This is a genomic window from Arthrobacter sp. TMN-49 (assembly GCF_054511095.1).
On record NZ_JBTNDH010000012.1, the window covers coordinates 56,043 to 102,877 of the forward strand.

General features: G+C 61.8%; 42 protein-coding genes, 3 tRNA genes and 1 riboswitch. Of the genes, 17 read left to right on the forward strand and 28 right to left on the reverse strand.

Annotated elements, in window-relative coordinates; all coding sequences use genetic code 11:
* Positions 1-28 precede the first annotated feature (28 nt).
* Entirely contained in the window at positions 29-433 is a 405-nt protein-coding gene (locus ACX80E_RS07385; protein ID WP_459301274.1) for a DUF4383 domain-containing protein, read from the forward strand.
* On the forward strand, positions 430-1,176 hold the full coding sequence (locus tag ACX80E_RS07390; protein ID WP_459301275.1) for a hypothetical protein: 747 nt from the start codon (positions 430-432) through the stop codon (positions 1,174-1,176). The genes ACX80E_RS07385 and ACX80E_RS07390 overlap by 4 nt, the downstream gene beginning before the upstream one ends.
* Before the next feature lie 157 nt (positions 1,177-1,333).
* On the opposite strand, the gene ACX80E_RS07395 is transcribed toward ACX80E_RS07390, so the two are convergent.
* Together ACX80E_RS07395 and ACX80E_RS07400 are read right to left on the reverse strand one after the other, a co-directional pair.
* Positions 1,334-2,950 carry a solute symporter family protein gene (locus tag ACX80E_RS07395; RefSeq protein WP_459301315.1) on the reverse strand — a complete coding sequence of 539 codons (1,617 nt, stop codon included), beginning with the start codon at positions 2,948-2,950 and terminating at the stop codon, positions 1,334-1,336.
* Positions 2,951-2,989: 39 nt separating this feature from the next.
* Positions 2,990-3,358, reverse strand: a complete 369-nt coding sequence (locus tag ACX80E_RS07400; RefSeq protein WP_459301316.1) for a DUF485 domain-containing protein — start codon at positions 3,356-3,358, stop codon at positions 2,990-2,992.
* A gap of 190 nt (positions 3,359-3,548) precedes the next feature.
* Here ACX80E_RS07400 and ACX80E_RS07405 point away from each other — a divergent pair, with 190 nt between their 5' ends.
* The 4 genes from ACX80E_RS07405 to ACX80E_RS07420 all read left to right on the forward strand — a co-directional run bounded on the left by ACX80E_RS07405 (position 3,549) and on the right by ACX80E_RS07420 (position 7,510).
* Positions 3,549-4,769, forward strand: coding sequence for a GAF domain-containing sensor histidine kinase (locus tag ACX80E_RS07405; protein ID WP_459301317.1), 1,221 nt, complete (start codon positions 3,549-3,551; stop codon positions 4,767-4,769).
* A gap of 121 nt (positions 4,770-4,890) precedes the next feature.
* Positions 4,891-5,616 carry a LytR/AlgR family response regulator transcription factor gene (locus tag ACX80E_RS07410; RefSeq protein WP_459301276.1) on the forward strand — a complete coding sequence of 242 codons (726 nt, stop codon included), beginning with the start codon at positions 4,891-4,893 and terminating at the stop codon, positions 5,614-5,616.
* Positions 5,613-6,005: a hypothetical protein gene (locus tag ACX80E_RS07415; protein ID WP_459301277.1), complete on the forward strand. Its 393-nt coding sequence runs from the start codon at positions 5,613-5,615 to the stop codon at positions 6,003-6,005. The genes ACX80E_RS07410 and ACX80E_RS07415 overlap by 4 nt, the downstream gene beginning before the upstream one ends.
* Entirely contained in the window at positions 6,002-7,510 is a 1,509-nt protein-coding gene (locus tag ACX80E_RS07420) for a sodium/solute symporter (protein WP_459301278.1), read from the forward strand. Before ACX80E_RS07415 ends, ACX80E_RS07420 begins: the two co-directional genes overlap by 4 nt.
* A gap of 94 nt (positions 7,511-7,604) precedes the next feature.
* Here ACX80E_RS07420 and ACX80E_RS07425 read toward each other — a convergent pair whose 3' ends face one another.
* The 6 genes from ACX80E_RS07425 to rpsB all read right to left on the reverse strand — a co-directional run bounded on the left by ACX80E_RS07425 (position 7,605) and on the right by rpsB (position 13,193).
* Entirely contained in the window at positions 7,605-8,210 is a 606-nt protein-coding gene (locus ACX80E_RS07425; RefSeq protein WP_459301279.1) for a DivIVA domain-containing protein, read from the reverse strand.
* A 59-nt stretch (positions 8,211-8,269) separates the two neighbouring features.
* Complete coding sequence (locus tag ACX80E_RS07430) at positions 8,270-9,628, reverse strand: phosphatidate cytidylyltransferase (protein WP_459301280.1); 1,359 nt, start codon at positions 9,626-9,628, stop codon at positions 8,270-8,272.
* The gene (frr, locus tag ACX80E_RS07435; RefSeq protein ID WP_459301281.1) at positions 9,628-10,185 is read right to left on the reverse strand and encodes a ribosome recycling factor; all 558 of its coding nucleotides are present in this window, start codon (positions 10,183-10,185) and stop codon (positions 9,628-9,630) included. The genes ACX80E_RS07430 and frr overlap by 1 nt, the downstream gene beginning before the upstream one ends.
* A 123-nt stretch (positions 10,186-10,308) precedes the next feature.
* Positions 10,309-11,070, reverse strand: coding sequence for a UMP kinase (pyrH, locus tag ACX80E_RS07440; protein WP_459301282.1), 762 nt, complete (start codon positions 11,068-11,070; stop codon positions 10,309-10,311).
* Between the two features lie 242 nt (positions 11,071-11,312).
* Positions 11,313-12,140 carry a translation elongation factor Ts gene (tsf, locus tag ACX80E_RS07445; RefSeq protein ID WP_459301283.1) on the reverse strand — a complete coding sequence of 276 codons (828 nt, stop codon included), beginning with the start codon at positions 12,138-12,140 and terminating at the stop codon, positions 11,313-11,315.
* Positions 12,141-12,302: 162 nt separating this feature from the next.
* A complete protein-coding gene (gene rpsB, locus ACX80E_RS07450; RefSeq protein ID WP_459301284.1) occupies positions 12,303-13,193 on the reverse strand; it encodes a 30S ribosomal protein S2 in 891 nt (296 codons plus the stop codon).
* Between the two features lie 348 nt (positions 13,194-13,541).
* Here rpsB and ACX80E_RS07455 point away from each other — a divergent pair, with 348 nt between their 5' ends.
* Positions 13,542-14,126 (forward strand): M23 family metallopeptidase, encoded by a 585-nt coding sequence (locus ACX80E_RS07455; RefSeq protein WP_459301285.1) that lies wholly within the window; start codon positions 13,542-13,544, stop codon positions 14,124-14,126.
* Positions 14,127-14,222: 96 nt separating this feature from the next.
* Here ACX80E_RS07455 and ACX80E_RS07460 read toward each other — a convergent pair whose 3' ends face one another.
* From ACX80E_RS07460 to ACX80E_RS07485, 6 genes are all read right to left on the reverse strand, one after another.
* The gene (locus ACX80E_RS07460) at positions 14,223-15,413 is read right to left on the reverse strand and encodes an acyl-CoA dehydrogenase family protein (RefSeq protein WP_459301286.1); all 1,191 of its coding nucleotides are present in this window, start codon (positions 15,411-15,413) and stop codon (positions 14,223-14,225) included.
* A 312-nt stretch (positions 15,414-15,725) separates the two neighbouring features.
* Positions 15,726-15,799: transfer RNA gene (locus tag ACX80E_RS07465), tRNA-Ile, on the reverse strand.
* A gap of 73 nt (positions 15,800-15,872) precedes the next feature.
* Complete coding sequence (locus ACX80E_RS07470) at positions 15,873-17,078, reverse strand: glycosyltransferase (RefSeq protein WP_459301287.1); 1,206 nt, start codon at positions 17,076-17,078, stop codon at positions 15,873-15,875.
* Between the two features lie 46 nt (positions 17,079-17,124).
* Positions 17,125-18,024: a DMT family transporter gene (locus ACX80E_RS07475; protein WP_459301288.1), complete on the reverse strand. Its 900-nt coding sequence runs from the start codon at positions 18,022-18,024 to the stop codon at positions 17,125-17,127.
* Positions 18,021-18,632 carry a CDP-alcohol phosphatidyltransferase family protein gene (locus ACX80E_RS07480; RefSeq protein ID WP_459301289.1) on the reverse strand — a complete coding sequence of 204 codons (612 nt, stop codon included), beginning with the start codon at positions 18,630-18,632 and terminating at the stop codon, positions 18,021-18,023. The genes ACX80E_RS07475 and ACX80E_RS07480 overlap by 4 nt, the downstream gene beginning before the upstream one ends.
* Before the next feature lie 82 nt (positions 18,633-18,714).
* Positions 18,715-19,554, reverse strand: coding sequence for a phage holin family protein (locus ACX80E_RS07485; RefSeq protein ID WP_459301290.1), 840 nt, complete (start codon positions 19,552-19,554; stop codon positions 18,715-18,717).
* A gap of 319 nt (positions 19,555-19,873) precedes the next feature.
* On the opposite strand from ACX80E_RS07485, the gene ACX80E_RS07490 reads away from it, so the two are divergent.
* Positions 19,874-21,091: a multidrug effflux MFS transporter gene (locus ACX80E_RS07490; RefSeq protein ID WP_459301291.1), complete on the forward strand. Its 1,218-nt coding sequence runs from the start codon at positions 19,874-19,876 to the stop codon at positions 21,089-21,091.
* On the opposite strand, the gene ACX80E_RS07495 is transcribed toward ACX80E_RS07490, so the two are convergent.
* From ACX80E_RS07495 to dusB, 6 genes are all read right to left on the reverse strand, one after another.
* Positions 21,088-21,606, reverse strand: a complete 519-nt coding sequence (locus tag ACX80E_RS07495) for a hypothetical protein (RefSeq protein ID WP_459301292.1) — start codon at positions 21,604-21,606, stop codon at positions 21,088-21,090. The genes ACX80E_RS07490 and ACX80E_RS07495 overlap by 4 nt on opposite strands.
* A gap of 447 nt (positions 21,607-22,053) precedes the next feature.
* Positions 22,054-22,126 (reverse strand) — tRNA-Asn (locus tag ACX80E_RS07500).
* Positions 22,127-22,244: 118 nt separating this feature from the next.
* A tRNA-Asn gene (locus ACX80E_RS07505) sits at positions 22,245-22,320 on the reverse strand.
* A gap of 62 nt (positions 22,321-22,382) precedes the next feature.
* Positions 22,383-24,359, reverse strand: a complete 1,977-nt coding sequence (dnaG, locus tag ACX80E_RS07510) for a DNA primase (protein ID WP_459301293.1) — start codon at positions 24,357-24,359, stop codon at positions 22,383-22,385.
* Between the two features lie 36 nt (positions 24,360-24,395).
* Positions 24,396-25,670, reverse strand: a complete 1,275-nt coding sequence (locus ACX80E_RS07515; RefSeq protein ID WP_459301294.1) for a deoxyguanosinetriphosphate triphosphohydrolase — start codon at positions 25,668-25,670, stop codon at positions 24,396-24,398.
* Between the two features lie 164 nt (positions 25,671-25,834).
* Positions 25,835-27,016, reverse strand: a complete 1,182-nt coding sequence (gene dusB, locus ACX80E_RS07520) for a tRNA dihydrouridine synthase DusB (RefSeq protein WP_459301295.1) — start codon at positions 27,014-27,016, stop codon at positions 25,835-25,837.
* A gap of 336 nt (positions 27,017-27,352) precedes the next feature.
* Between dusB and ACX80E_RS07525 the strand changes: the two genes are divergently transcribed.
* From ACX80E_RS07525 to ACX80E_RS07535, 3 genes are read left to right on the forward strand one after another with little or no spacing between them, the layout of a single operon-like run.
* Positions 27,353-28,093: an ATP-binding cassette domain-containing protein gene (locus ACX80E_RS07525; RefSeq protein ID WP_459301296.1), complete on the forward strand. Its 741-nt coding sequence runs from the start codon at positions 27,353-27,355 to the stop codon at positions 28,091-28,093.
* On the forward strand, positions 28,094-30,442 hold the full coding sequence (locus ACX80E_RS07530; protein WP_459301297.1) for a YhgE/Pip family protein: 2,349 nt from the start codon (positions 28,094-28,096) through the stop codon (positions 30,440-30,442).
* Positions 30,443-30,501: 59 nt separating this feature from the next.
* Entirely contained in the window at positions 30,502-31,080 is a 579-nt protein-coding gene (locus ACX80E_RS07535) for a TetR/AcrR family transcriptional regulator (protein ID WP_459301298.1), read from the forward strand.
* Between the two features lie 144 nt (positions 31,081-31,224).
* Here ACX80E_RS07535 and mgtE read toward each other — a convergent pair whose 3' ends face one another.
* Positions 31,225-32,583: a magnesium transporter gene (gene mgtE, locus ACX80E_RS07540; protein WP_459301299.1), complete on the reverse strand. Its 1,359-nt coding sequence runs from the start codon at positions 32,581-32,583 to the stop codon at positions 31,225-31,227.
* 484 nt (positions 32,584-33,067) lie between these two features.
* On the opposite strand from mgtE, the gene ACX80E_RS07545 reads away from it, so the two are divergent.
* Genes ACX80E_RS07545 through ACX80E_RS07555 form a run of 3 tightly spaced genes read left to right on the forward strand, consistent with a single transcriptional unit; the run spans position 33,068 to position 36,156 of the window.
* Entirely contained in the window at positions 33,068-34,255 is a 1,188-nt protein-coding gene (locus ACX80E_RS07545; RefSeq protein WP_459301300.1) for a type III polyketide synthase, read from the forward strand.
* A complete protein-coding gene (locus ACX80E_RS07550) occupies positions 34,233-34,973 on the forward strand; it encodes a class I SAM-dependent methyltransferase (RefSeq protein ID WP_459301301.1) in 741 nt (246 codons plus the stop codon). Before ACX80E_RS07545 ends, ACX80E_RS07550 begins: the two co-directional genes overlap by 23 nt.
* Positions 34,966-36,156: an FAD-dependent oxidoreductase gene (locus ACX80E_RS07555; RefSeq protein WP_459301318.1), complete on the forward strand. Its 1,191-nt coding sequence runs from the start codon at positions 34,966-34,968 to the stop codon at positions 36,154-36,156. The genes ACX80E_RS07550 and ACX80E_RS07555 overlap by 8 nt, the downstream gene beginning before the upstream one ends.
* Positions 36,157-36,182: 26 nt before the next feature.
* On the opposite strand, the gene ACX80E_RS07560 is transcribed toward ACX80E_RS07555, so the two are convergent.
* The 4 genes from ACX80E_RS07560 to ACX80E_RS07575 all read right to left on the reverse strand — a co-directional run bounded on the left by ACX80E_RS07560 (position 36,183) and on the right by ACX80E_RS07575 (position 41,304).
* Complete coding sequence (locus ACX80E_RS07560) at positions 36,183-37,490, reverse strand: YibE/F family protein (RefSeq protein WP_459301302.1); 1,308 nt, start codon at positions 37,488-37,490, stop codon at positions 36,183-36,185.
* Between the two features lie 163 nt (positions 37,491-37,653).
* A complete protein-coding gene (locus ACX80E_RS07565; RefSeq protein WP_459301303.1) occupies positions 37,654-38,643 on the reverse strand; it encodes a GNAT family N-acetyltransferase in 990 nt (329 codons plus the stop codon).
* A gap of 2 nt (positions 38,644-38,645) precedes the next feature.
* Positions 38,646-40,031 (reverse strand): glycine--tRNA ligase, encoded by a 1,386-nt coding sequence (locus ACX80E_RS07570; protein ID WP_459301304.1) that lies wholly within the window; start codon positions 40,029-40,031, stop codon positions 38,646-38,648.
* Positions 40,032-40,221: 190 nt separating this feature from the next.
* Positions 40,222-41,304 (reverse strand): lactonase family protein, encoded by a 1,083-nt coding sequence (locus ACX80E_RS07575; RefSeq protein WP_459301305.1) that lies wholly within the window; start codon positions 41,302-41,304, stop codon positions 40,222-40,224.
* 85 nt (positions 41,305-41,389) lie between these two features.
* Here ACX80E_RS07575 and ACX80E_RS07580 point away from each other — a divergent pair, with 85 nt between their 5' ends.
* Positions 41,390-41,620: an RNA-binding S4 domain-containing protein gene (locus ACX80E_RS07580; protein ID WP_459301306.1), complete on the forward strand. Its 231-nt coding sequence runs from the start codon at positions 41,390-41,392 to the stop codon at positions 41,618-41,620.
* Between the two features lie 104 nt (positions 41,621-41,724).
* On the opposite strand, the gene ACX80E_RS07585 is transcribed toward ACX80E_RS07580, so the two are convergent.
* On the reverse strand, positions 41,725-42,366 hold the full coding sequence (locus ACX80E_RS07585) for an alpha/beta hydrolase (protein WP_459301307.1): 642 nt from the start codon (positions 42,364-42,366) through the stop codon (positions 41,725-41,727).
* A gap of 77 nt (positions 42,367-42,443) precedes the next feature.
* Between ACX80E_RS07585 and ACX80E_RS07590 the strand changes: the two genes are divergently transcribed.
* Together ACX80E_RS07590 and ACX80E_RS07595 are read left to right on the forward strand one after the other, a co-directional pair.
* Complete coding sequence (locus ACX80E_RS07590; RefSeq protein WP_459301308.1) at positions 42,444-43,295, forward strand: SGNH/GDSL hydrolase family protein; 852 nt, start codon at positions 42,444-42,446, stop codon at positions 43,293-43,295.
* 130 nt (positions 43,296-43,425) lie between these two features.
* A complete protein-coding gene (locus ACX80E_RS07595) occupies positions 43,426-43,848 on the forward strand; it encodes a hypothetical protein (protein WP_459301309.1) in 423 nt (140 codons plus the stop codon).
* A gap of 92 nt (positions 43,849-43,940) precedes the next feature.
* Here ACX80E_RS07595 and metX read toward each other — a convergent pair whose 3' ends face one another.
* A complete protein-coding gene (metX, locus tag ACX80E_RS07600) occupies positions 43,941-45,074 on the reverse strand; it encodes a homoserine O-acetyltransferase MetX (RefSeq protein ID WP_459301319.1) in 1,134 nt (377 codons plus the stop codon).
* A 68-nt stretch (positions 45,075-45,142) separates the two neighbouring features.
* The gene (locus tag ACX80E_RS07605) at positions 45,143-46,459 is read right to left on the reverse strand and encodes a bifunctional o-acetylhomoserine/o-acetylserine sulfhydrylase (RefSeq protein ID WP_459301310.1); all 1,317 of its coding nucleotides are present in this window, start codon (positions 46,457-46,459) and stop codon (positions 45,143-45,145) included.
* Positions 46,460-46,534: 75 nt separating this feature from the next.
* A riboswitch (SAM riboswitch) is annotated at positions 46,535-46,651 on the reverse strand.
* Between the last annotated feature and the right edge of the window lie 184 nt (positions 46,652-46,835).

The following is a 46,835-nucleotide window of genomic DNA, read 5'->3' on the forward strand; positions in this document are numbered from 1 at the left end:
TTCGTCGTCAGGAAAAGGACTAATCATCATGCGCACTTCACCGAACAGATTGCTCGCCACAGTTTTCGGCGCCGTCTACCTCGTGGTCGGCATCATGGGCTTCTTTGTTACCAGCGGGATCGGCTTTTTCGCCACAGAGGGAAGAAACGTGATCGTCTTTGAGGTCAATCCCCTGCACAACATCATCCACCTGGCCATTGGTGCGGCACTGTTGCTCGCCGGCCTGTCAAATGTAAAAGCTGCCAAGACCATGAATTCCACCGTGGGTGTCGTTTACCTGCTGGTGGGCATCGTGGGGTTGTTCCTGCCGGGAACGGCATTGAACATTATTGCCCTTAACGGTGCTGGCAACGTCCTGCACCTGGGCAGCGCCTTGGTTCTGCTGGCCGTTGGTCTCTCCCAGGACCGCACCGTCGCAGCACGAATCGCTTGAGCATGACAACCGCCCAGCAGCTGGGAGCCTCGACCGTTGCTGGGCGGGGCGCTGGCAGGATTTTGCTCAGCGGCCGACGACGGCTTGAGAGCAGCGCCCGGACGGAAACTGAACTGTCCTCGCTTTATGTAAGTTTGGCACTGCTGGGCATCGCCGCCCTGGCAAGCGCTGCAGCATCAAGCTTGCTCCCGGGGATCAGTGGGGAAACAGCTGGCACTGAGGCAGGAGGCGGATGGTTGACTTCTGCTCCGTGGCAATGGGTGGCAGGCATCGCCTCGGGTGGCTACGGCCTGGCGGCACTGGCATACGGCTTCATGTCTTTTCGCAACGGCACTATTGAGCGCGCAGCCACGCTCCGGCTGGTGCTGTCAATCACAGCCCTCTTCCACCTGGCGGGACTGCTGCTGGGGCTGCGGCGGATGCCCGAGGCAACCCCAACCTTTGACATGACCCTGGCGTCTCTGCTGGTCTTGGAGCTGTCGGTCATTGCGGTCCTGGGCTGGCGGCGCAACGCTGCCCTACGTCAGGAACCCGCCGAGAAATCCCGCAAGGAGCCATCAGCAGTTGCGGTAGTTGGCACACTTTTCGCAGCCTCGATTCTGGTTGCCGCCCTGACAACAGTGGGCATGGCGGCGTCCACGGCAGGCGAACTTGCCGTGCCCCACTCCGGACACGGCGACACTCACGACAGTCCCGGAAGTCCCGACAATACTCAGCTGCTGAAGGACCTCCACTCCCACTAGCAGCCACAACGCCCGTGTGGCTGCAAGCAAAAGGCCCCGTCCGACGTCGTTCCTGACGTAAGGCGGGGCCGTTTTGCTGGGTGGGGAGGAGCTGGGTGGGCCCACGCGCCCGAGGGACCCCAACACGAGCTTGCGAGTGTTGGGGAGGGTGCGGGGACTAGTGGTCCACGGCCTTCTCGGCACCCACCCCAGTCAGCGAACGAACTTCCATCTCCGCTTGAATGCGGGGATCCTCGGTGTTTTTATCCAGCACGGTACCCAACCAGCCCAGAAGGAACGCCAGCGGGATCGAGATGATGCCCGGGTTGGCCAGCGGGAACCAGGCGAAGTCGGCGCCGGGGATCATTGCCTTGGCGCTGCCGGAAACCACCGGCGAGAACGCAATCAAGATGATGGCCGAGGCGAGGCCACCGTACATGCTCCACAGTGCGCCCTGAGTGGTGAACTTCTTCCAGAACAGCGAGTAGACAATGGTGGGCAGGTTCGCGGAGGCTGCCACGGCGAATGCCAGCGCCACCAGGAAGGCGATGTTCTGGCCGTTGGCTAGGATGCCGCCACCAATGGCCACCAAGCCGATGACAACAACCGTGCGGCGGGCAACCTTGACTTCCATTTCCGGCTTGGGCTTGCCCTTGACGATGACATTGGAGTAGATGTCGTGGGCGAAGGAGGCGGCAGCGGTAATGGTCAGCCCGGCAACTACTGCCAGGATGGTGGCGAAGGCGACGGCGGAGATGAAGCCCAACAGAATGGGGCCACCAATGACGAAGGCCAGCAGCGGGGCGGCTGCGTTGACGCCACCTGGCGCCGCCAGAATGGCTTCCTTGCCGAGCAGTGCCCCGGCACCGTAACCAAGAACCAGTGTGAAGATGTAGAAACCGCCGATGAGCCAGATGGCCCAAACCACCGATTTGCGGGCTTCCTTGGCAGTGGGGACTGTGTAGAAGCGCATCAGCACGTGCGGCAAAGCAGCCGTTCCTAGCACCAGGGCCAAGGCCAGCGAGATGAAGTCCAGCGGAGCCTTGCCGTACTGGGCTCCCGGGTTCAGCAGCGCCTCGCCGGGGCCTCCTTCGGCGATGGATGTTTGAACCGCCGCTTCCAAGAGCGTTGAAAGGTTGAAGCCGTGCATGGCCAGGACGATGATTGTCATGATGCCAGCACCAATGATGAGCAGGAACGCCTTAATGATCTGCACCCAGGTGGTGCCCTTCATGCCACCAATCAGTACGTAAACGATCATCAGCAAGCCGACGACTGCAATGACAATGTTCTGCCCGGTCTTGTTGGTGTTGTCCAAGCCCAGGAGCAGTGAAACGAGTCCGCCGGCACCAGCCATCTGGGCCAGCAGGTAGAAGAAGCACACCACCAAGGTGGTGGTGGCGGCTGCAATGCGTACGGGGCGTTGCTTCAGGCGGAAAGAGAGAACGTCGGCCATGGTGAATTTTCCGGTGTTGCGCAACAGTTCAGCAACTAGGAGCAGTGCCACCAACCAGGCGACCAGGAAGCCGATCGAGTACAGGAATCCGTCGTAGCCGTTGACGGCGATGGCTCCGGTGATACCCAAAAAGGACGCTGCCGAAAGGTAGTCGCCGGCGATGGCTGTACCGTTTTGGCCGCCGGAGAAGGAACGGCCCGCGGCGTAGTAGTCGGCGGCCGTGTTGTTGTTACGGCTGGCACGGAACACCACAATCATGGTGACAGCCACGAATCCGACGAAGATCAATATATTGATCCACGAGTTTTCCTTCGTTTGCTCGCTAAGCGACTTTGCCAGCGGAGCAACAGTGTGAAGAGCAGAGGACAGACTCACGGCTTAAACCTCTTCCTTGGACTTGTTGGCGGATTCAATCTGCGTTTCCAGGCGGTGACGAATCCGTGCCGCCTGGGGATCGAGTTTGCGGTTGGCATAGGAGACGTACCAGGTGGTGATGCCAAAGGTGGTGATGAACTGCAGCAAGCCCAGGAGTAGGCCAAGGTTGATGTTGTCCCACACTTTGATGGACATGAAGTCAGGGGCGTAGGCGGCCAATAAGACATAGGCAAAATACCAAACCAAAAAGCCGATGGCGACGGGGAAAACAAAGCTCCTGTGTGACTTTTTGAGCGTCTTGAACTCCTCCGAGTTCTGTTCAGCGATAAAGTCCACGGGACCTTCTGTACTTGCTTGGGCAGAATTACCCATCATTCCTCCTTCAGTGATGTGATCCCTTTCACTATGAAGTGCCGCACATCACATGTGCGAGCACTTTGACGGCTGCCGCGGTGAACGGCATGACTGCTGCGCCCAACGACGCCGTCCAGCAGGTTTCCGCGCTCGTTAGAGGCCTCCACAATCTTTAGAAGCTAGTCTGTAGTCCATGTCATCTCCAGTGCTGAGCGAGTCAACGCTCTTGCTCATCACCGCAATTGCCGTGGTCATTGCCGCCATCGCCATCGTGGCCGCAGTAGGTTTTCGGCTCTCTCGTTCCTATCGCGAGCTGGGCACTGAGGCCGAGCACGCAACATTTGCTACCCTGCATTCGGCGGCCGCGGCGGGTGCCCAACTACGCAACGGTCTGGAACCTGCGGGGGCCTTGAAGGCCAGCCGGCAGCTGCGCGCCTTGCTCAATTGCGCCGCGTTCGCCATGACCGATGACTCCCGCCTGCTGGCCTGGGACGGTGCCGGCGCCGCGGCCAAGCAGCCCGACTCCGCCGTGGTCATGGAGTTGGTGGCGAAGGCCCTGAGCAACGGCCGCACCCAAGTGGCCAGGCTGGACCAGCCCCTGCGCGAATCACTGGGGTTGCCCCCTGAGGATGCGGATTTGAAGGCTGCCGTTATTTGCCCGTTGACTGTGGATTCGCGGGCCGTGGGCTGCGTCATTATCTTGTCCAAAACCCCCACCGCGGGTTTGGTACGGGCCACCAACGAGGTCGCCGCCTGGGTTTCAGCCCAGCTTGAACTGGCCGAGCTAAGCTCTTCACGGACACTGTTGGCCGAGGCCGAGGTGCGGGCGTTGCGGGCCCAGATCAGCCCGCACTTCATCTACAACTCACTGAACGCCATTGCCTCCTTCATCAACACTGACCCGCAACGTGCCCGTGATCTGGTCGTGGAATTCGCCGACTTCACCAGGTATTCGTTCCGCCGGCATGGGGATTTCACCACCCTCGCCGAGGAACTGCGCTGCATAGACAGGTACCTGCTGCTCGAGAATGCCCGTTTTGGTGACCGCCTTCAGGTGAGTTTGCGGATTGCTCCGGAGGTCCTGAGCACCGTCATCCCCTTCCTGAGCCTGCAGCCGCTGGTGGAGAATGCCGTGCGCCACGGTTTGGAGGCGAAGGTGGGCACCGGGCTGGTGCAGATATGCGCCCGGGACTTGGGCGCCTTTACCGAAGTGACCATTGAGGACGACGGCGTGGGGATGGACCCGGAGCAGCTGCGGCTGGTTCTGGCCGGGCAACACGATGGCACCCACGTGGGTTTGCGCAACGTTGATGCCCGGCTGCGGCAGGTCTACGGCGATGCGCACGGCCTCACCGTTGACACTGCTGTTGGGCACGGCATGCTGATCACCATGACGGTGCCAAAAAACCAGCCCGGTCACGATGCATGACGACTAACCGCCTCCCCAAACCTCGCTACGCTCGGCCGGGGCCCCCTGCTCGTTAGCGCCTAACCGCCTCCCCAATCCTCGCTACGCTCGGCCGGGGCCCCCTGCGGTTAGGCTGGGGCACATGATTAACGTTCTTGTCGTCGACGACGAGCAGCCAGCGGTGGATGAGTTGGCATTTCTTCTGCACCGCGACTCCCGCGTCGGCAACATCTACAAGGCCATGAATGGCGCGGCGGCACTGGAGCAGTTGGCGCAACATGACGTTGATGCAGTGTTCCTTGACATCCACATGCCCGGCCTGTCGGGCCTGGATTTGGCTGAGCTGATCAGTCGGCGCAGCAACCCGCCCGTAGTTGTTTTTGTGACGGCAGACGACGACAGGGCCCTGGAAGCATTTGAGCTGGCCGCCGTGGACTATCTCCTCAAGCCACTGCGCACGGAGCGTCTCACCCGCACGGTGGATCGGGTGGTGGATTTGGTAGCCCACCCCGCTGCCGTCGAAGCAGTGGAGATGATCACCGTCGACCAGGGCGGCATCAGCCGGCTTATCCGGCTGGACGAGGTCAGATTTGTGCAAGCCCAGGGTGACTATGCACGGTTGCACACGGCCGAGGCCAGTTACTTGATCCGCGTCCCGCTCGCCGATCTGGAACAACGGTGGGCAGATGCCGGCTTCATCCGCATCCACAGATCGTATCTGGTGTGCATGCATTTTGTGACGGGGTTGAAACTAGGGGCGGCCAAGCCCACCGTCTCCGTGGCCAATGACGTTTTGCCCGTCAGCCGACGCCACGTGCCCATACTGCGTGAACATCTGCAGGCCACCCGGGTACGGCCCAGCCCATGAGTGTGGAACCAAGCCGTCCGCCCGCTGACGGGCGGGTCAGGGTCACTGCGCCACGCACGCTGGCCCACCACGTTCCCACCGGCACCAGTGTCTCCCAGGAAGTGGCGGAACAAACGGCCGTGGGCGAGGTCATGGTGCGCTCCTTGATCCGCTCCCAGCTGCGCTTGGCGTTGGTGGTGACAGCAGGTTTCATGGCCGCTCTCTTGTTCTGTTGGGCTTTGGTGTTGTGGCTGCCCACGTTCACCGACTGGCGCATCCTGGGCATCCCCGCGCCGTGGCTCATCCTGGCCGTGGGTGTCTACCCGGTCATTGGCACCTGCGCGTGGCTCTACATTCGGGCTGCCACCAAAAACGAAAACCAGTACCGCGACCTGGTGGATGAGAAATGAACGCGGCCATTGGCTATTCAGCCCTCATTCTGGTCTCGGTGAGCACGGCCCTGATCGGGTTTTATGGCCTGCGCGTGTCCAGGACGACCAGTGACTTTTATGTGGCCTCACGCACGGTGCGCCCGTGGTGGAACGCCTCGGCCATTGGCGGGGAGTATCTGTCGGCGGCGAGTTTCCTAGGCATTGCCGGGCTCATAGTCATCTCCGGGCTGGACGCCCTCTGGTTCCCCATTGGCTACACAGCCGGGTACTTGATGCTGCTGTTCTTCGTGGCCGCTCCTCTGCGCCGCTCCGGCGCCTACACCATCCCGGACTTTGCCCAGGCGCGGCTGGAATCAACCCCCGCACGCTACGTCACCAGCTTGTTGGTGGTGGCCGTGGGCTGGTTTTACATTGTGCCGCAACTGCACGGCGCAGCCTTGACCATCCACACCACCACCGGCTTGCCGTCTTGGGTGGGCGCCGGTGCAGTGGTGGTAGTGGTGTGCCTGACAGTTGTCACCGGCGGCATGCGCTCCATGACCTTCGTCCAAGCATTCCAGTACTGGCTAAAACTCACAGCCCTCGCGGTACCGGCCATCTTCATTCTGCTGTTGCTCTCAGGGGCCACGGGCCAGAGCACCGGTATTAGTATCCCCGCCGGAACGGAGCTGTTTCCGCCTGCAAGTCCGCTGAGTGTTGACTCAGCGTACGGGACGTTTTCACTCATGATTGCGTTGCTTTTTGGCACCCTGGGCCTTCCCCATGTGTTGGTGCGTTTTTATACAAACCCCGACGGCGCAGCCGCCCGTCGCACCACACTGATCGTTTTGGGGTTGCTCTCCCTTTTCTACTTGTTCCCCACCATTTACGGGGTGCTGGGGCGGGTATTCTTGCCGGAGCTGGCAGCCACGGGCTCCCCCGACGCCACTGTGCTGCTCCTGCCCGGCACATTGATTGGTGGCCTGGGCGGCGATCTCCTCACGGCACTGGTGGTATCTGGCGCCTTTGCGGCATTCCTGTCCACAACGTCCGGGCTGGTCGTATCCTTGGCCGGGGTGATCAGCCAGGATTTCTTGGGGGCAAGCGTGAGGGGATTTCGTATTGCAGCCATTTTTGCCGCCGTCGTACCCTTTATTGTGGCCATGGTGACGGATTCTTTGGCGCTGGCCGGCAGTGTGGGTCTGGTCTTTGCCTTCACGGCATCCACCATTTGTCCGCTGCTGCTACTTGGCATTTGGTGGCGCGGACTGACGGATACCGGGGCCGTTGCCGGCATGCTGACCGGCGGTGTCCTGTGCGGTGCGGCCATCATTGTGGGTACTCAAATACCTGCCGATTCGGAGTGGCGCCAGGTGCTCACTCAACCGGCGGCGTGGAGCGTGCCGGCGGCCTTCTTGGTGATGATCATGGTTTCGCGGGCAACACGGCACCGGCGCAGCACCACAGTGTCGCGCTTCATGACTAAACTCCATGTGCCGGAACGGCCTCTGGAAGTGGATAACCCTCGCACCGGGGCACCCTGACTCCCGGGACAAACAACTAACCCGCAGAAAACGGCGGAAATCGCGCTAAAAGCGCGTATTTTCGCCGTTTTCTGCGGGTTAGTTGGCCGAGGAGTTACTTTGCGGGCAGCGGATCGATGGCCGCCATGAGCTCCACGACGCGGTCGAGGAAAGCATCAACCTGGCTTTCCTCGTAACCGTCACTGCCCTTCTCGAGGCCAAAGACTGCCCGACGCACCACGTCCACGCTGAGCTCACCATTGTCCTCAATGTAGACGAGCAGCTCACGGCAGAGCGTGTCCACGTCTTCCACATTGTAGCTTTGGGCGCTTTTCTTGGTCGGACGGCGGAACCTGTCCCCATCGGGGCGGTGCAGGCGGGCACGCAAGACTGACGCGGTTTTGCCAATCTTCATCATCCACGCTTTTTCGCCCTCGGCGGCAATCAGCAATTCCTTCTCGCGCAGCACAAACTCATCCTCGATCCTGTCCATGGCAGCATCCACGGCTTGGGCGCTGTAGCCGCCACGTGCCGGGTCAAAGCTTGCTGTGCGCACTTCCAAGCTGGTGATGGCTTTGTCCTGCGTATCAGTGTTGAGAAAATACGCCCGGGCGCGCTCCAAAAACACGTCTACTTGCTTGACGTTATAACCGATTTCCTTGGGACCAACCAATTTGAACTTGGAGTTGGTCCGGATCTTCTCTTCCACAGTCACAGTCATTCCTTGAACATTTCTCTACGGCCCACACCAAATGGTGCAACCCCCATGAATTCGGTTTTCTAGAACTGGCCTAAAACACTAAAAGTGGCGTAGGCAACAGGGGCCGCGAACAGGACTGAATCCAACCTGTCCATCACCCCGCCGTGGCCAGGCAACAAATTGCTCATATCCTTCACGCCCAATTCACGTTTCACCATGGATTCGGCAAAGTCCCCACCAGTACCTGCAAAGACCATGCCAATGGCGAGGGCCAAACCTACCCACCAGTGCTGATCAAGCAAGAATACTGTGGCCGGGATGGCCACCAAAGTTGCACCGCCCAGGGAACCGGCAAAACCCTCCCAGGACTTTTTCGGGCTGATCTTCGGCGCCATGGGGTGTTTGCCAAACAGCACTCCCACCAGGTACCCAAAGGTGTCGTTGGCAACCACCAGCAACAGCATGATGATCACCTGCATCACGCCAGGGTTAATGTCCGACAAATCGGTGGTCAGTCCCAGGACGGGACCACTTTCCCCGCGCACCATCAGGAACACAAAGCTGAGCAGGAACGGGATCCACATCAAGGCGAACACCCCGGCAAGAATGCTCTTCACAGCGCCCGGCTCGGGATCAAGTGAGCGCCACAGGACTGTGGCACCGGCGCTGGCTACGAGCGCGAAAAGCAAACCTTCGGCACCAGCAAAATAGGCTGAGGCCGGCATGGCCAAGGCGCCAATCATGATGGGCGTCAACGGCGCCTTGATCCCTTTGCCAGCAACAGCACGCACCACTTCCCAAACACCGGCACACGCAAACGCGGTGGCGACGACCACAAAGGCCAGCGGGTAGAACAGCAGTGAGCCAAGGACCACCAGCAGCAGTGTCACGCCGACAGTAATGGCGGCAGGCAGGTCCCTGCCCGCTTTGGGAGTTCTGGAGGCCTTGACCGCCGTTGCCACCTCAGGCATGGCGAGCAGTGGTGCGTGCGGGAGCGGAATAACGGGAATCCCCGTCACCTGCAAAGCAGAAACCGGGCGTGGCGCCAGCGCTGATTGTTCGGCGTCCTCAGCCTCATCGAAAGAGCCGTCATCAAGCTCGGACTCGAAACCTGGGTGAGGCCTGACTGCCGGATTGGGATCGGTCTTAGCTTCGGCGAGGCGAGCATCGGTGGGCTTTGCGCCCACCTCAGAACCGCCGTCGAACTTCTCCGACTCCCGCGCCACAGCGGTGGCAGGCACGGCGGTGGCAGGCACGGCGGTGGCAGGCACGGCGTTTTTGGGCACAATGATGGGAATCATGCCCGTCAGCTCAGCGTGACGGCGCGCCTTCCGCGTGGGAAATTGATACTCGTTCGGCTGGCCAGGGTTCTCGACCTCTGGATTTGACGCGGCCGGCTCCGCATCGGAACCGGCCTGCGCACGATTGGGGTCAGTCATTAGACCTCGAGAAGCTCGACTTCCTTGCGTTTGAGCAACTCGTCGATGTTCTCCGTGTGCGACTTGGTCATGGCGTCCAATTCCTTCTCGGCACGCGATCCCTCGTCCTCACCGGCGTCGCCGTCCTTGACCAGCTTGTCCAGCTGCTCCTTGGCCTTGCGGCGGATGTTGCGCACAGAAATCTTGGCGTCCTCGCCCTTGGTGCGGACAACCTTGACGTATTCCTTGCGGCGTTCCTGGGTCAGTTCCGGCATCATAATACGGATCACGTTGCCGTCGTTGGACGGGTTCGCGCCAACCTCGGAAGAGCTCAGTGCACGCTCAATGTCATGCATGGAGGTCTTGTCAAAAGGTGTGATGAGCAGCGTGCGGGCTTCCGGCACGGCAAAGGCTGCCAGCTGCTGCAACGGCGTCGGCGAGCCGTAGTAGTCCACCATGACCTTGTGGAACATGGCGGGGTTGGCACGGCCCGTGCGCACAGCGGAGAATTCCTCTTTGGCAACCTCTATGGCCTTGTCCATCTTTTCTTCGGCCTCGAGCAAAGTATCTTCGATCACGCGTCTCTCCCTCATTGAATAACTACACAACTCTTCCGTGGCAATTGCGCACGGCAATTCTGAGACCATCCTACCGTGAGGTAGCAGATTAGCTGCGCCCACCCACACGGCCTGTTTGCGTTATTACGGGGTGACCAGGGTACCTAGCTCTTCGCCAAGGATTGCGCGGGCCACATTGCCTTCGCCTTCCATGCCGAAGACCAGCATGGTCACATTGTTGTCCTTGCACAGGCTGAAGGCTGTTTGATCCATGACCCGAATGTCACGAGCCATGGCCTCGTCGTAGCTGAGGTGGTCCAACTTGACAGCTGCCGGGTCCTTTTTGGGGTCCGCTGTGTAGACGCCGTCAACGCCGTTCTTGGCCATCAGCACCACGTCGGCGTGAACTTCCAGCGCACGCTGGGCTGCCACCGTGTCGGTGGAGAAGTACGGCAGGCCTGCGCCGGCACCGAAAATGACGACACGGCTCTTCTCCAGGTGGCGGATGGCGCGCCGGGGAATGTAGGCTTCGGCCACCTGTCCCATGGTGATGGCGCTCTGCACACGGGTGTCAACGCCTGCTTGTTCCAGGAAATCCTGCAACGCCAAGCAGTTCATGACAGTTCCCAGCATGCCCATGTAGTCAGCGCGTGAGCGGTCCATGCCCGAGGCGGAGAGTTCGGCGCCGCGGAAGAAGTTGCCCCCGCCCACAACGATGGCGACCTCGACCGTGCCAACGGTGCTGGCGATCTGCTGGGCGATGCCGCGGATGGTGTCGGGATCTACACCAAGTTTTCCGGCGCCAAAGACTTCGCCGGAGAGCTTCAACAACACACGACGGCGTTTGCCAGCTACCGCCGTGGGTGCTGTGCTGCTTTGCGCAGTCTGGGAAATATTCGTGGTCATGGTGCCTTCCGTGGGTGCCGGTACGTAGCAACTGAAGCTGGGGAATCAAAAAGGAGTCGGCGAACTGCGTTCCGTGGTGCTTGCTGCCCTTTGGCCAGATCCTTTACGCGAACACTGGGTTGGGGCGCGGGCCTGACGATGAGGTGCGTCTAAATCTTATCTGACGTTACATGCAAAGAAGGGGCAACCGCAGATTGCGGTCACCCCTTCTTCGTCACATCCAGCTACACGACAAGTGTGCCTTATGCTCCGACGCGGAAGCGTGCGAAGGCAACAGGCTTGACGGCTGCTTCGCTCAGAACAACACCAACGCTCTTCTTGGCATCCTTGGCGAATGCCTGGTCAACCAAAACGATTTCCTTGAAGAAGCCGGTCAAACGGCCTTCAACGATCTTGCTCATGGCGGCTTCGGGCTTGCCCTCTGCCTGTGCAGTTTCTGCAGCGATGCGGCGCTCGTTCTCAACCGTCTCGGCCGAAACTTCGTCGCGGGAAACGAACGTCGGGGACATCGCAGCAATGTGCACAGCTACATCGTGTGCAACAGCCTGGTTGTCACCGTCGATAGCGAACAGCACACCAACCTGAGCCGGCAGGTCCTTGGAGGTCTTGTGCAGGTAAGCGTCAACAGTTGCACCCTCAACGCGTGCAATTCGACGGATGGCAACCTTTTCACCCAAGAGCGCACCGGCTTCGATGACTACCTCGGACAGGGGCTTGCCGTCAACGTCAACAGCCAGCAGGGTCTCGATGTCGGCTGCGCCGGAGGACAGCGCGGTTGCGAGAACCTTGTTAGAGAAATCGATGAAGGGAGCAGCCTTGGCCACGAAGTCAGTTTCACAGTTAACCTCAACCATGACACCAACGCCACCCTCAACAGCTGCGGCAACAAGGCCTTCAGCTGTGGAGCGGCCCTCGCGCTTGGTGGCGCCCTTGAGGCCCTTGATGCGGATGAGCTCCATGGCCTTCTCGGCGTCGCCGTTGGCCTCGTCGAGAGCCTTCTTGACGTCCATCATGCCAGCGCCAGTGCGCTCGCGCAGAGCCTTAATATCAGCGGCGGTGTAGTTCGCCATATGAACCCCTCAGTGTAGATGTTTAAGTAAATAAATCGGTACTAGGCCAATGCTGGCAGGACCGCTTTGCCTTGTGAGCGGTGCGATCCTGCCAGCATCGTATTCCTAGGTGGCAGGCTTGGCGGAGAATGCTCTCCAACTAAGCCCGCGAGGAAAAGTGTCTTACTTTTCGGTTGCAGCTTCAGCAGCAGCTTCGACCGGAGCCTCAACAGCAGCGTCAACCGGAGCCTCAACAACGGCTTCGGCCGGAGCTTCAACAGCGGCTTCGGCCGGGGCTTCAACAGCCTTGTCGCCTTCGAGGAGCTCGCGCTCCCACTCAGCCAACGGCTCGGCCGGTGCTTCTTCGTTGCCGGTTGCCTTGTTGTTGCGGGCGATCAAGCCTTCTGCAACAGCATCGGCGATGACGCGGGTCAACAGTGCAACGGAGCGGATGGCGTCGTCGTTGCCCGGGATCGGGAAATCAACTTCGTCAGGGTTGCAGTTGGAGTCCAAGATGGCCACAACGGGGATCTTGAGCTTGTGCGCCTCGTCGATGGCGAGGTGCTCCTTCGGGGTGTCAACAATCCAGAGCAAGGACGGAGCCTTGGTCAGGTTGCGGATACCACCGAGGTTGGTCTGCAGCTTGGTCAGTTCACGCTTGAGGAGCAGGAGCTCCTTCTTGGTGTGACCGGAGGATGCAACATCCTCGAAGTTGATCTCTTCGAGTTCCTTCATGCGCGAGATGCGCTTGGAAACCGTCTGGAAGTTGGTGAGCATACCGCCCAACCAACGCTGGTTCACGTAGGGCTGGCCAACGCGAGTAGCCTGCTCGGCAATTGCTTCCTGAGCCTGCTTCTTGGTACCAACGAACAGTACGGTGCCGCCGTGTGCAACGGTGGCCTTGACGAACTCGTAGGCACGGTCAATGAAAGACAGTGACTGCTGCAAGTCGATGATGTAGATGCCGTTGCGCTCCGTGAGGATGAATCGCTTCATCTTCGGGTTCCAACGACGGGTCTGGTGTCCAAAGTGGACGCCGCTGTCAAGCAGCTGGCGCATAGTTACGACGGGCATGCCGGCGCTCCTTCTTGTAATTTTACGGTTGTTTAGCTTGCTGGCCCGGACGAGGAAACCCGTCTGGGCGCTGCTCCTAGCACCCATCGTGCATTCCATAAACCGCCGTGAGGCGGACCGTATGGGCACAATCCGTTAGCAGGATCCAAGATCACTCTTGAGATACCTCGTCAGGGTGGGGTGCGCGTAGTCAGTGCACAAACAGCACACTGCTCCTTCAATGTTACTACAGTGCGGTCACTATCCCTGACCACATTTAGTCCTCAACAGCCCACCCGGAGCGGCGATTTATCCACACTGTGAGGTCAGGCGCCCTCGGCCACGTTTCCGGGGGTCCACGCTTGAGAGATGGGCAACATCGTTGAGGGTGTCAGGAAGCTGATTCTGGGCGTTTCGCTCCTTGCCCTGGCCGTGCTGGTGCCTGGTTCTGGCCCTGTGGACTCCTCCAGTTCGGCGTCCCAGACCACTTCGCGGTCGACGGCGGACACTCCCCTGCCTGCCTCGCTCGCCTGGGGTTGGCCGCTGGCAGGAACCCCGCAGCTGGCACATGCCTTTGATCCGCCTGCTCAACCGTGGCTCAGTGGCCATCGCGGCGTCGACCTGGTGGCGCCACAGGGCGCTGTTGTGTTGGCACCCACCGCCGGCGTGGTGATCTTCTCCGGCGTCGTGGTCAACAGGCCAGTGCTGACCATTGCCGTTGACAATGGTTTGCGGTTGAGTTTTGAACCCGTCGCCTCGCCGTTAAACGTTGGCGACTCCGTGTCCCGCGGCCAACAGGTGGGCGTCCTGAAGGGGCCAACCCATTGTGACGGGGCGCCTGCTCCTGCGAACAGTTGCCTGCACTGGGGCGTGCGGCGCGGGGAGGAATACCTCGATCCCCTGCAGTTCATTTTTGACTTGCGTCCCTCAGTGCTCCTCCCCCTCCTGAACTGACCCGCAGAAAACGCCGAAAATTCGCGGTTTTAGCGCGAATTTCGGCGTTTTCTGCGGGTCAGTTTCTAAGCGTCTTGACGAGGGAGGGCGTGGGGATCAGACGATCGCGGAGATGCCTGTGATGGCTCGCCCCGTCACCAAGGTGTTGATCTCGTAGGTGCCCTCATAGGAGTAGATAGCTTCGGCGTCGGCGAAGATCTTGGCCATCTCATAGTCGGTGACAATGCCGTTGCCGCCGAAGAGGCTCCGGCCCATGGCCACTGTTTCACGCATGCGTGCCGTGGTGAAAGCCTTGGCAAGCGCCGACTGCTCGTCCTTGGCCTGGCCCAGATCTTCCAGTTGCGACAAGCGGACCATCATCCCTGTGGAGGCAACGGTGTTGCCGAGCATCTTCACCAGCTGGTCTTGGACCATTTGGAAGGAGGCGATGGGGCGGCCAAACTGCTGGCGTTCAACGGCGTAGCGACGGGCCACATCAAAGGCAGCCATCTGCTGGCCCACAGCCTGCCACGCGACGGCAAGACGGGTGACCTTGAGGACCTTGTTGGTGTCGCGGAAGCTATTTCCCCCGGCCAGCTTGAACTCGTGCGGAACCACCACATTTTCCAAGGTGATGTCGGCGTTTTGCACCGTGCGCAGGGCCGTCTTGTTTTCAATCTTTGTGGCGCCGTAGCCGGGCAGGGTGGTGTCGATCATGAAGGCCTTGACCTGGTTGTCCGCAACGTCGCGGGCGTAAATGACCACCCAGTCCGAAAACGTTGCGTTGCCGATCCAACGCTTGGCACCGTTGAGGATCCAGTTGTCGCCGTCGCGCACCGCCGTGGTGCGAGTGCCGCCGGCAACATCCGAGCCACCCAGGGGTTCGGTCAGGCCAAAGGCGCCAATCTTCTTCATGGCATAAATATCCGGCAGCCAGGCAGCCTTTTGCTCCTCGGACGCCAGGGCCTCGATGGAGCCGGTGAACAGGCCGTCATGAACGCCCATGAACGTGGCGATCGAGGCATCAGCCCGGGTGAACTCGGCGTGGCTCAGCCCGGCAAAGAGGCTTGAATATCCTTGGCGGTGAACCGGGCTCATGATGTCCAGCTCCGCCAACTTGGGAATGATCTCCATGGGGAACTCACCACGGTTCCAGCAATCCGTGGCAATCGGCTTGATTTCTTTATCCAGGAAGTCGCGAAGCTCCTGCAGACGCTCGCGTTCCTTCGCGGAGAGCAGCTGCTCGAATCCGTAAAAGTCCCCATCGGCGTAGGGAAGGTTGTTTAGGTCAACAGCAGCCTTGGACACGGGTATTCCTTTACTTGTTCTGATCTGTGAATAGTCAACCGTTCGGCCCAGCACCAAACTTGTTACTCACCAGTAACATACCGCATTCACGTGACGCGGGCAACACTTGTCGAGGTAGCCGGTCCGCGCCCAGGTAGCCGGTTAGCGTCGAGGTTGCCGCTCCCCCACACACCGTTTCGCCGAGGTAGCCGCAGCTCCCACAGCGGGGGCTAGGTGGCTAGGGTTTGGGGGTTCGGGACTAATGGCCACCGGCGAGTCGGGCGTTAAAGCTAAATACCCCCGGAGTCACTGAGATTCCGGGGGTATTGCAGGTAGGGCCACTCGGACTTGAACCGAGGACCTTAGGATTATGAGTCCTGCGCTCTAACCAGCTGAGCTATGGCCCCATGCAAGGTGCCTCTCCTTCGAAAAATGAATTACGAAGGGAAAAGCACTCTCACAATACTAGTGGGTATTGAGCTAAATCGCGTGATCCTCGTAGCTTCCGCCGCGATATATGTCTTCAAAGGTGTCGAGAGTCTTCTTCAAACCGTGACGGGCCACCATGGCATGGCTGGCAGCACCCATTGCTGCCCTGTCCTCGGGAGCCAGACTCATGATGGTGGTGATCTTCTGGGCCAGGTCGTCACTGTCATTTGGCGTGAACAGGTAGCCGTTGACGCCGTCTTCCACTAGGTGCGGCAACGCCATGGCGTTTGCCAGCACCACAGGTGTTGAGGCGCTCATGGCCTCCAATGTCACCAACGACTGCAACTCGGCGGTGCCTGGCATGACGAACAGATCGGCCCTGAGGTAGACGTCGCGCAATTCCTCGTCGCTGATCAGTCCGGTAAACGTGACCCGCGTGGACAAACCCAACTTCTCGGCCTGCGCCCGCAACGCGCTCTTGACCTCACCGCCACCAACAACCACCAGGTGAAGATTCAGCTCAGCAGGTGACTTGGCTATCGCATCGATGAGGACGTCAATGTGCTTTTCCTCGGCAAGGCGCCCAACGAATGCCACTGTGGGGTAAGGGTTCCGAGGCATTGTTTCGCCTTCGGACAGTTCATAGTTTCCGGATTCGATGCCGTTGGAGAGCGGCAGAACTTTACGCAGGAACGCGTGCTCGTGCATGGCCTTGGCAGCCAACGGCGTAGGTGTGGTGACAACATCGGCACGGCTCATGACCTTACCCATGTCTCGCCAGGAGACACGGCCAACAATGTCCTTGAACCACTGCGGAAACGGCAGGAACGGGTTCAGATTCTCGGGCATGAAGTGGTTGGTCGCAACAATTCGGATGCCCCGACGCTTGGCCTCGTAGATCACGTGCTCGCCGACCATGTAGTGGCTTTGAACGTGCACCACATCAGGTTCTATAGCATCAAAGAGCGCAACAATGTCCTTCTTGATCTCCCACGGAAGGCAAACTCTGAAGTATTCGTGAGTGGGAACGGGCCGCGACCGCAGACGATGAACCGTAGCTTCCGGGCGTTGTTCGGTGAACATGGGGCCGCCGTCTGGGCGGCACGCCATCACGTGAACCTCATGGCCCCTGGCGCTCATGCCCGTGGCCAACCGGAATCCAAACTGCGCTGCGCCATTGATATGAGGCGGGTATGTGTCTGCAGCGATCAAAATGGTCAGCGGTTTTAGCGAGCTTTCACTCGGGGTGGATGTCACGGATATAACTCCTGATGGCTTCTTGGATAGCCCGAAGGCTGACACTTTACTTACGTTGTTCCTTTTTTGCAGCTGCACGCTGCTTCACCACGTCAGGGTGGTGCCGGGACAACGCGATCACCCCCACGATAGCAAGTATCGCCGCCCCGGCCATTGCAATTGCCACCACGGGGGGCACATCGTCACGAAGCTCACCTAAAATGGTGATGCCGATGGCAATACCCACAATGGGATCAATCACTGTCAGGCCGGCAATCACCAAATCCGGAGGTCCGCTCGCATAGGCGCTCTGGACAAACCAGCTGCCCAAGATGCCAGCGGCCGCAATGGCGATCACCGAATACCACTGCACATTCAGCAGAAACAACCCGTTGGGGTCAAAGATCTGCTTGGAAATAATTCGTGTCAGCACGGCGACAAAGCCGAACAACACCCCTGAGCCAAAGATATAGAAAAAGGCCTTCAAGCGGTGTTTGAACAGCACCAGGGCCCCGCCAAAAAGAATGATGACCACTGCCAGTAACAGCACCACCGTCAGTTCCTGGGTGACGTTAACGTGGGTGTTCTCGGCCACCACGCTGACGGCCATCAAGACGAATAAGGCGCTGCCGGCCACACAGCAGGTGATGGCCACAACGGTGGCTCGGTTGAGCCTGATGCCCTGATCCCGTGAATTCACGATGGTGGTGATCACCAGGGCAATGGCCCCAATGGGCTGGACCACGGTCAAGGTACCCAGCGTCAGGGCCACAACGTTCAAGGCCATACCAACACCGAGCAGCACCAGTCCGAGCACCCACCGCGGGTTTTTCAGAAGACGCAGGAAGCTGGCGCCGCCGAGGGCGAGCCCGCCGGTGTTGTTCTGCACGGCACTGCCTTGGCGTTGCGCGCCGAAGGCGAGGAAGAACGCACCGGCCACTGCGCAGATCACGGCAAGCCACATCATGGGCGGCCCTGGACGGGTTTGCCGGGCAGGTGGATTTCGCGGTGTTTGGCCAGAACCGCGATCAAGTACTGAGTGAAGGCGACCACGTGCATCACCATTCCTGCGCCAAGGAACACCCAAGCCAGAACGAAGGTGAAGTCTGAATCCAGCGCCTTGGCCAGCAACAGCATGGGTGTCCCGATCATCAGCGCAGCTGTGCGTGTCTTGCCCAGCATGGTGACCTTTAGATCAGCATCGCCCCGGAAGAAGTACAGCGTAACGCTCAGCAGTACGACGTCGGGAATCACCAACAGCAGTAACAGCCACAACGGCAGGATGCTGGCAAGAACCAAGGTGATGCTGACGGCTACCAGCGCCACCCTGTCAGCCAGGGGATCCATGACACGGCCAAGTTGTGAGGTCTGGTTCAGTTTCCGGGCCACAAACCCATCAATCCAGTCGGTGCAACCCATGAGGGCGAGAACGAAAACGCCCCAGCCATACTCCTGGCGGGCCAGGACCAGCCACACAAACAATGGCGTCCCCAAAAACCTGACGACCGTGATGATATTGGGAATGGTGACGATGGCATTCGAGTTCTCCGCCTTGGCACTGGAACTAGCGGACATCTTTAGTCACCTCCCCGGGTGATATGTGACTCGGGCCGTACAACCGGCGCCGGCAATGGAAGAGAACAATTGTGCGGCCAGGTTATTTCTTTATCAACTTTCGCAGCAACAGTACGCAGGCCCCGGTAGACACGGCGAGAACAACTAAGGGTTTCCAGCGTTCTTTTACCTTTTCCACTGCATGGCCGGCCGCACCGGCTGCTGCCTGATTCATGGCATCTTTGGCCTTGCCCTTGGCATTGTCCATCAAGTAGCTGGCCTGCTTCTTCACATCCGCCTGATCCACGAGTTCCTCGCGCAGGCTCAGCAAGTGGGCGCGTCGGGCCGAAGTGCGTTCCATGAGCTCAGTTTCGTTGGCCTTGGGGCCTTGCTCGGCCTCCTTGGCTGCTCGTTCCGCCCTGGCCTTCGCTGCGGCGGCGTCGGACTCTGCCTTGAGCGCCTTCTTTTCTTCCTTTGTCAGGGGCTCAGGATCAAGGGTTGCGGGGTCAAAGTCGCGCCCCTCCTTGGCAATCCCGAGGTCGTGGCGAATTCCACGCCATGCCTGCTCAGGCAACAACGGCAGCAAGGACTTGACCTTCAGGTAACCGATGAGTGAGCCGAGTCCGACTATGAGCAGGAAGGTGGCACTGACAAGCAACGCCGACAGCCACAACGGCATGATGGTGGCCAGGCCGGCGATGGCAGCCACCACCAGGGCAATACCCAAGAGGGTGGTGAAAACCAGTACAAGGCCGGCCGCAACAGCCACACCGCCGAGTCTGGCCTTCTTCTGTCCCAGTTCCAGCTTGGCCAACGCGATTTCATCGTTGATCTGACGCGGTACCAGCCTGGAGGTTGTTTTGAGCGCTTCGATCAGGGAAGATTCTTGCGCCTTAGGGCCTTCATCTACCGCGATATGCACGTCCTTTTGCACATCCGTCACTGAAACCGCCTCCGTTGTGTGAGTTTTTGCGGCCCATGGAAGGCCGACGCAAACCCGAAGTCTTTGTACCACCCCCAGAAGGAAACGGTACCGTAATGTCAAAATTACCACCCATCATGCGCCATCCGTTCCCCAAACTGCCCACGCACCCCGCGTCATGGCAAAGAACACTGTGAGGAGATTGGTTCCGAGGCTAACAAAGCACCCAGCAGCTTCGTGATTCCGCGCGGCCAAAAGCACTACCATAAGTCAGGAGGCTCTCCAGATCGGCAGCAGCCCCGTAGTCGCGCGCACATCACAGCAATAAAGGATTCCAGCCTTGACCATCACAGCTCATCCAGGCGATGCCCTGTCCCGCCGACAAAAACTCAGCTATGTTCTGGTTTTAGGTCTGCTGACGGCGCTGGGTCCGTTCACCATTGACCTGTACCTGCCGGCGTTCCCCATTATTGGGCACGAGCTGGGTGTCAGCGCCGCCGCCGTGCAGCTGACCTTGACGGCGACAACCATTGGGTTCGCCGCCGGACAGTTGGTGGTGGGGCCCTTCAGCGACAAGTTTGGCCGCAGGATGCCACTGATCTTGGCAACCGTGTTGCATGTGGGTGCGTCTGTGGGTGCCGCCATGTCCACCGACATCACCATACTGGGCGTGTTCCGGGTGCTTCAGGGTATTGGCGCGGCAGGCGGAGGTGTGGTGGCGATGGCCATGATCCGGGACCTCTTTGGCGGCTACCGTTTGGTCAGGATGCTCTCCTACATGTCATTGGTCAACGGCATGGCACCGATTTTGGCCCCCGTCATCGGTTCCCAGTTGTTAAGGGTCATGGATTGGCCGGGCATTTTCTGGTTCCTGGCCGGCTACGGCACCTTGGTGGTCATTGCCGCGTTCGTGTTCATCATTGAGACGTTGCCGCCTTCGAAGCGCCAGTCCGACGGCGTGAGCGTCGCCGACAGGTACAGGGCAGTGTTCAGCGACAGGATATTTGTTGGCACGCTCTTTGTGGGCGGGCTGAACTTTGCCGCGTTGTTCACCTATCTCTCGGCCTCCACCTTCTTATTCCAGAACACTTTCGGCTTCACCCCGCAACAATATGGGTACTTGTTTGCCGTGAATTCCCTGGGCGTGGTGGGCGGAGTGCAGATAGCTGCACGGATCATGCGCCACACAGGGCCGCAATGGGTCATCGCAGGGGCCACGGTGACTCAGGTTGCCGCTGCTGCCGCCATGGTGATCTGCGACCAGCTTGGCCTGGGATTGTGGGGCGTCATGATCCCGCTCTGGTTCTTTATCTGCGCCACCGGTTTCATGTTCCCCTCCGTCCAGGTCATGGGCCTGGCCCGTAACGGCAGGCAGGCCGGCACGGCAGCCTCCCTGCTGGGCGCGGCGACCTTTGGTTTCGCCGGACTGGTCACACCCCTGGTGGGCTTGGTGGGTGTGGCAGCAACCAGCATGGCCACCATCATGGGCGTCAGCAGTTTGCTGGCCATGGCTGCGCTGTGGTTCATTGTGCGGCCTCACACTGTGCCGAAAATTTAGCGACTGACCGGCAACGGTAAATCCTCCACGAGCTGCTTCACATCAGTCAACTCATCCCACCGCACCAAGCCGGTCACACTGCGCCCACGATCAAACGTCTCCAAACCCGGAGCCACACCAGCTTCAATCAAGTCAGCAAGCTCATGACCCTCACCCTGAATCGCCACCAACCCGTCCTCCCGATAGACAACGAGCCCAAACTCAAACCCCCGCCACCAGCCCGTCGTCAAAACACGCACGTACTGCTCAATTTCCTCGGCAGGAACCATCCGGCGAAATGTCGTCTTGCCGGAACGCTCGTTCCAAGAACCCTGATTGACCAACCAACCCGGAGGGACTGGACCGGAAGCACGGTATCGGACCCACACTTCATTGCCCTTCAAGTAGGTGTCGTAGAACTCGCCGTTCAACCTGACATAGCTCCCAGAGGACAGCATCCCGTTGGGGAGAACGTCGCACACTTCCAACACATCAGGGTCCGGTGCGCCCATCTGAGCCGGACTCAGCGGCGGCACTAGACGTAATTTAGCCAATCAAACTCAACACCCTTCTCCGCTCGCTGCACTTTGCGTGGTCGCCTCGGACGATGCCGTTCCAGCTGAAACCATCCGCCTTTAGGTAAGGACCATGCAGAGCTCGACGCCGGTTGTTCGGTTCGGCACTTAAGGCGTGGAGCTGCGCAGTTCCTCCGGCGACGGCGTCCTAGCAGTTGACTTCTACTCCGAGGTCACCAGTTCCTGAGCGAAACATTCCGGCAAATGCTCCGGATTGCGTGGGAAATGTACCGATCCACCGCATACTCACTCGGACCTGGCGCACCCATCTGCCAGACAGGTTCCTGATCGAAATTGTAAGTCGTCTCCCAACCATTACCCTCAGGAGTCGTGCATGAACCCGGCCGACGCCAAGAACAAAAAGGCCCCGGCACGTCAAGGACTTCCTTGATGTGACGGGGCTGAAAGCTCCTCTGACTGGACTTGAACCAGTAACCCTTCGATTAACAGTCGAATGCTCTGCCAATTGAGCTACAGAGGAATGAAGCAGATTAGATCCTAGCAGAAATACTCAGTTTAAATCAAAACCAACCATTTTTGCTTGCGCAACCAAATTCTTGTCTCCGGCCTCACAACAAGACCGGAGACAAAGAATGTCTTGGCTCCTCTGACTGGACTTGAACCAGTAACCCTTCGATTAACAGTCGAATGCTCTGCCAATTGAGCTACAGAGGATCGCGCAGGAACAACAATAACAAAGCCCGGGCAGGATGTGAAATCGAGCGTTTCTTCAGGCCCTAGCCGTCCCCGCGCAGCTGTCTGCGGGCAGTTTCCAGCTCCATCAGCTCGCGCTGCAGGAGCTGGTAGCTCTCGGGGTCAAGCGACGGATCCATGCGCTGCAAAGCACCCAACCGCTCCTCCTTGAGCCGGGTGATCTGCAGTTCAAAGAGTCTGCGCAAAATATCGCGGCAGTACCGCATCAGGGTGTCTTCTCGCGTTGCGGGCAAGGGGCTCAGCGCCAACTCGGCCACCAAGGATTCCAACTCCGGCGGAACATGTGAGCGCACGGCCGCCAACCACTGGGCTGACGCCACCTCGGACTCCCCCGCCGAGGCAATCCCGTGTTGCACAGCCTTGTACGCCGCAATCACGAACTCCGTGGCCGCAAAATGCTGCCAGTTCCCTGCCGTCAATAGCCCGGGATGCTGCAAGACCACCTCCAGCGCTTCCCGCTCCATGCGCCCCTGCGGGTCACGTGGATCTGGGCGCTCCACGGCAGGTTTGGCATCTGCAGTGTGCGACAACTCTGCCTGGCCGGGGGAAAACTGTGCCTCTCCCCCGCGGCCTGCCGATCCGCGCTGCTGCCCGACGTCGGAACGCCCCTGCTGCGCGTGGAGTTGCCCCTGTGTGTGGGCTGGCCCCTTGGCGTCCGGCTGGCTGTGGGCGCGACGCTCGGCACCCTTGACCGCCCGCAACACCTCATTGGGGTCGGCCATGCCCAGCCAGCCGGCCAGCTCCTGGCTGTACCCCATTCGGGTGGAGCCGTCACGGATGGCTGCCACGACGGGGGCCGATTCACGCAGGCCGCTCACCCGGCCCTCCACGGTGCTCAAATCAAACTTGGCCAGCGTGGTGCGGATGGCAAACTCAAACAAGGGCCTGCGTGAGCGGATCAAAGCATGAACGGCTTCGTCCCCCTTGCGCTGGCGAAGTTCGCAGGGGTCGGCTCCGCTTGGCTCCACCGCCACGAACGTCTGGGCCACAAAGCGTTGGTCCTCGTCAAAGGCCTTCAACGCCGCCTTCTGGCCGGCAGCGTCACCGTCGAAGGTAAACACCACCTCCCCGCCCGTGCCGTCGTCGGAGAGCAGGCGCCTGGCGACCTTGATATGGTCGGCACCAAACGCCGTTCCACAGGTGGCCACGGCCGTGTCCACGCCGGCCAGATGGCACGCCATCACGTCGGTGTAGCCCTCCACCACCACCAATTGGCGCTTGGTGGCGATGCTCTTCTTGGCAAGGTCAATCCCGTACAGCACCTGGGACTTCTTGTAGAGGCTGGTTTCCGGGGTGTTGAGATATTTAGGGCCCTGATCATCGTCAAAGAGCTTGCGGGCACCAAAACCCACCGTGTCACCGGCAATGTCGCGGATAGGCCAGATCAGCCTGCCGCGGAAACGGTCATAAATGCCGCGGTTTCCCTCGGAAAACATGCCTGTCAGCTTCAGTTCTTCCTGGGTGAAGCCCTTGGCTGAGAGGTGCTTGAGCAGGGCATCCCAGCCTTGTGGGGCAAAGCCAACGCCAAATCGTTGCGCGGCCTCGCGGTCAAAGCCGCGCTCGGACAAGAACTGGCGGCCCGCCGCGGCGGCCGGTGTGAGCAGCTGCTCCCGGAAGAATTCTCCGGCGATCTTGTGCGCGTCAAGGAGCCGCTGGCGCCTGCCCACATCCTCGCGGCGCGGCCCCGTGCCACCGTCCTCATAGCGCAGCTCGTAGCCGATGCGGCCAGCCAATTTCTCCACCGCTTCGGAAAAGGAAATGTGATCCATCTTTTGAATGAAGGAAATCACATCGCCGCTCTCCTGGCAGCCAAAACAATGGAAATATCCCATTTGCGGGCGCACATGAAATGACGGGCTGCGCTCATCGTGAAAGGGGCACAATCCCTTATATGAGCCAATTCCGGCGGATTTTAGTGTGACGTAGGCGTCAACAATTTCCTTGAGGTCGGTGCGTGTGCGCACCTCATCAATGTCTTCTCGTTTAATTAGCCCAGCCACACCGTCAGTTTACGTGAGCGGCGGCCAAGGCCATACCTACAACAGTGTGCGCTCGGTCCCTACTAGCCGCTCGTGCAACGCCAGCGCCGATACATCCGTTAGTGAGGCAACCTGGTCGATAACCACCCGAAGCCGGGCATCGTCGTCGTCCGCGTCCCGCCAATCGGCGGCGAACATGGTCTCCAGGTGGGCGTCGCCTGTCGCGTTGAGCACTGCCACCAGCTCGCTGAGCACATCCTGTTGGCGCTGGTAGATGGGCTGGCGGTGGTCGGTGGTCATGACGAAAGTGGTGGCCAGGCCCTTCATGACAGCGATTTCCAGCGCCGTCTGGTGCGGCACCACCACGTCGGCTGCGTATCGGGCCAAACGGTGCGTCCCGTAGATGGCTTGGGTGGCGCCCACCGCGCTCTGGCAGAAGCGGCCAATCAGCTGACTCGTCATGTCCTTCAGGGCCGCCATGGACGCGCGGCTGCCGTCGGCGTGGCGCACCCACACATCCGTGGCCTCGAGCCGATGCAGCGCGGCGTCGATCTCGGCTGTGTCCACTGTGGGCAAATACCATTGCTGCGTGTAGCCCAGAACCCTGTTGCGCTGGTCCTGGTTGGCCAGCCACTTCAGCTGCACATGGCCGGCCACAATGGCGTCTTCAACATCATGAACCGAGTAGGAGATGTCATCGGATAGGTCCATGACCTGGGCCTCAATGCAGCTCTTGCCTTCCGGCGCACCGGCACGCAACCAGGCGAAGACCGGAAGATCGTCGGCGTAGGCACCAAACTTGCTGGTCCGCAGACCGTCGATCAGGGGCGCGTCCGCAGCAAGCCACGGATACTTGGACGCCGCGTCAAGGGAGGCCCGGCTCAGGTTTAGACCGGCCGAGCCGCCGGTGGAGGTGAGCACCTTTGACTCCAGTCGCGTCAACAGCCGCAGCGTCTGGGCGTTGCCTTCGAAACCGCCAATGGTGTGGGAAAGATCGTTCAGCACGGATTCGCCGTTGTGCCCAAAAGGCGGGTGGCCAAGGTCGTGCGCCAGGCAGGCAGTGTCAACGACGTCGGGGTCGCAGCCCAGGACGCGGCCAAGCTCGCGGCCAATCTGTGCCACTTCCAGGCTGTGGGTGAGCCGGGTGCGCACAAAGTCGTCAGTATCGGGGGCAACCACCTGCGTCTTCGCGCCGAGGCGGCGCAGCGCCGACGAATGCAGCACCCGTGCCCTGTCTCGCTCAAACACAGTGCGGAAACTGGTCTTCTGCGCTTCCTGCACCCACCGTTGTTGATCATGGGGCAAGTACACTGGCTGCAAATCGGAGGACATATCCCTAAGTTTAGGGCCAACGCCGCGGTGCTCGGGGACGTTGTGCACAGGCTGGTGGGCCCGGCCCGCCGCGAGTGTCAGAAATGCCGCCGTTTGACACAAATGCCATAGTTCGAACTGTGGCATTTGTGTCAAACGGTGGCATTTTTCGACGCAGCCAGAAGCTAGCCGCCGGAAACGTCCAATTCGGCACCCACGAGCTCAACTTTTTGCGAACCGCTCAACGTGCGCTCGTTGAGCCAGCCCTCCGGCAGGGCTGTGCGCTTGGGCGTGCCGGCCCGGCCGCGGGGACCTTCAGCGTCAACACCCGGGTACGGGGAGTCCATGTCGAGTTGGTCCAACAAGCCGCGCAGCACCTCAAGGGTGGGAACCGCCGACAGTTGCGCACGAAGCTCGCCGCCAACAACGTAGCCCTTGAAGTACCAGGCCATGTGCTTGCGGATGTCGCGCAGGGCCTTGTTCTCGTCGTCGAACGTGTCAACCAGGAGTTCGGCGTGGCGGTACACCGCAGCGGACACCTCCGCCAACCCGGGTTTGTGCCGGGTGTCGCTGCCTTCAAAGGCTGCCATCAAATCACCGAAAAGCCAGGGGCGCCCCTGGCAGCCGCGGCCCACCACCACGCCATCCACACCTGTCTGGCGGACCATGGCGACAGCATCTTCGGCGCTCCAAATATCACCATTGCCCAGCACGGGGATGTCCGGCAGGGCTTCGCGCAGCCGCGCAATGGCGTCCCAGTCCGCCTTGCCCGAGTAGAACTGGCTGGCTGTGCGGCCGTGGAGGGCGACCGCGGCAACACCTGAGTCCCGGGCAATCCGCCCGGCTTCCAAATAGGTCAGGTGGTCATCGTCGATGCCCTTGCGCATCTTGATGGTCAGCGGAATCTCGCCCTTGGCCGCCTCCCGGACAGCCGTCTGCACAATGGCGGTGAACAGATCGATCTTCCACGGCAATGCTGCGCCACCACCACGGCGGGTCACCTTGGCCACGGGGCAGCCAAAGTTCAAATCGATGTGGTCCGCGTGCTTTTCTTCGACCAGCATGCGCACGGCCTTGCCCACAGTTTCAGGGTCGACGCCGTACAGCTGGACGGAGCGAATCTTCTCATCCTCGTCGTGGCTGATCAGGCGCATTGACTCCGGGGTGCGCTCCACCAAGGCACGTGAGGTGACCATTTCGGAGACAAAAACACCACCACCGTGCTCGCGGCAGAGCCTGCGGAAGGCGGTGTTGGTGATCCCGGCCATGGGGGCAAGCACGACCGGGGTGTCCACGGTGATGTTGCCAAGCTTCAGGGGCGGGAGGTCCAGTTTGGTGTCGCTGGTGGGGATATCTGTAACAGTCACCGTTCAATTCTCTCAAATCCGTGCAAATTAAGCGCCCCACCCAATCAGGGCAGCCCAATCGGCAGCCGGCGGGCGGCCCAACGGGACACCCCGGACCCGTTCCGCCCAGGTGCCACCACAGGCACTCGCCCGGTTCGTGTGTGAACAAGTTCACCAGCTAGGGCTCTCCTTGAGGGTTCGCACCAACCCAAGAATCTTGCTAGACTGACTGGTCAGTACAAAGAATTGACCTTGATCGGTTCGGCCATGAAAGCAACGACCCGTCCGATCCAGATCCACTGGTGCTCACCAGATCCCAGCGGATGACCCAAAAACTGCTCCAAAGAAGGAACCACTGTGCAGATTCATGCCAACAATCTTGCGCTGTCAGCAGGCCGAGGCCCTGTTTACGGCCCACTCACCTTTGAACTCGACGGCGGCCTCAGCGTGCTCCGCGGCGACGCCGGAAGCGGACGGACATCGTTGCTGCTCACCCTGGCCGGACGCATGAGGCATCACGAAGGCAGTCTCCTGGTGGGAGGGTACGAACTCCCCCGCCAGCTGCGCGCCGTCCAAAAGCGCACCTCGGTGGTTGGCTTTGCCGGGATTGATGAGCTCGAAGAGTCGGTCACAGTGGGGGCAGCGCTGAAGGAACGCCTCGCGTGGCTGTCCCCCTGGTGGTCGGTGGTTCGTAAGCTCAACGACGTGGACGTGGCCGAGATCTGCGCCCCAAGCTTTGGTGGCGAGCCGATCCCCCACGCCAACACAGTCATCTGGGATTTGAGCGACACCCAAGCGTTCCTGCTCCGCATTGCCCTGGCCATGATGAGCAGCCCCAAAATCCTCTTCGTCGATGATCTGGAGCAGATTCGCAGCAGCGAATCCCGGGCTATCCTTTGGGACCGGCTGGCCTACCTTGCCGGGGAGCTGACGGACGTGGTGGTGTCAGCATCGTCCCTGGACGCCCAGCTGTGGGATCAACTGGACATTCAACCGAACGTGGTGGACCTCGGTGCCCACATAACCGCCCCCGCCGCGGATGTAGCGCCCGACACAGATCCAACAGCACAACAAGAACTGATCCAGGAGAGCGTCTAAATGTTTGCCTTTTTATCCTCCGGCACTGAACTGAGCCGGTTCAAGCGCGGCAAGATGCCCAAGATTGCCATTGCCGTGATGCTCTTCATTCCGCTGATTTACGGCGCCCTGTACCTGTGGGCCTTCCAAGCACCTGACAAGCACATGGACCAACTGCCCGTGGCCCTTGTCAATGAAGATGTGGGTGCCACCAATGGCGGCGAGTCCGTCGCCGCCGGCCAGGACCTGACCACGAAGTTGCTCGACGGCATGGACCTGTCATGGGAGCAAACTGACACAGCCGGCGCTGCGCAGGGCGTGGCAGATGGCAAGTACTACTTTGCCCTGACTATCCCCCGCGACTTCTCCGAAAAGGCTGTTTCGGTGGGCACCGACAAGCCCGCGCAAACCATGCTCGATGTGGAATTCAACGATGCCAACAACTTCCTGTCCAGCGTTCTGGGCAAGCAGGCCATGGCCCAGGTCCGTGACGCCGTCTCCGAACAGCTCGGCGAGCAGACCTCCTCGACCCTTTTGGTGGGATTGCACGACGCCGGAGCCGGGCTTCGTGCCGCCGCTGACGGTTCCGCCGACGTCACCAAGGGCCTTGGTACGGCCAAGGACGGTGCCGGCAAGTTGGTTGTTGGCATGAAGGAACTGTCCACCGGATCGGTGACCCTCAAGGACGGCGCAGTCCAGCTTTCCGACGGCGCCTCAGCCCTGTCCAACGGTGTCAGCTCGCTCGCTGGCGGCGCCGCAACGTTGAACACGGGAGCGTCGTCCCTTTCGACAGGGGCCAACTCGCTGGCAACAGGCATGGGGCAGCTGAACACCGGCGCCACACAGCTGGCTGCCGGCAGCAGCACCCTGACGGCCGGCACCGGGCAGCTGGCCGCCAGCTTGACCGGGTCCATCCCGGACGCGCAAAAGTTGGACAAGGGCGCGGCCACCTTGTCAGCAGGTGCCGAAACCTTGTCCTCGAGCGCAGCCACGCTTTCCGGATCCGCAACAACATTGGCCACCGGCGCCGATGGGGTGGCAGCCGGTGCTGCACAGACCTCCGCACAGTTGGCCAAACTGATTACCAGCGCCGAAAACATGCCGCCGGGAACACCTGCCAGCGCCTTGGTGGACAGCCTGAAGCAGTTGCAAGCCGAAGCCGCCACACCCGTGGCGGCAGGTGCAGGCCAGGTGGCGGCTGGTGCGCATGCACTCTCCTCCGATGGCACCACCCCCCTTGCCGCGGGCGCAGCCAAACTGTCCGCCGGTGCCACCGAGGTATCCCAGGGAGTCACAAAACTCTCCACAGGTGTCAGCGACGCAGCAGCGGGTGCCGACAAACTTGCCAAGGGTGCCGCCACGTTGAATACCGGTGCCGTCACCCTGTCCGAGGGTGTTGACAGCGCGGCAACGGGTTCCGCCGATGTCGCCGCAGGTGCTGTGAAGGTTTCCGGCGGTGCCGCAGCACTTTCCACTGGCGCCGGTACTGCCAAGGACGGCGCGGCCGCGTTGGCCAGCGGTGCCGGCACACTGAGTAAGGGCACCGCCGACCTGGCAACAGGAACCGGAACGCTCCTTGACGGCGGCACCTCGCTGTCCGCCGGCGCCGAGAAGCTGGCCGCAGGCAGCCAGCAGCTCACCGACAAACTCGATGACGGCGGTAAGGCTATCCCCAACGATTCCGCGCAGTTGCTGGAGCAAAAGTCCCAGGTTTTGGCAGCCCCCGTAGCCGTCAACGCAGAGTGGGCCAATGAGTCCAAGAGCTTTGGTGAGGGTTTTGCCCCGTTCTTCATTGCCCTGGCCACCTTCGTGGGCGCCTTGATTTCCTGGCTGTTGCTGCGCGCCCTGCCCACCAGGGCCCTGGCCGCCGGCGCGAACGGCTTGCGCAGCGTCCTGACAGGTCTGCTGCCTGCCTTGGCCATTGGGCTGGGACAGGTGCTGATCATGATGGCTGTCCTGTTGTGGGGCTTGGACCTGAAGCCGGTCTACCCCGTCGCCATGGCTGCCTTCATCTACCTGACTACTGTGGCGTTCCTTGCCCTGCAACAGATGTTCATCATCATTTTTGGTACAGCAACGGGCCGTGTGGTCAGTCTGGTGCTCCTGATGCTGCAGCTGAGCTCCTCGGGTGGAACATACCCGGTGGAGACCACTCCCGGCTTCTTCCAGGCCCTTCACCCGTTCATGCCCGCGACATATGTGGTGGATGGACTTAGGGAGCTGATGACGGGTGGCATAGACTCCCGGTTGTGGATCTCTGTGGCATTCCTTGCTGTCCTGACGGTGGCCTCGGTGGCCGTCAGCTCGTTCAGCGCGGGCCGCCAACGAGTCTTCTCCATCAAGCGCCTGCATCCTGAACTAGAGATGTAAACAACTGCGCCAGCCCTGGCCCATGCACCGCCCACTTTTAGCACCCTAAGGAATCCCCCGTGTCTCGCATCTCACCCACCAAACAGGCCATCTTGGCTGCCGCACTGGAACTGGGTGCGTTGCACGGGATTTCCGGGACCACCATGGAAGAGGTCGCCGAGCGGGCAGGCGTGGCCAAGGGCAGCGTCTATTACAACTTCTCCTCCAAGGACAAGCTTTTTGAGGAGTTGCTGACGGCCGGTGTCAGCACGCTGTCGGCAACGCTGCGCGCGGCCCGCCAACAAGCGGGTGGGTTTGGCGCCATCGAGGCCATGGTCACCCAGATGCTGACATTGATTGCCGAGAACCGAGCCCTGGCGAAGCTGATGGCTGCGGAAATTTTCCGCACCGACAGGGCCTGGCAGCACACGGTGAGTGCGTTGCGTCGTGAAGGCGTCTCGGAGATTGGCACGGCGCTAACCCCCCTGGTCCCGGCGGGCACGCCGGAGGCCACCCGGCTGTTGATGGCCGGCGGCATTTTCGGGGCAACCCTCATGGGCGGATTGGAATGGCTGTTGTTCACCCCCGAGACGGCAGTGGAGGAAGTTACCGCCGCCATTCTCTTCACCTATTCCGGCAAGCTTGCCGCGGGAGCCTGACCCCACCAGAAATCTATGTCGCAGTTCGCCGTCCCCGCGGAAAGCCCTTTTCGGCCAACAACTGCGACACAGATTTAAGGGGAAAACGACGGCGGGAGGTTACCTTGCAACTACAAGGTGACCTCCCGCCGTCGTACTTTTGGGTTACAGCCCCAGGATGCTGGTGGCGATCACAAAGTAAATGATCAGCCCGGCAGCATCAACAAACGTTGAAATGAACGGGTTGGAAAACACTGCCGGATCCGCCCTGACGGCCTTGCCCAGCAGCGGCATGAGCCCGCCAATGCTGGCCGCCATGGTGCATACGCCCAGCAATGTCAGGCCGATGACCAGGCCCATGGGCACGGTGAAGGCCAGTGATGCGATGACGAATCCCAGTGTTCCCAGCAGCAACCCCAGGAAGGCGCCCACGCGCACCTCGCGGGCAAAGACCTTCAGGACATCCTGCGGCCGCACATCCCCCAACGCCAGGGCACGGGTGATGGTGGTGGCCGCCTGGTTGCCGGTGTTCCCGCCCGTGCCGATCAGCAGGGGAATGAACAAGGAGAGCACCACTTGCTGTTCAAGGGTCGCCGCGAACGCCCCAATGACCTGCACCGTCAGCGTGGCACCCACTGCCAGCACCAAAAGCCACACAACCCTGGCCCGCACAATGGCGTTGACGGGGGTGGCCAGATACGGCCGGCGCAACGGTTCGGTGCCGCCCGAACGCGCCGCGTCCTCGGTTTCGGCGTCCTCAAGGATCCGCAAGGCATCGTCAACTGTCAGGATCCCGACAAGGCGCTCCTCGGCGTCGACAATCGGCAGCACCAACACCTTGGCATCGGCGCAATAACGCGCGGCCTCCTCTGCATTGTCTGCTGCCCGAAAGCTCAGCGGCTTCTTCATGACGTCGGCGATCAGCGCGGAGTCATCGGCGCGCAGGACGTCGCGCAGGGAGATCACGCCCACCAGGTGGCGGCCGGTGTCCGTGACGGGAATCGTGTAGATGCTCTCGGCCTCATCGAGTTGCGTGCGCACGCGGGCAAACGTCTCGGCGACGGTAAGGTGCGGATGTGTGGTGACAAACTCGGGGCTCATGTAGCGCCCCACGGCCCGCTGCGGGTAGCCCAGCACCGTGTTAGTCAGTGCCCGTTCCTTCTCATCAAGACCGGAGATCAATCGGTTGGCAACGGATGCCGGCAGCTCATCCATCAGGGCCACGCGGTCATCCGGGCTCAGCTGCTCAAAGACATCGGCAACGTCGGCTTCCTGCAACCCGGCGACCAGATCCGCCTGAACAGAGGCGTCCAGGCGCTCAAACACTTCCAGGGCCCGGCCCTTGGGCAGGGTGCGGTAGGCCACCGCACGGTCAATGGTGCTCAATCGTTCCAGCTGCTCCAGCGTTTCGGAGATGTTCAGTGGCGCCAGGGCCTGCGCCACGGCAGCGGGATTGTGCGCGCCCAGGCCCTTGCTCAGAAGCTCGGCGCTGTCGTCAAAGGTCTGGATGGGGTATTTGATCATGGTCCGGTTCCCTCCGGTGTGTGCACGTCAACAGGCCTCGGCGCGGGCCGTGGCTCGGTGCAAAAAATGGGTGTGTGGCGTCATGCGCTGAAAACCGCTACCGCACGAGATTGAGGCCGGCCAGGACAACTCACCTGATGCCCGAACCAGAAATTCGGGCGTCCCAGCCACGGCGCAACGGCACGATGCATCCGTGGCTCACTGCGGGTTTTGGGACTACTTAAGTGGTTGTTTCCCTCTGGCGCAGGCGAGGCTCGCGCGGTGCGGTAGATCGACTATGTCCGTCTTCCATGCGTGCGGCTCACCTCCATCTACACCGGGCCCAACCGGGCTAGTTGACTGCCCTTGCTGGGAATCGTGGAGAAACCGGGCACCCCCGTCATTATAGGTCACGTCGCGTAGCAAACACGAATCACGCGTGGTCGGCCGCCGACGCTAGCCGGGAAGGGATTGTATTCTTCGCGGCAGGCCCTAAGAATGGACTATGACTGTCACGGTGCGGGCCCTAGAAACAGCAGTTCCAGCCACTATTTTGATTCAGCCCCAAGCCAGGGACGTGTTTGCCGCCCAGCCGGGGCTGACCCGCCTGGGCCAACGCTTGGTGCGGACCTGCTTTGATGCGGCAGCCATTGACACCCGGCACACGGCGGTTGCCGAAATGAGTCTTGACTTCCACGGGCCTGATCCCATGTTTTACGACGGCGCCAGCGGACTGTTGCTCAACCCCTCCACGAAGGAACGCAACGACTTGTTCGCCACCGAAGCGACAGCCTTGTTCATTGAGGCCGCAGCCAAGGCCCTGGCTGCCTGCCGTGAGCTGTCCGCCCCCGATATCACCCACGTGGTGACTGTTTCCTGTACAGGGTTTTTCAACCCGGGCCCGGACTATAAAATTGTTCGTGCGCTGGGGCTCAGCCCTTCGGTGCAGCGCTACCATTTGGGGTTCATGGGGTGCTATGCAGCGTTCCCGGCCCTGCGGGCGGCCAAGGCGTTTTGTGAAGCAGATCCTGACGCCGTGGTGCTGGTTGTGTCGGTGGAACTGTGTTCGCTGCATGTGCGCACCTCCAACGACCCCGACACCATCATGGGCTCCTCCTTGTTCGCCGACGGTGCCGGCGCGGCCATCATCACCGCCCGGGAGCTGCCCTACTCCGGCCCGGTCATTGAACTGGACCATTTTGAAACCGTCCTGACACCTGTCGGTGAGGACTCCATGGCCTGGAACATTGGCGACCACGGCTTTGAAATGGTGCTCGACAGTTATGTGCCGCGCATCATTGATGACCACATTGTGGGCGCCCTGGAGCCGCTGCTGGCCAGCTCCCCCGCCCTGGCAGGACTCCGCTATGAGGATATTGCGCACTGGGCCATCCATCCCGGCGGCAGGAGCATCTTGGACAAGGTTCAAGCCAAGTTGGAACTCACCGAGGAACAACTCATCCCGGCCCGTGAAACACTGCGCAACTTTGGCAACATGAGCAGCGCAACGGTGTTGTTTGTGCTTAAACACATTCTGGAGCAACCGGCACGGCAGCGGCGGGAGAACATTTGTGGCATGGCCTTCGGCCCCGGGCTCACAGTGGAGACATCGCTGTTCACCAAAGTCTCGGAACCTCCTCGCGAACCGTTAGCCGCCGCAGGGAGCCAGTTTGAAGACGCACTCAGGGCCTAGGCCCACCGGTTTCCTGCGCACCCGTGACCTCACAGCGGTGGAGGAAATGGACAAGGCAGACTGCGATCTTGCCACACTGCACAGGACCTACGCCCAGTTTCCCCTCATCAACGCGGTGGTGTCCGGCTGGCGCAGCAGCTACCGGCACCGCATCCGCCCGCTCCTGTCCGCCTCGAGCAAAACAACCCTGCTGGACATCGGGTGCGGCGGCGGCGACGTGGCCCGCAGCCTGGCCCGCTGGGCGGCTCGGGACGGCTTGTGGCTGGAGGTGACAGCCATTGACCCGGATGCTCGTGCTCTTTCCTTTGCCCGGGCCCAGCCGGCAACGCCGCGCCTGCACTTTCGGCAGGCCCTCAGCGCCACCCTGGTCGCCGAAGGTGCCGTGTTCGACGTCGTCATTTCAAACCACATACTCCACCACCTCACCCCGGCACAGTTGCAGGACGTGCTGGCCGATTCCGCCCACTTGGCCACGGCCGCGGTGATCCACAGCGACATTGCCCGCAGCCCCGTGGCCTACGCCCTCTTCCGTGCCGGGACGCTGCCCTTCTTCCCGGGGTCCTTCATTCGGCGCGACGGGCTGACATCCATCAGGCGCAGTTACACGGCCGGGGAACTGCGCGCCCTGGCACCTCCGGGCTGGGTTGTCGGCGCCGAGCGGCCCTACCGGAACGTGCTGCGCTACACCCCGGCAGCAGTCGGTGGCCACCATGCTTGATGTGGTCATTGTGGGGGCCGGGCCGGTGGGCTTGCACCTGGGCGTACTCCTCCTCCAGGCTGGGCTCAGGGTGCGCATCCTTGAGCAACGCACCGAGCGCAGCGCCCATTCGCGCGCCATCGGCATCCACCCCCCTGGCATTGCCGCGCTGGCCGACGCCGGAATAGCCCCCGCCCTGCTCCGGGAGGGCGTGCAGATCACCCGAGGCGTGGCCCGCGCGGCGGGGAAGGTCGTGAGCGAACTACGCTTCGACCTCCTCGGCAACGACTACCCGTTCATCCTGTCCCTCCCCCAGGCCCGCACCGAGGCCCTGTTGGCGGCACGGGTGGCCGACCTTGACGCCGGGGCCCTGCGCCGTGGCCTCACGGTCACCTCCGTGCACGACGCCGGCGCAGCACTGACGCTGACGGCCTCCCCGAGCGCCGTGGCGGGCGTGGGCGGACCCGACGCCGCGAGCCAGTCGTTCACCGCCCGGCTGGTGGTGGGCGCCGACGGGGCACGGTCCACGCTCCGCCGGGAACTGGGCATCGCCACGCGGGGGCGCAACTACCCCGACACGTATTTGATGGGCGATTTTCCCGACACAGGCTCCGACGGCTCCACGGCCGTGCTGTATTTGGAACCGGGCGGCATTGTCGAGTCGTTCCCGCTGCCGGGCGGGGTGCGGCGCTGGGTGGTCCACACCGACACGCTCGAAAGCGGTGCCGGCCCCGCGGAGCTGGCCGGGCTCATCGCCGAACGCACCGGGGTGGTGGTGCCCGCCGAAGCCAACAGCATGCTCAGCGCCTTTGCCGTCAGGTCCCGGCTGGCGACCCGCATGGTGGCGGGCCGGGCAGCACTGATTGGGGACGCCGCCCACGAGATCAGCCCCATCGGGGGCCAAGGCATGAACCTGGGCTTGCAGGATGCAACAGCGCTGGCCCCCATCATCGTGGCAGCCCTGCGCGGCGAACGCACGGGGCTCCGGCTGGAGGCGTTTGAACGCTCACGCATGGCTGCGGCCGCCCAAGCCTCAGCCCAGGCGTGGCTGAACATGGCGCTGGGACGTCCCGCGCCGGCGTCGTTCCTTGAAAAACGGCACCAACTGCTCCGGGCAGCACTGCACACCCAGTGGTCCAGGGATGTGGTGGCGCGCCGTTTCAGCATGACGCCGTGGCGGGCAGGCCCGGGCACGAGTCGATGACGAGTTAGCCCGCAGCGGCTCGGCAGTCAGCTCACGGGCAATGCCTCCGGGGCGTCCGTCGTGACTTTTGCGGTGTCCCCGGTCTTGCCGAGATCGGCCCTGCGCCCTGTCGATTTCACCACTGCCACAGCGATAGCCGTGGTGACCGGAATGGCCAAGACCAGACCGATCGAGCCGACAAGGATCTGCACGACTTCCTCGGCCAGTTCGGCACTGGTCAAGGCGTTGAGCAGGGGCTGGTCATACAAGGAGACCATGAGCAGCACCGGCAGGGCGCCGCCAGCATAGGCGAAGGCGATGGTGTAGACGGTGGAGGCGATGTGGTCGCGCCCAATTCGCATGGCCGAAGTGAACAGTTCACGGGTGCTGGTGTGCGGGGCCAGCTCGTACAGCTCCCACACGGCCGAGGACTGGGTGATGGTCACGTCGTTGAGCACGCCAAGACCTGAAATGACAAGACCACACAGGATCATTCCGGACAGCGACATGCCCTGGGTCAGGCTCAACAGCTGATAGGAGTTGTGCCCGGCGCTGCCAGTCAGGGATGCCGCATCCACAGCCCAATAGGCCATTCCCGCGGTGACCCCGAGCCCAAACAGGGTTCCCAGCAAGGCCGTGGATGTTCGGGCCGAGAATCCGTGGGCAAAGTACAGCACCCCAAACATGATGGCCGAGGAACCCACCAACGCCACCAGCAGGGGAGGTTGTCCTTCGGCCAGGGCGGGCAGGATAAACCAGGCAAGCACGGCAAACGCCCCGCCAAGTCCGACGATGGCGCGCAGGCCACGCCATCTGGCCACGGCAATGACCACCACCACGTACAGCACGGCAAGGAGCCCCATCGGCAGGGTGCGGACAAAGTCCATGAAGACGTATTCCGTCCCCGGGTTCTCGGTGCCGGTGAGACCTGCGAGCCTGGACAGGTTCAGGAAACTGATCCTGTCACCGGCGTGCACCCCGCCGGCCTGGACAACGTCGGGGCTGACCACGACCGGCACATCGGCACCACCCTCCACGGCCGTGTAGGCGATGAAACAGCTGGCCGCCGGGGTGCCAGCAACACTGCCGGGACAATCCGCCGTGGCGGTGCGTTCGACCACACCGGTATCGATGCTGGCCCCCGGCGCCGCCGTGTACGGGTTCCCGGCAGCCGGTGCCTCACTGGCACCGCTGGGCCACATCATCGCCATGGCCACGAGTGTGAGCACGGCCAGCGGCGCCAGAATCCAGCTCAGCAGGACCACGGCCCGGCGGCGCGCGGCCTTTCGGCGGCGCAGCTCCGGCCGGCTCAGGAGAGTGTCGTCAGTTTCAGCGTGCGAATGAGAATGTCCCATGAGCCGTCATCAGTCCTTTAGCTTGTGTACGTCTGGACGTCTTTTTCCAGGATCTCAGCGAGCGTTCCCCGGGATCTGAGTGGCAGTTGTTGGACGCCAAACACCGAATTTCGATGAAATTGGTCCAACAACTGCTACACAGATCTGGAGGGCGGGGCGGGGATTACTCGCCGACCACCAGTGTTTCGGTGCCACGCACCTTGGCAGCACCCACGGCAATCATGGGGTTGACCACCGCCGCAAGGGCTTCCATGGAATCATCCAACTCCAACAGCACCGGGTACTGGTGGGTGATCAGGGCCAGCAGCTCGTACACGACCTGCACGGCTTCTTCGCGGCCCAGTGCGGGCTCGACACCGAGGAAAACCTCGGAGGCGCTGGCCGTTGCTGCTTCCTCGGTGCCGATGCTGCCCTGGGAATAGCTCAAGGCGAAGGCCTGAATTTTGCCCTTCTTGCTGGGCGCAACATCAGCCCCGAAGGCACTGGCCGGGTCGGCCCGCAGCACCAGGGCACCGTGAGCTCCCGTGAGGTCATCGAGGAACATGCGCTGCACGACGCCGGGGCTGAGCGGTCCCGTGGGATCCCACACGTTCACGGATTCGTAGTAGCGGCCCACCACATCGCTCAGCTCAACCGAGCCGGTGGCCAAGTCCTGAAGACGGGCGGTTGCCTCCGCCTCGGTGCCGCCACCAAAGCTGGGCAGCGCCAGTGCCCCGGGACCCACTTCAATGACCCTGTTGCGTTGGAGCACGCCCAGGCCCATGGCCTGGGCAAAAGCAGCGCCGGAGGTTTCCGGGGCCACCTTGCTACGCAACGCCGTCGTACCGACCAACCCGGCGGCAAGCGCGCCGTCGGTCTCACGACGCAACATGGTCAGCAAGGTCGCACCCACGCCTGCGCGGCGGTGGTCCTTGGCAACCTCAACATAGGCCCACAGGCGGGCCGGGTGAAGTTTCGTCGAGTACACAACACCGGCGGCCACGGGGATGCCCTGGTCCTCGGCGACGATGGTGCGCCGCCACGGATTTGCGTCCTGTTCCGGCGCCAACGCGGCACGGAACTGCCCGGCCGGGGCGGAGTCGGCGTCTCCCCAGATCTGCCGAAGCGTCAGGTCATCGCCGTCCTGCCACGGCCGGTACGTCAGTTCAGCCATGCTCAGGCACCCAGGAGGCGGGTAGCCAGATACGCCTGCACCTCATCCAGGGGCACGCGCTCCTGGCTCATGGTGTCGCGCTCACGGATGGTCACCGCATTGTCCTCGAGGGTTTCGAAGTCAATGGTGATGCAGAACGGTGTGCCGATCTCATCCTGGCGGCGGTAACGGCGGCCGATGGCGCCGGCGTCGTCGAAGTCGATGTTCCAGTGCTTGCGCAAGGTGTTGGCAAGCTCCTTGGCCTTCGGGGACAGCTCCTCGTTGCGGCTCAGCGGCAACACGGCGGCCTTGACGGGGGCCAGGCGCGGATCCAGCTTCAGGACTGTGCGCTTGTCCACGCCACCCTTGGCGTTGGGGGCCTCATCCTCAACGAATGCGTCCACTAAGAACGCCATCATTGAACGGGTCAGGCCGAAGGAAGGCTCAATAACGTAGGGGGTGAACCGCTCGCCCGTTGCCTGGTTGAAGTAGCTCAAATCGGTGCCGGAGCCCTTGGTGTGCGAGCCCAGGTCGTAGTCGGTGCGGTTGGCAACACCCATGAGCTCACCCCACTTGGAACCCTGGAAGCCGAAGTTGTACTCGAAGTCAATGGTGCCGGCGGAGTAGTGGGCGCGCTCGTCCTCGGGGACGTCAAAGCGGCGCATGTTCTCCGGGTTGATGCCCAAATCGATGAACCAATCCCAGCACAGCTCGACCCATTCCTTGAACCACTTCTCGGCGTCTTCGCCGGGCACAAAGAACTCGATTTCCATCTGCTCGAACTCACGGGTGCGGAAGATGAAGTTTCCGGGGGTGATCTCGTTGCGGAAGGCCTTGCCGATCTGGCCGATGCCGAACGGGGGCTTCTTGCGGGAGGTGGTGAGCACGTTGTTGAAGTTCACAAAGATGCCCTGCGCGGTTTCAGGGCGCATGTAGGCCATGCCGGCCTCACTGTCCACCGGGCCCAGGAACGTCTTCATCAGGCCGGAGAAGAGCTGCGGCTCGGTCCACTGGCCCTTGGTGCCACAATCGGGGCAGACAATGTCATCCATGCCGTTTTCCGGCTGGCGGCCCTTCTTGGCCTCAAAGGCTTCCAAGAGGTGGTCCTGGCGGTGGCGCTTGTGGCACTGGGTGCACTCGACCAGCGGGTCGGTGAACGTTGCCACGTGGCCTGAGGCTTCCCAGACTGCTTTGGGCAAGATGATGGAGGAGTCAAGGCCCACCATGTCCTCGCGTCCGCGCACAAAGGACTGCCACCATTCGCGCTTGATGTTTTCCTTCAGCTCAACACCGAGGGGGCCGTAATCCCAGGCCGACCGTGAACCGCCGTAAATCTCACCGGCCTGAAAAACAAAGCCGCGACGTTTCGCGAGTGAAATGACCTGGTCAAGCTTGGACTGAGGCGCCACTGTTTACTCCTAATAAATACGAGGCCGCTGGGTGCGGTCCGTCCCGGCCTCAAGCCTACCGTTCGGTAGCTGTTCGGCGAGAATTGAGGGGTGCCGCGCACGGCGTGCACCTCTCTGCGGCTCGCGGCGCAACCTGCCTCCGCGGCTCAGGCGCAACCTCGGCGCGGCTCAGGCGCAACCTCGGCGCGGCTCAGGCGAGCAGAACACAGGTGGGGCTGCCATAGTCCAACCATTGGACGACGTCGGCCCCGGGCAGGCCATCGGCGCCCAGTTCAAGGACTGCCACAGTGTTGGAGAGCTGGTTGGCCACGTAGATCTTGTGATGCCCCACAGCGAAGTGCCGCGGCCATTTGCCCCCACACCAGACCTCGCCCAAGAATCGTGGCGCGGCGGGTGCCGCCGTACTGCCTGCCTGCACGTCCAGGCCCGTCACATCCAACGTCACCAGGGTGTCCGGGCCTCGGACTGCAGCATACAATTTGCGCCCGTCCGAGGAGAGCTGGATGTGCGACGGGTAGAACTCCGGGGCTGCTTCTGATTCATCAGCTGCCGGCGCCAACGCGGTTTTAAACAGCCAATGCCAAAAGTAGTCGGCCTCGGCGGTTGCGCTGCTGGTGCGGCGCGGAGTCCTTTGCAGCACGTGCACACAACCGTCAAGTTCGCCAGCCACCAACAAAAAATCACCCTTGATGGCCACATGGCGGGGCCCTGTCCCCGGCGGCAGTTGTGCCGATCGCAGGAGAGTGTGATCTTCGCCCACCGCGGCGTACTCATCCACCCGGTCCGCCCCAAGGTCCGCCACCAGCACGCTCCCCCAGGGTGTGGGCGTCACTTGATGAGCGTGTGATTCGCCTTGGCGTTCCACCACCGGACCGCTGCCGGGGTGCGCCAAAACGTGGGGCGCTGTTGTGGCGCCGCCGAGCAAGCCATCGCGCGACAGCACGGACGCCGTGCCCGAGGAGTAGTTGGCCACCCACACATTGCCTTCGGCCAGGGCGACGTGGCAGGGATCGGCGCCCAGGGTTGGGGCCCGGCCGAGCAATTCCAGCGTGAGCGGATCAACGGCAACCACGTGTCCCTGCGTCCGTTCCTCGACGGCCAGCAGCAGCCCGCCACCTGCGCTGAGAAAGGAAGGATTTAGTACAGCCGCGCTTTTTCCTAGCTGTGGCCCCACAGTGCCATCGGCGAACATCTCAAACCGGGACAATCCCGGGCCGGCACCGTAGCCCTCTTCGGTGTAGCCGCTAACAAAAATGGCAGGTGTGGATGGCATGACTGATTCTCCCTATGAAATATGGCCTTGGCTCCAAGCTACCCGCCTGCACGGCGGCATCGCCATCATGCGGCACAATTAAGTCATGAGTTCACACGAGATCATTGACATCCCCATCCGCGACGACATGATCCGACTGGGACAGCTGCTAAAACTTGCCAGCTTGGTGGAGGACGGTGTGGAAGCTGCCGATCTCATCAAAGCCGGACTGGTGAAGGTCAATGGCGAGATCGACGAACGCCGGGGCCGCCAATTGCGCAACGGGGACACTGTCACTGTCAACGGCGAAACCGTCCGCATCACGGCAGGGCAGTAACCTCAGCTAGCCCCACAGTTCAGCGAGGTAGCCGGTGAGCGTCGAGAACGACTCCTTAAGGGGGCGGGTCTCGACGCTCACCGGCTACCTCGGCGGCTGGGGTTTTACTTCAGCGCCAAGACCTTGTACCGCAAGAATTCGCCCACATGGGAGATCTCCTGGGCATTGATGCCGTGGAAGATCCCGGTGTAGAGAACCTTTGTCAGTTGTACGTTGGCTCGCATCCACACATTCGTGGACTCAATGGCCGCCTCCGGAATGACGGGGTCGGCCTGGTCACGGCCCCAGAAAACTTCAGGCTTGATGGCAGCCACAGCCGCGTCGTCAAAGAACGCATCGCCCTGGTCATCAACCACAAAACCTGACAACCCCACGACCGCCGCATAGTCGGCCGGTTTGTGCCGCAACAGTGTTGTGGCCAGGCACATGCCCTGGGAGAAGCCCAACAAGCTCACCGAAGTGTGGTTGGCGCGGACAGTTTCAAGCCACTCCTCAACCACCGCCGCCGCCTGCTTCACAGCTACCACCGAATAGCTCAGGTCGTTGCGCAGCGGGAACCAGGCGTAGCCGGGACCGGTTTGCAGGGGGGCGCGCACTGACGCCACAGTGAATTCTGCTGGCAGCTGATCAGCCAGCGAAAAAAGGTCAGCCTCATCCGAACCGTAGCCGTGAAAAATGACCAGCAGGGGTGTTCCACTGCGCTCGGATTCGGGACGTGACCATAGGATTGTGGGAGTTTCGCTCATTCCCTCATCCTTCCATGAGGTGCCCCTTGCCCAAAAAGGAGGGGGTGGCGAAACCCGACGCCTAGGGGCAGGATGGGATGGTGAACGAATTTATGGCACCCAGTCAACCATCCGCGCAGCGCCACCCGTGGAACCGATATGTGGCCCTGGGCGACTCCTTTACCGAGGGAATTGGCGATCCCGAGCCGAGCAGCCCCGGCGGCTATCGCGGCTGGGCCGACAGGCTTGCCGAGGAACTCAGCCGCGATCATAAAGATTTCCGCTACGCGAATCTGGCAATTCGTGGCCGGCTCCTGGGCCAGATCCTGGGTGAGCAAGTCGCGCCGGCGCTGGAGCTCAAGCCGGACCTCATCAGCATCTCAGCCGGTGGCAACGATCTGATCCGGCCGGGCTCTGATCCCGATGCCCTGGCCGAATCACTGGATGCCGCCGTCGGAAAGATGAGCGCCGCCGGCGCCACCGTGCTGCTCTTTAATGGTCCCGACATCCGGGACACCCCCGTGCTGGGCATGGTGCGCGGGCGGGTGGCGATTTACAACGAGAACTTGCGCACCATCGCCGCCCGACATGACGCAGTGGTGGCCGATATGTGGTCCCTGCGCCAGTTGGCGGATTCACAGATGTGGGCCGATGACCGCCTACACTTTGCCCCGCTGGGGCACCACACCGTCACCATCATGGCGTTGAACGCTCTCAATGTCCCCCACGCGCTCGCACCGCAACACCCAAAACCGTTGCCGCCGCAGAGATGGCAGACGGCGCGGGCCGGGGACTTGGTGTGGGCCAGGGAATTCTTGTTTCCCTGGGTGCTGCGCAGGCTGCGCCACCAATCCTCCGGCGACGGCATCTCAGCCAAACGCCCCACCCCGGGCCCCGTCTTTGGCCCCGGCATGGGCGCAGGCTCTGACCTAGCCCGAGCCAAGGAGTAAACCGCCAACGGGCGCGTCACAACCCCAAGTGCACCCCGCAAAAGCATCTGGCCCGGCGGCAGGCGGACTAGGATGAGAAGAGGCGCTGGACTCAGCAGCCCATATGTAGAAGAGGTGCGTTGTGCCCATCATGGTCGAACCATTGGCGACAAGTACAGTTGCTGCCTCGTCCAGCAGCTCATCCGGCGTGCAGCCGGTGTTTATCTTGCTGATTGTGGGCGTCGTGCTCCTCAGTGCCTACCTCAGATCCGCCAGCCGCAAACGGCGCGCCGCCCGGGAGAACATCTACAATCCGCCCAGCCCCACAGGCCGGCCCGGCGTGGCCCACCAGCCAAGCAACGCCCCCTATGTTGGAACCTTGCTCAATGGTGTCCCGCTGCGCAACTACGACACCTCCCATGGCCACCAAACAACAAGTTTCGCCAATGAACGCATGAAGGCGGAGGCGGAGCTCAAGCTACAGCTCGATGCGCTGGACACCGCGCGCCGCAACGGCCAGGTCACAGCTGAGCAGTACGCCGTTCACCGTGAAGCGATTTTCAAGAAATTCTAGACATCCAGAGCTGACCCGCAGAAAACGGCGAAAATTGCGTCACAGACGCATATTTTCGCCGTTTTCTGCGGGTCAGTTCTGGGTGGTGCCGGCTAGTTCCTGAAGAAGGATTCTGACAACAGCTCCCCCACCACAGCCACCTCGGTGAGGAAGCCGTCATGACCTATGGCCGAGTCGATCCGGTGCACAGTCACCGAACCGGGCAGCGCCGCCGCCAACGCCTGCGACTGGGCGGGGAAGTACAGCCGGTCGCTCTCGACAGCTGCCAGTAGGAATTCAACCCCCGCGGTTGCCGCCAACGCCTGCGCCAGGGTGCCGCGTCCCCGGCCCACATCGTGGCTCATCAACGCCTCCGTGATGGCAATGTAGCTGTTGGCGTCAAAACGACCCACCAACTTGTGCGCCTGATGGTCGAGGTAGCTCTCCACCTGGTACCTGTTGCCAGCTGCCCCCGGAGCCCTCAAGCGGTCATGACTGATGGGGTCCTCACCGCCTTGAGCGTTGCGGCCAAACCGGGATTCCATCTCCGTTTCCGAACGATAGTTGATGTGGGCGATCCGCCGGGCCAGCCCCAATCCCTGGGTGGGTGCTGCGCCGTCGTAGTAGTCCCCGCCGGCAAAGTTGGGGTCCTGCCGGATGGCGAGGGTCTGCGCCTGGGCGAAGGCAATCTGTTCGGCCGTGCTCGCCGCGCAGGCAGCCACCACGGCGCACCGTTGTACCCGCTGCGGATAGCTGGCCGCCCACTCCAAGGCACGGGCTCCGCCCATGGAGCCGCCCACCACAGCATGCCACAACCGCACCCCGAGCAGGTCGGCCAGGCGCGCCTCGGCATGCACCGAGTCGCGAATGGTGACGAAGGGGAAACGGGAGCCGTAGGGCTTGCCGTCGCCGGCAATGCTGGAGGGGCCGGTGGTGCCGTAGCAGCCGCCGAGCATGTTCGCGCACACCACAAAGTACTTGTTGGTGTCGATGACTTCCCCTGGCCCGACCAGCCCTTCCCACCAGCCGTCTTCCTCGGATTCGCCGCGGCTCACATGAGTGCTGCCGGTCAACGCGTGCAGGATCAGTACGGCGTTGTCCGCGGCAGCGTTCAGCGTCCCCCAGCATTCAAAGGCCATGGTCACCGAGGGCAACGAGCCCCCGGCTTCCAGCGGCAGTGCGCCAATATCGAGTGAACGCAGCACCCCGCCGCCTTGCCCGACGGCCGCGGAGAACCCTGCACCCACGGGTGTGGCCGTCACCGGGGCAAACCCGGTGGCAACAACGCTTTCTTCTTCCGTGCGTCCCACGGCCATCACGCTTGTTTTGCTGCGCGGAATCCGGCTTCCAGGTCGGCAAGGATGTCTGCAATGTTCTCAATCCCCACCGAGAGACGAACCAGCCCGGGGCGCACGCCGGCCGCCGCTTGCTGCTCCGGTGAAAGCTGCGCATGAGTGGTCGACGCCGGGTGGATGACCAAGGAGCGCACGTCGCCAATGTTGGCCACATGGGAGTGCAGTTCCAGGCCGTCAACGAACCGCTTGCCAGCCTCGGCACCGCCCTTGATGTCGAAGGCGATGACGGCGCCGATGCCCTTGGGCCCGTACTTGCGCCCGCGCTCAAACCAGGGGCTGGAGGGGATGCCTGCGTAAGCCACGGCCTCCACGTTCTCATTCGTCTCAAGCCATTGCGCCACGGCAACTGCGTTGCTGACGTGGCGCTCCACGCGCAGGCTCAACGTCTCGATGCCCTGGGCGATGAGGAAGGCGTTGAACGGTGCAACAGCCGAACCAAGGTCGCGCAACAACTGCACCCTGGCCTTGAGGATGTAGGCCAGGTTGGCGCCCAGGGCGCTGCCCACACCCAAATCACGGGCATACACCAAGCCGTTGTACGTCTCATCGGGGGTATTGAAGCCGGGGAACTTCTCCGGGTTGGCGGCGAAGTCGAACGTGCCGCCGTCGACAATCACACCGGCGATGGCGCTGCCGTGGCCGCCCAAGTACTTGGTGGCGGAGTGGATGACAATGTCAGCACCCCATTCCAGCGGGCGGATCAGGTACGGGGTGGCCAGGGTGTTGTCCACCAACAGTGGCACGCCTGCCTCGTGGGCGATGGCGCTGATGTTTTCAAGGTCCAGCACGTCCTGGCGCGGGTTTGAAACGACTTCACCAAAGAACGCCTTGGTGTTGGGCCGGACGGCTGCGCGCCATTCATCCAAGTTGTCGGGGTCCGAGACGAAGGTGACCTCGATGCCGAGCTTTTTCAGGCTGTGGGCCAGCAGGTTGTAGGTGCCGCCGTAGATGCTGGGGCTGGAGACAATGTGGTCACCTGCTTCGGCCAGGTTCAAGATGGCAAAGGTGGTGGCAGCTTGGCCGGAGGCGAGCAGCAGTGCTGCCACGCCGCCTTCCAGGCTGGCAATGCGCTGTTCGACGGCGTCCTGGGTGGGGTTGCCGATGCGGGTGTAAATCGGCTCCAACTCCGCCAACGCGAAACGTGCGGCTGCACTCTCGGCGGAGGGGAAAACAAAGGATGTTGTCTGGTAGATCGGCAGGGCACGCGCACCTGTGGTGGCGTCCGGCTCCTGGCCTACGTGGATCTGACGGGTTTCAAATGACCATCCGTTGCTCATGGTTGAATTCCTTCACACTAGAGGCCTGCGCCAAAACCCTCCAACGCAGTGTGCGTGAAGGGGCTTAGACTCGATGGCCCGCGCTTGCACTGGAACCGGGCGGCTCAGTGCCAGGTCTTCACCCGGGGCACCCCACCGCGGAAGGAGGGTTGCCGGTCAGCGAGCCGGGGCTTGTCGCTGACACTCATGACCTACATCCAGTGTGGAAGATCCGTTCAGGCGCCGCAAGATTGTGACGAGTTTATGACCTTTGCCGAACATGTGCTTGAAATATGCGCCCATACGTGGAATTGGCTGAATTTATGGGCAATCCCGACGCCGTGGAGGGACCGATGATGCCGCCCTGAAGTTTTATAGCGGCAGTGTCTGTTCAGTT

What these genes read in the sequence shown, in the direction of transcription:
- ACX80E_RS07385 (WP_459301274.1), top strand. Translation starts at nt 29, where the DNA reads ATGCGCACTTCACCGAACAGATTGCTCGCCACAGTTTTCGGCGCCGTC.
- ACX80E_RS07400 (WP_459301316.1), bottom strand. Translation starts at nt 3,358, where the DNA reads ATGGGTAATTCTGCCCAAGCAAGTACAGAAGGTCCCGTGGACTTTATC.
- ACX80E_RS07410 (WP_459301276.1), top strand. Translation starts at nt 4,891, where the DNA reads ATGATTAACGTTCTTGTCGTCGACGACGAGCAGCCAGCGGTGGATGAG.
- ACX80E_RS07415 (WP_459301277.1), top strand. Translation starts at nt 5,613, where the DNA reads ATGAGTGTGGAACCAAGCCGTCCGCCCGCTGACGGGCGGGTCAGGGTC.
- ACX80E_RS07420 (WP_459301278.1), top strand. Translation starts at nt 6,002, where the DNA reads ATGAACGCGGCCATTGGCTATTCAGCCCTCATTCTGGTCTCGGTGAGC.
- ACX80E_RS07425 (WP_459301279.1), bottom strand. Translation starts at nt 8,210, where the DNA reads ATGACTGTGACTGTGGAAGAGAAGATCCGGACCAACTCCAAGTTCAAA.
- ACX80E_RS07430 (WP_459301280.1), bottom strand. Translation starts at nt 9,628, where the DNA reads ATGACTGACCCCAATCGTGCGCAGGCCGGTTCCGATGCGGAGCCGGCC.
- pyrH (WP_459301282.1), bottom strand. Translation starts at nt 11,070, where the DNA reads ATGACCACGAATATTTCCCAGACTGCGCAAAGCAGCACAGCACCCACG.
- tsf (WP_459301283.1), bottom strand. Translation starts at nt 12,140, where the DNA reads ATGGCGAACTACACCGCCGCTGATATTAAGGCTCTGCGCGAGCGCACT.
- rpsB (WP_459301284.1), bottom strand. Translation starts at nt 13,193, where the DNA reads ATGCCCGTCGTAACTATGCGCCAGCTGCTTGACAGCGGCGTCCACTTT.
- ACX80E_RS07455 (WP_459301285.1), top strand. Translation starts at nt 13,542, where the DNA reads ATGGGCAACATCGTTGAGGGTGTCAGGAAGCTGATTCTGGGCGTTTCG.
- ACX80E_RS07475 (WP_459301288.1), bottom strand. Translation starts at nt 18,024, where the DNA reads ATGATGTGGCTTGCCGTGATCTGCGCAGTGGCCGGTGCGTTCTTCCTC.
- ACX80E_RS07480 (WP_459301289.1), bottom strand. Translation starts at nt 18,632, where the DNA reads ATGTCCGCTAGTTCCAGTGCCAAGGCGGAGAACTCGAATGCCATCGTC.
- ACX80E_RS07515 (WP_459301294.1), bottom strand. Translation starts at nt 25,670, where the DNA reads ATGTCCTCCGATTTGCAGCCAGTGTACTTGCCCCATGATCAACAACGG.
- ACX80E_RS07530 (WP_459301297.1), top strand. Translation starts at nt 28,094, where the DNA reads ATGTTTGCCTTTTTATCCTCCGGCACTGAACTGAGCCGGTTCAAGCGC.
- mgtE (WP_459301299.1), bottom strand. Translation starts at nt 32,583, where the DNA reads ATGATCAAATACCCCATCCAGACCTTTGACGACAGCGCCGAGCTTCTG.
- ACX80E_RS07545 (WP_459301300.1), top strand. Translation starts at nt 33,068, where the DNA reads ATGACTGTCACGGTGCGGGCCCTAGAAACAGCAGTTCCAGCCACTATT.
- ACX80E_RS07555 (WP_459301318.1), top strand. Translation starts at nt 34,966, where the DNA reads ATGCTTGATGTGGTCATTGTGGGGGCCGGGCCGGTGGGCTTGCACCTG.
- ACX80E_RS07560 (WP_459301302.1), bottom strand. Translation starts at nt 37,490, where the DNA reads ATGGGACATTCTCATTCGCACGCTGAAACTGACGACACTCTCCTGAGC.
- ACX80E_RS07565 (WP_459301303.1), bottom strand. Translation starts at nt 38,643, where the DNA reads ATGGCTGAACTGACGTACCGGCCGTGGCAGGACGGCGATGACCTGACG.
- ACX80E_RS07575 (WP_459301305.1), bottom strand. Translation starts at nt 41,304, where the DNA reads ATGCCATCCACACCTGCCATTTTTGTTAGCGGCTACACCGAAGAGGGC.
- ACX80E_RS07580 (WP_459301306.1), top strand. Translation starts at nt 41,390, where the DNA reads ATGAGTTCACACGAGATCATTGACATCCCCATCCGCGACGACATGATC.
- ACX80E_RS07585 (WP_459301307.1), bottom strand. Translation starts at nt 42,366, where the DNA reads ATGAGCGAAACTCCCACAATCCTATGGTCACGTCCCGAATCCGAGCGC.
- ACX80E_RS07590 (WP_459301308.1), top strand. Translation starts at nt 42,444, where the DNA reads ATGGTGAACGAATTTATGGCACCCAGTCAACCATCCGCGCAGCGCCAC.
- ACX80E_RS07595 (WP_459301309.1), top strand. Translation starts at nt 43,426, where the DNA reads ATGGTCGAACCATTGGCGACAAGTACAGTTGCTGCCTCGTCCAGCAGC.
- ACX80E_RS07605 (WP_459301310.1), bottom strand. Translation starts at nt 46,459, where the DNA reads ATGAGCAACGGATGGTCATTTGAAACCCGTCAGATCCACGTAGGCCAG.